Here is a 53,361-nt window from a genome sequence, read left to right as displayed (position 1 = left end):
CTGCCCGTGCGGCTCGCACCGTCATTTGTTCGTTATTTGTTTATCTGCCTGTGCGGCTCGCACCTGTCCGTGTGGCTCACACCTGCTTGTGTGGCTCACACCGTTTTCACTAAAAAAAGTGTCTGAGAAATTATAGCTAACTCTCAGACACTTTATTTAATCTAACTTACTTATTTTATTATAGGTTAAATGTAAAACTTCTCATATTAATTCGCTACTTCACTAATAAATTTCAATCGGTAGATTCTTAGTTCATCATCTTCGTAATCACCGGCAAACTCTTTAGAGGCTAACGATATTTTATCACTTTCAGCTTCCATAAAGTATTCGTGAAGCTCTTCTTGTTGCTCTTCATCAAAGATTTCATTCACCCAATAATCGATATTCAGCTTGGTACCACTGTATACTATTTGTTCCATTTCTTTGAGGAACTCATCCATTTCCAATCCTTTGGCTTGTGCGATGTCAGGCAAAGGCAATTTGCGGTCTATATTCTGAATGATAAACAATTTCAAAGCTGAGTTAGACCCGGTAGTTTTTACTATTAAATCCTCAGCGCGCACAATGTCATTCTCTTCTACGTAACGCTCAATGAGCTTTACAAACTCACTACCATATTTCTTAGCCTTGCCTTCCCCTATACCGTGTACATTAGTAAGTTCCTGAATAGTAATAGGGTATTTGAGAGCCATATCTTCTAGCGAAGGGTCTTGGAATACCACAAACGGAGGTACCCCTTTTTGTTTGGCTACTTTCTTACGCAAATCTTTGAGCATTTCAAGAAGTACAGGGTCGGCTGCTACGGCATTAGCACTGTTGATATCTTCTGGTTCTTCTTCATAACTATGATCTTCAGTCATCATAAATGAAGGTACATCTTTTAAAAACTCTTTTCCTTTATCGGTGATAAACATCACTCCGTAAGTTTCTATATCTTTACGTATGAGTCCGTTTACCATTACCTGACGGAGGAGTGCCATCCAGTAAGCATCGTCTTTTTCCTTCCCAATACCAAAGAACTCTTGTTCGTCAATACGGTGTGCTTTGATAATAGCACTTACTTTTCCAATAAGCGTATTTACAATCTCTTTAGCTTTAAATTTCTGTTTGGTAGCAATAATTACGTTTAGCAATTTCACCACATCGTCTTTGGCTTCTTTCTTTTCTTTAGGGAAACGTACATTATCGTCCATATTAGCACCTTCACCATTTACCTCGTCAAACTCTTCGCCAAAGTAATGTAAGATAAATTTACGGCGTGAACTAGAGGTTTCAGCGTAAGCTACAATGTCCTGCAAGAGCGCTTGTCCTATTTCTTGCTCGGCTATAGGTTTGCCTATCATAAATTTTTCGAGCTTCTCTACATCTTTATAGGAATAGAAAGCCAAGCAATGCCCTTCACCACCATCACGACCGGCACGTCCGGTTTCTTGATAGTAACTCTCTATACTTTTAGGAATATCGTGGTGAATTACAAAGCGCACATCGGGTTTGTCAATACCCATACCAAAAGCAATAGTTGCAACTACCACATCTACTTCTTCCATCAAGAACATATCTTGGTGTTTGGCGCGTGTTTTGGCATCTAATCCTGCGTGATAAGGCACTGCCGAAATGCCGTTTACTTGTAAGGTTTGTGCGAGGTCTTCCACCTTTTTACGGCTGAGACAGTATATAATCCCAGATTTTTTACTGTTCTGTTTCACAAAACGAATGATATCGGCATCTACATTTTTAGTTTTAGGGCGTACCTCGTAATACAAGTTTGGACGGTTGAACGACGACTTAAACACGTTAGCCTCCTGCATTCCTAAGTTCTTCAAAATATCTTCTTGTACCTTAGGAGTAGCCGTAGCAGTAAGCGCTACAATAGGTATATTACTGCCCAAACGCTCGATAATGGTTCTAATATTGCGGTACTCAGGACGGAAATCGTGTCCCCATTCCGAGATACAGTGCGCCTCATCTACCGCTACAAAGGAAATAGGTACTGTTTTGAGAAAGTTAGCATATTCCTCTTTGATAAGCGACTCGGGGGCAACGTATAGCAATTTAGTCTTGCCTGCACTGATGTCTTCCATTACCTCTCGAATTTCATTTTTAGTAAGCGAAGAGTTGAGCACGTGGGCAATACTATCGGTTGACGAAATACCACGCATAGCATCTACTTGGTTTTTCATCAAAGCGATAAGCGGAGAGATAACAATAGCAGTTCCCTCCAAGACTAAGGCAGGTAATTGGTAACACAATGATTTACCACCGCCTGTAGGCATAATAACAAAGGTGTTCTCTTTGTTAATCACGCTGGTAATAATTTCTTCTTGATGCCCTTTAAACGCTTCAAACCCAAAGTAGTGTTTCAGGGCATTGTGTAAATCATCTTTTGTCATTTCCATATTAAAAATTCTTCTGTTTTAGTGTTGAGTTTTTCTGTTATTACATTCAGTTTACAAATATACGACATTTTTATAAACCACAAAATTTTTTGATAAAAAAATATTGTCACACTTATAAATGTTCTTTTATAAAGCTACTAATGGGAAGCCTATATGCTCCCAAAATGCGAGCTTTGTCAGAGCTTGACTTTTCTTGTAAATATGAAATTTTTTCATTCGATAAACTTAATTCTACGTGTTTAAAACGGCATTTAGAGGGTTAGGGGAGAAGGCAAAAAGAAAAAATACATCACTTATATTTTTTACTTTTACAATATTATAAAGGGAGTAAAGAGGATAAAATTTGCATTACATTTTCTACAATAAGAAACCAATACTCTTGAAAATATGATAATTGTTACTAACTTTTATTACCCCTATAGTGGTAATATCATATTATTTTCGTAATTTTGCACGCTGAAAAATCACTAAGAATAAAGGTAAGTAATCATAACTCTTTACCTCTTATCTCTTAACTCTTACCTCTTAACTATAAAAATGTACGCACTATTCAAAAAAGAAATCCGTTATTTCTTCACTTCGCCCATTGGTTTTACTATCATTGGGCTCTTTATCGTACTCAACGGCTTGTTCCTATGGGTCTTTAAAACAGATTACAACATTTTCAATGCTGGTTTTGCCGATATGTTGCCTTTTTTTAGGCTTTCGTCTTGGGTTTTCGTCTTTTTAGTACCCGCCCTTACGATGAGAAGCATCTCAGAAGAGAAAAAAAGCGGTATGTTAGCCCTTTTGTTCACCAAACCGGTCAGCACCCTGCAAATGGTGCTCGGCAAGTACTTGGGTATTCTCTTCTTACTCTTTGTAATCCTTTTGCCGTCAGCCCTGTACGTCTATATGGTATGGGTGTTGGGCAACCCCGTAGGCAACTTAGATATAGCAGGCACTGTGGGGTCTTACATAGCCTTGTTTTTGCTGGTAGCCGCTTTTGCCTCAGTAGGCTTATGGGCGTCGTCTATAAGTAGTAACCAAATCATTTCCTTTGTGTTAGCTGCCTTTCTATGCTTCTTTTTCTTCTTTGGTATCGACCAACTTATTGCCTTTGTAGCCCCCGAAGATTTTGGCGGGGTAGGCTTCCAAACGCATTTCGATGCTATCAGTAGGGGAGTGCTCGACACCCGAAATATCGTGTATTTCCTCTCTGTTATCTCATTTTTCATATATCTCACTACCTTATCACTCAAAGCCTACAAACGATGAAAAAACTCTTTCAAAACTCTATTAGCAAGGTAGTTATAGCCTTAGTATGCCTCCTTGCAGTCAATTATATCGCCAAACAATGGCACACGCGGATAGACCTCACACAAGACAAACGTTATACGCTCTCTGAGGTGAGCAAGAAAACACTTGCTAAAATACAGAATCCTATCGTGATTGATGTATTGCTCAAAGGCAATATCCCTACCGAATTTAAGAAATTACAGACTGAAACAATTCAGTTATTAGACGAGTATGCTGCTGCCAATAACAACATTATCGTCAATTTTGTAAATCCATTAGAAGGGGAGGAGCACCCCGAAAGTGTGATTCAAGAACTGATAAATAATGGCTATCAGCCCCTGCAAATCACCCAAAATGAAGCGGGAAAATCTTCTATTGAGTATATTTTCCCTTGGGCAGTGATTAGCGATGGCAAGAAGAGTGAGCGCGTTCGTCTCTTCGTGAACAAACTCGGCTCTACCGACCAAGAGCAGGTACAGAACTCAGTACAGAAATTGGAATACAATTTTACTGATGCGCTCTATAAGTTTACGTTGGACAAGAAGAAGAAAATCGCAGTACTCAGAAATAACGGTGCGCTGAAAGATATCTATATGGCCGACTTCCTCAAAACAGCGCACGAATACTACTTTATAGCACCTTTTACCCTCGATTCAGTGGCTACCAACCCCGAGAAGACTCTACACGACCTCGAAAAATTCGATTTACTGCTCGTGCCTAAGCCTACTGAGCCTTTCACCGATGCCCAAAAGCAGGTGGTAGACCAATATATAATGAATGGCGGTCGTGCTCTATGGCTGATAGACAATGTAGCGGTTTTCTTAGAAGATATGTACAAAACAGGCGGAATGACAATGGCAATGCCCGTCAATCTAAACCTTACCGATATGTTTTTCCAATATGGTTTCCGTATCAATTACACTTTGGTAAACGATTTGTACTTCTCCGAAATTATAGTAGCTACTGGTGACGGCTCTCAAACCCGTTATATGCCTATCCCTTGGGTGTATAATCCGCTGGTGCTTTCAGGTAATAATCACCTTATCAACAACCATTTAGACGCAGTAAGGCTTCAGTTTGCCAATAGCATCGACACGCTGAAAAACGGTGTGAAGAAAACAGTTCTTCTCGCTAGTTCACCTTTTTCAAAAGCGGATGGTACTCCACGTGAAATTAACTTGCGCATTGACCCCAATAACCAGAATAAAGAAGCCTACAAACACGGAAATATTCCATTAGCAGTGCTTTTGGAAGGTGAGTTTAACTCAGTTTATAAAGACCGTATTCGTCCCATAGACCTTAAAGAAAAAGCTGATAGAAGCAAACCTACTAAAATGCTTGTAGTGGCTGATGGCGATATTATCAAAAACGATATAGATAGCAAAAATAATATCCCCTTAGAACTCGGTTTTGATAAATGGACAAACAAATATTATGATAATAAAGCCTTTTTGCAGAATGCTTTAAATTACCTCTTAGACGATACTGAGTTTTTGAGTTTGCGCAATAAGAAAGTACAATTGGCTTTCTTAGACAAGGAAAAAGTAGCCGAAAGTGCCAGCAGTTGGCAAGTAAAAGTATTTGTGTATCCATTATTGCTTTTGATATTGGTAATGCTTTTGGTATTATATTTTTACAAAAAGAAGAACCTAAAGAAAGGATAAAATGAAAAGAGTAGTAGTAGGACTTAGCGGAGGGGTAGACAGTAGTGTAGCAGCCTATTTGTTAAAAGAACAAGGTTATGATGTGATAGGCCTTTTTATGAAGAATTGGCACGATGATTCGGTTACTATTTCAGATGAATGTCCTTGGTTAGAAGATAGTAACGATGCGCTTTTAGTAGCCGAAAAGCTTGGTATTCCATTTCAAACGGTGGATATGAGTGAGCCCTACAAAGCCCGTATTGTCGATTATATGTTCAATGAATACGAACACGGCAGAACGCCCAATCCCGATGTGTTGTGTAATCGAGAAATCAAGTTTGATGTCTTTATGAAGCTCACCCTTAGTTTAGGTGCTGATTACGTAGCAACGGGACACTATTGTCGCAAAGAAGAAATAGAGATAAATGGTAAAAAAATCTATCGGTTACTATCGGGGAAAGATGAAAATAAAGACCAATCGTATTTCCTATGTCAGCTTTCACAAGACCAACTTAGTAAAGCACTTTTCCCTATTGGAGAATTGCAGAAATCGGAAGTGAGAGCCATTGCCAAAGCTCAAGATTTGATAACTGCTGATAAAAAAGATTCTCAGGGACTTTGCTTTGTAGGAAAAGTGCGTTTGCCCGAGTTCCTACAACAAAAATTACAACCCAAACAAGGCGATATTATTGAAATCTCCAATGATTGGAAAGGATATACTGACTTTGATATGCCACGCACTTTTGAAACTTATGAAGACGAATTGGAGTATTTGTCACAACGTTTTGTTTATCAACCTAAAGACGGTAAAAAAGTAGGTACTCATCAAGGAGCTCATTATTTCACCAAAGGGCAACGCAAAGGCTTAAATGTGGGAGGAACCAAAGAACCTTTGTTCATTATAGAAACTGATATCGAGAAGAATATCATCTATACAGGACAAGGACACACTCATCGCGGATTGTTCCGCAGTGCTTTGTTTATCGCAGCCCCTGATGAACATTGGATTCGCGAAGATTTGGCATTAAAAATATATGAATCGAAAGAGTTTATGGTACGTATACGCTATCGTCAGCCATTACAGAAAGCGGTTTTATATAAAGTCGAAAACGGTTTGTATATTCATTTTTCAGAACCTCAAAGTGCTGTTACTGAGGGACAATTTGCTGCCTGGTACAACGGAGATGAATTAGTGGGTAGCGGTGTTATTTCATAGAAAAAAAACACCTATTTGTAAAATGGTTATAATGTATATTATGTCAAATAACAGATAGGGAAAAAGATATGAAAAAGGTACTTATCATCACTTATTATTGGGCGCCTGCTGGCGGACCTGGTGTACAACGTTGGTTAAAATTTGTAAAATATTTACGAGATTTTAATATAGAACCTATTGTATATATTCCTGAAAACCCAACTTATCCTATCATCGATAATGAAATAGGAAACGATTTGCCTACCGATATACAAATTATCAAACATCCTATATGGGAACCTTATGCTTGGGCTTCGTTATTCTCTAAAAAGAAAACCCAAAAAATTAGTTCGGGTATCATTCCGCGTAAAAAAGTTTCTATTTTAGATAAAGTATTACTTTGGATACGTGGTAATTTCTTTATTCCCGATGCTCGCAAATTCTGGGTAAAACCTTCTATAAAGTATCTGAATAAGTTTATAAAAGAAAACCAGATAGAAACTATCATCACCACTTCGCCTCCCCACAGCATACACCTTATAGGTTATGAGTTAAAGAAACAAATTCCTCACCTCAAATGGATTAGCGATTTCCGCGACCCGTGGACAACTATTGGTTATTACAAAGATTTACGCCTTACTAAATGGGCAGATAAACGTCAGCATTATTGGGAAAAAGAAGTGTTACAACAATCAGACTTGGTGATTACAACCAGTTTCAAGACGCAAAAAGACTTTCAGCAGCTTACCAATACTCCTATTGAGGTGATTACCAATGGTTACGACGAGGAAAAAACAATCACTCCTCCCCTATCCAATAAATTCCTTATTTCGCACATAGGTTCCTTATTATCAGATAGAAACCCCAAAATACTGTGGAAAATATTAGCCGAATTAGTACGCGAAGAACCTCATTTTGCCGAAGATTTCACACTTTGTTTTGCAGGCAAAGTAAGTGAAGAAATCGAAGAAGATATTCGCCATAACGGACTTACACCTTATTATATTAATAAAGGTTATATTAGCCATCAAGAAGCTATTGGTTTGCAAAAGCAATCGCAAGTATTGTTGCTCATCGAAATAGATTCCGAAGAAACACAAGGTATTATTCCGGGTAAACTGTTTGAATATATGATTTCGGGGCGACCTATTCTCGCCATAGGACCTCATAACTGGGATGTTACACCTATTCTCACTGAAACACAAACAGGTACTTTTGTAGGATATACCGATGCCTCTCAGATGAAAGCCAAAATAGTAGAGTTCTATCATCAATTCCAACATAAAACACTTAAAACCAACCCTAAAGAAGTAGAACAATACAGCCGTAAAGCCCTTACTCAGCGGTTGGCTCAACTGATATGAAAAGTTTTCTTATTTATCACATTTTTTTCTATTAATGAAAGATTTTCTACAATAAATAATCTTTTTCTTTTGTTTATTCAAAAATAATACATACCTTTGCAGATAAATCTCAAAAAATACTTTTTCTGCTTCTTATATAAAAGAAGGGAAAAGTATCTGGGGAAAACAATTTTCTATATAGAGAATTAAAAAAACTATCTCGGAAAAATGATTTCCTATGTTGGGAACTGAAAAAACTATCTCAGTAAAACGATTTCCTATATAGGAAACAAATAAAACAAGTAATTATTTCATAAAATTTAATTGACAATCTTATGGCAAAGAAAACTTATTCAACCAATTTAGTCGAATCACAAGTGATGATTGACGGGTTAAAAGGTCGTAATGACAAATTGCCTTTGGGTGTGAAGGCCGAAGACATTACTAAGCTCGAAGAACTCCGCAAGAAGATGGAAACGCTCAACAGTGAACAAGAAAAGCTCAAAGCTGACCTCAAAACTAAGACTCAAGAGCTTAGTAAGACTATTACCGAAATAGAAAGTAAAGTATCTTTCATTAAAAAACTCATAAAAATTGATATTCCTCAAACACAATGGAAAGAATTTGGTATTGAGGACAAACGGTAAAAAGAAATACCTTGTTAGGCAGTGCGTCCCAACAAGGTATTTTTTGTAATGATAAATAGTTAAGAACGAATTACTTTGTATGTATAATAATTCAGGAACTATATATAATATCAAACTTATTGAATAGAACAAAATGATGAAAAAGTTATTTTTTTTACTTTGTTTACTGCCTTTTTCAGTAGTAGCACAAAAACTGTGGACATTAAGCGACTGTATTCAGTATGCCAAAGAAAATAACCTATCTATTAAGCAATCGGAAATAGATTTAAAAGCCACAGATATTGATAAAATGCAAGCCAAAGCAGGTTTCTTGCCCTCAGTGAATGGCAATGCATCTTATAACTTAAATGAGGGAAAAAATATCAATCCTGTAACCAATCAGTTTGAAAATGCTTTCTTTCAATCGGCATCAGGAGGAGTAAGCGTAGACCTTACTCTTTTTGCAGGACTACAAAATTGGCGCAAGTTACATCAGGCGGAACTTAATCGTATAGCTTCTCAATATCAGTTAGATAAAATGAAAGACGATATAATACTGATGATTATCAATGCCTATGCTGAAGTGTTGAGCAATAAAGAACAAATCAAGAATTTGAAAGCACAGTTAGAAATTTCAAAGGAAAGTTTAACGCGCACCCGTGAACTTATTGGTGCAGGATCTTTACCCAAAGGAGATATTTATGAAGCCGAAGCACAACTGCTCACACAAGAACAGCAAATAATAGCAACCGAAAACGCTCTCTTTATTGCCAAAATGGGTTTGGCACAATTACTTTTGTTAAAAAACTATCGAGATTTTGATATTGCAGATAGTGCTTTCGAGCAACCTTCTGCTGATATTCTTAATAAAACTCCTGAAGAGATTTATGAGCGTGCCAAAGAGGTAATGAGCGATGTAAAATTAGCCGAAGCAAATATGCAAGTAGCTCAAAATAGTTTGCGCTTATCACAATCGGCTTATTCACCACGTCTTTCTGCTCAATGGGGTTATAGTTCACGATGGAGTAAGAATCAATCGCAAGATTTTTGGCAACAGCTTGATGCAAATAAAGGTATGTATGCAGGGTTATCGCTTAATATTCCTATTTTTAACGGATTTTCAACTTTAGGAACTGTAAAACGCCAGCGATTAAATTTTTTAAAAAGTCAATTTGCTAAAGAACAAGCAGAACTTACTTCTGAGAAGAACATTTATCAAGCCTATAACGATGCTTCGAATGCTAAAAAGCTATATGAAGCAAGTGAAAAGACGGTACAAGCAAAACAACAGGCGTTTAGTTATGCGCAAGAGCGTCATAATGTAGGTTTAATGAATACTTTTGATTTTAGTCAAGCTAAATATCAGTATGAGAATGCTCAAAACGATTTTGTTAAAGCTAAATATCAATATATTTTTAAGCTAAAAGTATTAGAATATTATTTTAGTCATTAATACAAAGTCGATAGTTTTTTGCCCAACTTTTATACTTTCGAACAAGCCTTATTAAAGATTATCTCAGATAAAGTAGAACCTTTAGCTTTGTTGTCTATCCAAATACCTGACAATTGGAAAGATGTAATCAAAGATGTTCGCAACGCTAAGTACAAAAGTCATAAAAAGTAAAATTACTAATTTATTTATATATGAAAAAATACATACTATTCAGTGCTATAACCTTATTTGTTGTAGGGCTACAAGCACAAAACAAATTCAAAGTAACGCCTGATGAGGCACGTAATGGTTCGTATACTATTAGCCCTACTTTGCCTAAAGACGGAATGGTAAAAGCAGGCACGATTCTTACACTCAAAGCAACTCCTGCCACTGGCTATATTTTTGATAGTGGCTATTACTCTTTACCAGAACAGTGGGGAGCTATGTTTTATGAACAATCTACACCTGAGTTCAAAGTGAAAGTAGACAAAGATATGAATGTAGGAGCTTGTTTTATACCTAAAAAAGCGGAAGCTAATCTGAAAGTAGTGCAAGATATTGTTTATGCTAAACCGGGAGTAAAACCGCTGAAATACGATGTATATAGTCCTAAAGGTAAGCAAAATCTACCTTGTATCGTAATTATTCACGGAGGTGGCTGGAGCTCCAATACTGAATCGGTGATGAGAGGTTTGGCACGCGAACTAGCAAACAGTGGCAGATATGTGGTTTTCAACATTGATTATCGCTGGATAGACAAACTTGACGGAGATAGTACTCCTACTCAATTGCACCAAATTATAGAAGATGTGTATGGGGCTTTGTTACACATTGCTGAAAACGCTGCTAAATACGGAGGCGATAGCAGTAAGTTACTTCTTACGGGCGATAGTGCGGGAGGACATTTATCGGCTTCAGCAGCAAATTTTGTAGAACGCATAGGCGATAGAGGTTTTGGTAAAACGCAAGGTGTTTACGAATTTATGCCTACCTATATGCCTAAAGGGAAAACTGTGGCACAAGTGCGCAATGAGTTGGCTAAAGCTATCAAAGCTGCTGCACCCAGCTATGGAGTATTTCGTTCTGAAATGCTTTACCCATCGCTTTAAAGACTATCCTTATTTAAACGAAATTGCACCTATCAACAGTATTCCAGAGGCTTCTAAAAGAGCAGTACCCCAATTGTTGTTTAGAGGTTCAGAAGATGGACTTATAAAAGATGAAGAGGTCAAAGCTTACGAACGTACCCTTTCCAAAGCCGGTCAGAGGGTGGAGTATATACAAGTAGGAGGTGCCAATCACGCTTTCTTCGATTGGAAACCCGATACTAAAACACAAGCAACTTTCAACAAATACGGCAAATACTACGCTCACGAAATGTTGTTGTTCTTTGATTCAGTGTTAGAAGATCTTAACAAAACAGAAAATTGAAATTAGAAACAATAGCAAAATGCCCGAGAAGTTATTGAGTTAACTTCTCGGACATTTTATTATCAAAATATTAAGAAAACTTATTCTGTGTCTATAAAAACAATAAATGTAAAGGTTTGTAAGGCAATCCGAACCACTCGGAGATGTTGTGATGAGTAAGGATCCCGTGATAAGAATAGAGTCCGTTTCTAAAACCTTTGTCTATTTGTAAAAGGTTTTCTACACCTCCCTCATCTCCTATTTTCAGTAAGTAAGGTAATAGGGTATTGCTGAGCAAAGTTGAAGCTGTATGAGCATAGCGGGAAGGTAAATTCGGCACTCCACAATGTACTACTTCGTATTTTGTAAAGGTAAGTTGTTCTAAAGTGGTAAGCTTACTGGTTTCTATACAGCCTCCTATGCCAATACTAGCATCTACTATCACAGCACCACGCTTCATCTGTTGTACCATCTCTTCTGTCACTACTATGGGCGAGCGACATTCTCCACTCATAGCCCCTATAAGCACGTGGCAATGTGTTAAGGCTTCTCGGAGCAACTGAGGTTGCAAAGTAGCGGTATATACTGAAGGAGGGCAAATGTGTACGCAGTTTTCTCAAATCGGTGAGAGAAGGAGCAAATATCTTTACATTGGCACCCAATCCTAAGGCAGTTTTAGCAGCAGCTTCGGTGAGTTCGTTTGCTCCCAAAAGTACTACCTCAGTAGGCGGTATTCCAGTGATATTGCCGAGCAAGAGTCGGTTTTCTTCTGCAAGCAGTTCAGAGGCAGTGAGCACAGCTGCAGTTCCTGTGAGCTCATCAACCGACTGTTGTATAGGATGATTTTCAGCTTCGTCCTTTATATATTCAAAAGCTAAGGCAGTGATTTGCTTTTGTGCAAGCGTCTCGAAGTAAGGTTTATCTTGCGTGTTAAGTTGTAAAGCCGACAACAATACAGTTTGAGCATTAAAGTAAGCAAGTTCATCAGTAGTGGGTGGTTGAACTTTTAGCACAATAGGACACGCGAATACTTCTTGGGTATCATATACTATTTCGGCACCTGCCTCACTATAGTCGGTATCGGAAAAATGAGCCTCCTCTCCTGCCCCAGCCTCTATTAGTATTTGATGTCCGTTAGCAACTAATACCGCTACTTCATCGGGAGTTAAGCAAATGCGATGCTCCTGAAAGGTGTGCTCTTTGGGAAGCCCTATTTTCAAAGATTTTTGTTCATTGCTTACCGCTAATCGTTCTTCTTGTGGTAATAGTTGAGATAAGGATTCCATCAGTCAGAGAATTTAGTTTCCAAATCACTTACATATTTCTTGAATGCACGGTCGGTTTCTATTAGGTTTTCCACCGTTTTACAAGCGTGTAACACCGTAGCGTGGTCGCGTTGTCCTATTTGGCTTCCAATAGTAGAAAGCGAATTTTTGGTGTATTTCTTCGAGAAAAACATCGCCAACTGTCGTGCTTGAACCACATTGCGCTTTCTAGTTTTTGAATGCAAGGATTCTATGTCTAAGCCAAAGTAATCGGCGATGATTTGCTGAATATGGTCAATCGTCAAATCGTTTCGATTATTCTTCACCGATTTATCAATAATGCTTTGTGCAAGTTCTATAGAATACTCTTTGCGGTTGAAAGCTGCTTGTGCAATCAGTGAATTACTCACCCCTTCGAGTTCACGTACATTGGTACGAATATTTTCAGCTAAATAAGCGATGATATCCTCACCTATTTCAGCGCCATCATTATAGAATTTATTTTCTAATATCTTATAGCGCGTTTCATAATCGGGCGTTTGGAGTTCGGCTGAAAGCCCCCATTTAAAGCGAGAGAGCAAGCGCTGTTCGATATCGAACAAATCAACTGGTGCTTTATCGGAAGTGAGAATTACCTGTTTTCCATTTTGGTGCAGGTGATTGAAGATGTGAAAGAAAGCATCTTGGGTTTTTACCTTCCCTGATAGGAACTGAATATCATCGACTATCAGCACATCGATGAGCTGATAAAAGTGAATAAAGTCGTTAAGTGTATTCTTATCTTTATCTTTGGCTGTGGAAGCACTGATAAACTGTTGGGTGAACTTTTCGGCAGAGACGTATAGTACCTTCTTTTTAGGGTATTTTTCTTTGATATCTACCCCAATTGCGTGTGCCAAGTGGGTCTTACCTAAGCCTACTCCTCCGAAGATAAACAGCGGATTGAAAGCCGTACCCCCAGGTTTGTTGGCAACTGCCATACCTGCAGAGCGTGCTAAACGATTGGAAGCTCCCTCCACAAAGTTGTCGAAGTTCTGATGTAAGTTCAGCTGAGGATCAACAGTTATTTCGCGAATACCCGGTATTACGAAAGGATTTTTAAGTCCAGGGTCTTTGGTTTCAGTAGCTAAAGTCAAAGTCTGTTTTGCTAATTCCGGCCGATTAGTACTAGGAAGTTGTTCTTTAGTAAGAGGAGTATCGACAATATATACGAGGCGAGAGTTTACACCTAAGGTAAAAGTCATAGCTGATTTGAGAAGAGAAATATAATTTTCTTCTAACCACTCGCAAAAGAATTTACTGGGCACTTTGATTTTTAGGGTATTGCCCTCTAATTCCACAGGTACGATAGGAGCGAACCAAGTGTTAAATGGTTGCTCAGTAATGTTGTCTTTTATAAATTCAAGACACCTACTCCAGACTTTTTCAGCTGCTTCTTTCATCTTTTTTAGTGCTACTTTTTAGCTAAAAATTTGATTATTAGATTTTTTTACTAATTTTGCCGGTGATAAAACTGTTGTTTTTTCAGTGAGCAAAGTTGTGAATAATTTTTGAATAAAAAAAATATTTAACATTTGTTTTTGTACTTTTATTTTATATGGGAGCACTGTTAATGTTTTGTTAATATTTATATCTATCTAAATATGAAAGAATTATATTTTGATTATGTATTGCGTACACGCTATGCAGAAACTGACCAAATGGGGGTAGTGTACTACGGAAATTATCCTCAGTATCTTGAATTGGGAAGAGTGGAGTGGCTAAGGTCTATTGGCTTTACCTATAAGGCGATGGAAGAAGAAGGAATAATGATGCCTGTGGTATCTCTGCAAATTCAGTATAAAAAGCCTGCTTTGTATGACGAGCTCATTACTATTCGTATCAAGTTAAAAGAATTACCCTCTACAAAAATAGAGTTTGACTATGAAATTCTCAATGAAAAAGGAGAATTACTCTCTACGGCTAATACTGTATTGGTGTTTGTAGATGCGAAGACTTTCAGACCGGTGCGTTGCCCTGAGAAGGTGCTAAAGCTTATAAAAGCAAAAAGTGAAGAGTAAGGAGTGAAAAGTGAATAATTTGGTAATTTAACTTTGCCAAAGGTTGTAGCACAACAAGCTATTGAAACTTTGGCAAAGTTTATACTACAACTAAAAGCTATTGATAATTTTTAATCAAATTCTTCACCAATAATATCACGTTTGGCATTGCGATATTAGCAGCGTTGAGTACTTCTTCGTGTGATACATCGGGGGAGATGTCGGGACCTCCTAAGTCGGTGATGACTGAAAGAGCACACACTTCCATATTCTGATGACGTGCTACAATTACTTCGGGTACGGTGCTCATACCTACGGCATCACCTCCTAAAATGCGCACCATACCATATTCGGCTGGGGTTTCAAAAGAAGGACCTTGCAAACCTACATACACTCCTTTTTGAAGCTTGATTTTATGTTTCTTAGCTATCTTTTCGAGCTCGGTTATCATAGCTTGGTTATAAGGTTTGCTCATATCGGGGAAGCGCGCACCAAATAGGTCTAAGTTCTTACCGCGTAGAGGGTGCTCAGGAAATAAATTGATATGGTCGCGAATAACCATTACATCACCTATTGAAAAGTTAGGGTTCACCCCTCCTGAAGCGTTAGAAACAATCAGACGTTTAATACCTAATTGCGCAAAAACGCGTATTGGGAAGGTTACTTCTTGCATTGTATATCCTTCGTAATAATGCACACGCCCTGCCATCATTAGCACATAGCGGTTTTCTATTTTGCCGTAAATCAGTTTACCTTTGTGTCCTTCTACAGTAGATTTAGGGAAGTTAGGGATATTGTTGTATTTAATCTCAGAAATTACTTCTACTTCATCTTCTAACTTATTGAGTCCAGAACCTAAAATAATAGCAAATTCAGGAGTGTGCTCTGTGATGTACGACTGTATGATGCGAGCCGTTTCATTAATTTTATCGTAAACTTGTTGCATATCTTTATAATGTTTTATTTGTTACCTATATTGGTGTGAATAATACTAAAATGTTGACAACCTCCCCCTATACTCCTTCAAAAGAGGAATTGTAGCGATGCTTATCATATCTTTTAGCTATTGAAAATGGGTGACTCCAAACTTAGCAGCTTCAGCACGTGCTTTGGGTACTAAGGCAGTGAGGTTTTTGATACGAGAGGCATCAGAAGGGTGGGTGCTTAAAATAGTAGGTGTAGATTTACCATTATTCTTGGCACTCATACGCTTCCATAGCTCAGGAGCCTCAGCGGGGTCATAACCAGCAATTGCCATAATCTGGATACCTATGGCATCGGCTTCTGTTTCGTTGGAACGACTAAAGGGCAACATTACCCCTAAGTTAGACCCTAAGCCGTAAGCGAGCATAAACTGGTCGGTATAAGCAGCGTATTTGCTGGTTTGCAAGGCTACTGAACCTGCAATAGCACCTATTTGTTGTAAGGTGGCAGCACTCATACGTTGTGCCCCGTGGTCGGCTAAAGCGTGAGCCACCTCGTGCCCCATTACTACTGCCAAACCTGTTTCGGATTGTGTAATAGGTAAAATTCCCGTATAAACCACAATCTTCCCCCCTGGCATACACCAAGCATTTACCTCGGGACTATCTACCAAGTTATATTCCCAACGATAATCATCTAAATAGCCTTTATAACCATTGGCATCGAGCCATAGTTTGGCAGCTTTGGCTATGCGTTCGCCTACGCGTTTCACCATAGCGGCATCATTTGTGTTTTTCACTACCTTATTAGATTTTAAAAAGGTGGAATACTCACTAAAAGCCATCGGAAATACCTGACTATTAGGCATAAAGTTAAGGGTACTCTTTCCTGTAAAAGGGTTTGTCTTACAAGAAAAGACAATTAAAAGGAATGCGATTAAAGTTAATTTCTTCATAAGATTTTATTTGAGGGCAAAGATACAAATAATAATCGGAAATACAATAGTAATACTTTATAAATTTTATTGTTAATGAAAAACAATAATATAAATAGGTGAAAAGTATTCTTTTTACAGTGAGACTACGTGCCAGAAATTAAACAAATTGCTTTCAAAATTAAAAGAGAATTAAGGATATGCCTTGTGAAATGATTATTTTAAGACTTCAACTTTGCCAAAGTTTAAACTTTGGCAAAGTGTATACCGCAAAGGAGACTAATAATCAGTATTGTAAATATATAGGACTCACATTAATATCATACGTGAAAAGTATTCTTTTTACAGTGAGACTACTTGCCAGAAATTAAACAAAATTGATTTCAAAATTAAAAGAGAATGAAGGTTGATTAATGCAAGCACTATATGACTTTGGAGAAGCTGAGAAAAAAATGCTAAAATTTCTAAAATAGAGCATATTTTTTTTAAAAATAAGACAATAAAATTCTTTTTCATCTTTTAGTGAATTAAAAATAATAATTGTTTATATATCAGTTAGATATAAAATATACCTATCTTACCTTTTAGATGTATCTTAACCGAAGGAAGAGCGAAGGTAAGACGAAGGAAAGACGAAGGAAGGAGGTTACTAAGTTGAATCTCAATTAATAGAAAGAGGTATTTACGTTATTGAGAAAAAAATCATAAAAACGTGATTTTGGCGAAAAAAATGCAATTTTTAGTGTGAGTAACTTTTGAGGAACGTTTATGAGAATTGAAAATAGAGAGATATAACTTTCGAGGAACTTCAACGAACTAATTGTCAGAAGAATGCGGTTGGCACAAGTTTTGTTGCTAAATAAAAAGTTGATAATATTTGGTGCTTTAAAAATAAAGTGCTACATTTGCGACTTCAAATTAGTACATAAAACAAAAAACTGCGTTAAAATTGCAAAACAATATGAGAAAACCATTATTAATGGCTGCTGCCTTACTGATTTCGGCAGTGGCGTTCGGACAAAAAAAAGAACTCAAAGAGATTGAAAAACAAATCCGTAAAGGAGATTTAACAACTGCCAAAAGCGGATTAAATTCCATTAAAGGTTCTATTGAGGGTACTGAATTTGCACCTCAGTTCTATTTCTTGGAAGCACAAGTGAATGTGGAGGCTGCCAAGAAAAATGAAAATGTATTGGCTTCGTTGCAAGCGGCTTCTTCAGCTTTTGCCAAAGTAAGACAATTAGAAGGAGGTAAAGGCAAATACTCAAACCAGTTGCAAACTTTGGCTGATGAGGCTATTAATATTGCAGCTAAGCAAGCACAAGACAATTACGAGCGTAAAAACTACAAGAATGCTTCGGTTGCTTTTGAACAAGTATACCGCCTCAGTCCGCGTGATACTGTATTTTTGTACAATGCGGCAGTAGTATCGGTTGAAAATAAAGATTATGACAACGCTGTGAAACTTTATAAAGAGTTGAAAGACTTAGGTTATGACGGTGCTGAAACACTTTATTTGGCTACTAATAAGCAAACTAAAAAAGAGGAAACTTTCCCTGATAAAAATCAGCGTGATTTGATGGTAAAAGCAGGTACTCACGAAAAAGCTAGAAATGAAAAAACGCCTTCAAAACGTGCTGATATCGTGAAAAATATTGCCTTTATTTACGTAGAACAAAACAAGACTGATGAGGCGCTAAAAGCTTTTGCTGAAGCAAGAAAAGCTTATCCTAAAGATGCTAACATCATTCTCGCTGAAGCAAATGTTTACTTGCAATTAGACAATAAAGAAAAATTTAAACAACTAATGCAAGAAGCTGCACAGCTTGATCCTAATAATGCTGACCTTCACTACAATATCGGGGTTATCAATATGCAACAAGGTAACAATATAGAGGCTCGTAAAGCTTTTGAACAAGCCCTTAAAATTAAACCTAAATATGCTGATGCTACTTTGAACCTTTCGACTACTTACATTAATGAAGGTAATGCTTTGGTTGAGCAAATGAATTCATTAGGCAATTCGGCTGCTGATACTAAGAAATTCAATGAACTTAGAGACCAAAAAGAAGCTTTGTTTAAAAAAGCTGCTGAAGTATTAGAAAGCTACGTGAAAGCTAATGGCAACGATAAAAATATCTTGGAACAACTAAAGAGCATTTATGGAGCTTTGAGCGACAGTGCTAACTTCCAACGTGTTAAAAAACTATTGGGTGAATAATAATTTAGTATAAGATGTTCGTTAAAAGGTAACAGAGTTATGCTCTGTTACCTTTTACTTTTTATAAAGATAAAAATGCGTTATTTTATAGAACTTTCTTTCTTTGGTAAAAACTATTACGGTTGGCAATCCCAGCCCAAAGCTATTTCAGTGCAAGAAGTTTTACAGAAGGCTCTTTCTACTCTTTTGCGAACGCCTATAGAAGTTGTGGGTGCAGGTCGCACTGATAGTGGTGTGCACGCTTTGCAGATGTATGCTCACTTTGATGTGACAGAAGCGTTGCCCGCTAATCTGGTTCACAAGTTAAATGCTTTTCTTCCAAAAGATATAGCTGTTCATCATATATATGAAGTACAGCCTAATGCCCACGCCCGTTTTGACGCTTTGAAACGCACTTATCAGTACCATATTAGCACTCAAAAAGATGCTTTTGCTTACGATTATGCGATGGCATTTACTCTTCCGTTAAATGTAGCGCTTATGAATGAAGCGGCTCAAATATTTTTTGATTATACTGATTTTCAGTGCTTCTCTAAAACACATACCGATGTAAAGACATATAATTGCAAAATATACGAAGCGCATTGGGATAAGGTGGAGAACCAACTCATTTTTACTATTACTGCCGACCGTTTCTTGCGCAATATGGTACGGGCGATTGTAGGAACACTTATAGATGTAGGCTTACAAAAACTTTCGCTTACAGATTTTGAAGATATTATCCTCAGTAAGAAACGCAGTAAAGCAGGAGCATCGGTTCCCGCTTGTGGGTTATATCTCACTCATATAGAATACCCCGAAAGTCTCTTTGTTGAAAAAAAGGATTAAATATTAGCATTATTCAAGAAGAATTACTACCTTTGCAAACTTTTAAAACAAAAACAGAAATGAAATATTTACAGAACAAATATTTAAAGATAGTTATAGCCGTGCTTATCATAGCGTGGGCGGTATATCAGTTCACACAGGGGAATATAGGAAATGGTATAGCGCTTATTTTGCTTTCTCTTATTCCTATTTTACTCTATTTTCGGAACGAATTTATACTTCTCACATTCTTACGTTTGCGCAAGCAAGACTTTGCAGGAATGGAAAAATGGCTCGGCAAAATAGCAGACCCTCAGACAGCTTTACTCCGCAAACAACAAGGCTATTACAACTATATGTACGGTATTATCTACTCGCAAAAGAACCTTACTCAAGCAGAAAAATACTTTCGTAAAGCTCTACAATTGGGACTTACGATGAGTTATGACGTAGCGATGGCAAAATTGAGTTTGGCAGGTATTATGATGCAAAAGCGGAAAAAACGCGAAGCACAGGAGCTCCTCACTGAGGCTAAAAAGCTAGATAAGCAAAACTTGATGAGCGACCAAATAAAGATGATGCAACAACAACTTAAGAAAATTTAAATCATAAAAAAGGCTGTCGTTTTAGACAGCCTTTTCTATGATTTGGTTCTAATATTTTATCCCTTTAAATACACTATTTTCTTAGTCTCAAAGAAAGGTTCATCGTAATAACTACTGATATCAGTCAGTTCTGCCTTAGGGAAAGGTGCTAACTCCTCAGTAAGGTCACCGCCTTTTAAGTAAAGAATACCATTAGGGAGGTCGTTTTTAGAAGTCTTCTTGAACTTTCCTTTTACCCAAGGCACAAAGTCCTTCATTTGAGTAACGGCACGACTTACCACAAAGTCGTAAGTATCTTTTAGTTCTTCGGCTCTTATCTGCATAGCCGTTACATTGGTGAGCCTTAAAGCTTTTACTACTTCTTGTACTACTTTTATTTTCTTTCCGATAGAATCGACCAATGTAAACTGACAGTTAGGAAACATTATAGCCAAAGGTATGCCAGGAAAGCCTCCACCAGTACCGACATCTAATAGTACTGTGCCATCGACGAACTGAATGCGCTTAGCAATAGCCAAACTATGCAACACGTGCCGCTCGTAGAAATCGTCTATATCTTTGCGTGAGATGACGTTTATTTGAGCATTCCACTTTTCGTACAGCGGTTTGAGCTCTGCAAATTGTTGTTGTTGCAACTCACTAAGTGAGGAAAAGTATTTGAGTATGATTTTCATAGTTGCTAAAAATGTATTACTTTTGCACCCGTTTTTATATATTATAATGAATTTACGAGCCTTATTATTGATTTTTTTGTGGGGAGGTTGCCTTTCGTTCTTTGCACAAGAGCGGGATACTACCTACATTCAACCTTATCCGCAAGAAATATGGCTCAGAGCATATACTCCTACCAAAATGCTCATACTTACGCAAGGGAAAGAGGCTTATTCACCCAACTACCCATTTAGTTTAGGAGTTGGAATAGGTTTGCGCAAGATATTAGGGCTTAACGTACTTTATGCACAGAACTTATTCCGACTAAAAAATGAAACAAATCTAAAAACTCGCAGTATTGATATACAAGCACATAAATATGGTAAACGCATACTTATAGATGCTTATTATCAAGACTATACAGGATTTTATATCGATAGAGGTAAAGGGAATTACACCCTCTTCCCTACCCTTTCTACCCAGCAAATAGGTGTAGAAAGCACTTACGTATGGCGTGCAGACAAGTTCTCGGCGCGAGCTGCCTTTGAGCAAAGCGAACGCCAAGTGAAATCGGCGGGGAGTTTGCTTTTTGGCAGTGGTTTCTATTGGCATCGCATAGAGCCTGATGCTAAAACAGAGAATGTGAGTAGCGAGGCTTTTGAGAATTTCCAAATAGGTTTTCACGTGGGCTATGGCTATTCGTGGGTAGCTGGCAAACACTGGTTACTTACAGGGGCGTTTATCGGTGGGCTGAATTTTGGTAACCAAATGGACATACTGCAACAGCTGAACATTAAGGTTTATCCTACTTCTGTGACGCGCTTTTCGTTTGTATATCTGAAAGATGATTGGACTGTAGCCTTATCGGGAATTTTTAATAACAAGTCAGTTTATCCTACGGATAGCAAACCAATTCGCTTGATTACTCCTAGTATACAACTATCGTTTACTAAGCATTTTTACCTCAAAAGAAAAAACTTTCTCACTCGATTACCTTCCCTAAAAGTACGACCAACCCCTCAACGGAACGGGTAAAGATAAGATATTCATTACCACCTTCCACGATATGGTATTTCTTTTTAATTTCTGCTACCGATAACGGATAGTTTTTAGAGAGAATACAATATTTACTACCTTTTTTTAACTCTTTAAGATTAATAGGAGTTACCTGCAAAACACGTCCGGCAAAGGGCTTTTTTAGCTCTTCGGAAGTGTATAGATGGGTATTTACGTCCAACTTCTCTACCTCAAAATACTGCGCTATATAGTTAAAAGCGCCTGATTTCAACAAAGCATTATTAGGAATATACAAGTATTGTTTAGGCGCACTATACACTACTTGAGAACTATGCAACGCTTCTTCTGTAAATTGCAAAGTAGGCTCTTCAGTCTCCAAATTCACACAATATATTTGTACTTGCGTTTCTTTTTTAGGTTCTTGTACTACCAATACCTCCTTTACTTCATTGCGCAAGGCTACCAAATGAATATGTGTTATCTTGGGTAGCGTATGCAACAGATAACTAACGTCTATCATAGGTGATAGTTTGGTAAGTACTTTATCTGCTTTTTGCAATAGTATAGACTGTAACTCTAAGATATTAGGTGAGAGGTCTTCTAAGAGAAACTTCTTTTGTTTGAGTATGTCTCTACGGGCAGGATCGAGATAAATAAGGTTGTAATGTGCTGTTGTGGCTTTCAAAAAAGCTTCTGTGCTTCCATTTATAAATGTGGCCTTGCGTCCTAGAACCTGCCAATTATGTTCTACTTTACTGAGAAGTTCCTTATTTTGTTCTACCAACGTAACTTCTTTAAACTTTTCTGAAAGAAAAAATGCATCAATAGCGAACCCACAAGTAAGATCTAAAAAACGTTCTCCGTGCAAGCCTTGTGCCTTGTACTGAGCGGTTGCCTCGGAGGAGGTTTGCTCTAAATTAAGTGTTGGAGGGAACAATATACCTTCCGTAGTAAGCAAAAAAGGAAGTTTTTTAGCTGCTGTACGCCTGCCTTCAATCTGTTGTGCTAATTCTTTGTTAGAAATGCCATTGAATACAAGTTTCTTGAGGAGCAATGTTGTAGTTGTCCCCTCGTATTCCCTGATAAAGCGTTGTACATTCTCGTCTAACAAATTCATAGCGCGCAAAGATAGTGCATTTTTACAAAAATCAAAGCCATTTTTTGCGTTTGAAGTAGAAAATCATTGTTACTGAAATACCTATCATCACCAACCATACTAACGGATATGCCCACCATACTTCTAATTCAGGCATATACTTGAAATTCATACCGTATACCCCCACAATAAAAGTGAGCGGAATAAATATAGTAGAAATAAGGGTGAGCAAGCGCATAATGTTGTTCATCTTGTTACTCATTGCCCCCATATAAGTATCCGTAAGCCCCCAAAGGATATCGCGGTAGGTACTGAGTGTTTCGACAATTTGCACTGTGTGGTCGTGAAGGTCACGGAAATAATGCTTAGTATCGATGTCGATAAGATGATGAGGGGTTTTCTCAATCTTGTTTACTACCTCACGCGAGGGCGTAATTGATTTTTGCAAAAAGATAGCACTCTTTCTCAGCAGCTGGATTTCGGAAATCATATCTTCACGAGGGTGAATAATAATATCATCTTCAATGGTCTCAATCTTATCGCTTACTTTATCCAAAATCACAAAATAGTTGTCTACAATAGCATCTAAGAGTCCGAATAGCAAATAGTCAGCGGGGCGTTTGCGCAGACTGCTATCGGCGTTTTGCAAACGTTTGCGTACGGGGTCAAACACGTCTTCGTCTTCACTTTCTTGAAAAGTGATGAGGTAATTTTTGCCCAATAATAATGCTAAGTGCTCTGAAATGAGTTGCTTATCTTTGCCGTAGTACAGCATTTTAATGATCACAAGAATATGTTCATCGAGGATTTCTACTTTAGGTCGGTGTTCGGTATCGAGTACGTCTTCCAAAAATAGGTTATCTAAATGAGTATAAGCACCTAACTTTTTTACTTCCTCGATATTGTTTAAGCCGTTTACATTCACCCACGTGATACGGCTATCGATTATAAATTTAAGGGCTTCCTCAGCCGAAGAGACTTTCTTTACCTCACAAGAATGCTCGTTATAGGCAAAGACTTCTATATTGAGAGGCTTCTCTTTATTACCGAAATACACCAGACTACCGGCAGGCAAACCTACCTTTTTGGAGCGATTTGCCTTGCGTTTCCTCTTGGTAGTAGAGACTATATTTTTACTCATATATAATTATTATATTAAAATATTGGTTATTAATATTTTATTAAAACATTTTAAAGCTAAAGTATAAGTATCACAACGAAAACGAAAGCATTAGTAAGCGTAATAAATGCTTGTTACTTTTGTTTAAATTGGTAGTTAATATACTGATTATTAGATTATTTTCATATTTATATACATACTAAACAGATACTTTATAGAATATATGTTAAATAAAAAGTTTATATTTTTATTATAAGTTACTTATATTCAGTTGTTATTAACTTGTAAAACACCCAACCTTGCATTCTTTCTTCTTGTATTAAGGATAGTCCTACTGAGTTTAAAAATTGACTAAAATCTTCTGTCCTTTTTAGCTTAGGAAGGTAATAACTAATCTTTGCATATTCACAAGCAATGAGAAAAATACCTTTGTCTGAGAGTATGCGTTTGACTTCCAAAAAAGCCTCTTTGAGGTCTTGCCAATGGAAGTGTGTTTGAAAAGCAGTTATCAAATCAAAAGTTTTATCACCAAATGAGTTATGCTGAATGTCCTCTAACTGAAAGATAGCCCTTGTATGAAGCTTCTTTGCTTCCTTAATAGCGATTTCGGATATTTCAATTCCCCAAACTTCACTATGAGGAAAATATTCAGTGAGTAGGACAGTTGATTTGCCATTTCCTACCCCTATATCTAATATTTTTCGTGGAGCTTCTGACGGTTTATAAAATCCTAATGCCCATTGTACCATTGGTATATAAACACGATTAAAAAGTTTCATCATTATTACACCTACAAAACCCGAAGGCTTTTTAGACTGCTGAATTAGGTAATAAAGCAGGAGTATTAAGATTGAGAAAGTAAGGGCTGTTAGAAAAATAATTTTCACTTGTTAATTGTGGTTTTAAGAGAGTACCTTACCGAACTCCTCAGAGAATTTGGTAGGAGTAAACTCAATGACCTGGTAGGTTGCTATTTGGTGCTGATAAAAAGGGTCTTGAGCAATGATATCCTCTACCTCTCCCCTACTACCTGCTTTGCACAAAATTATACCACCTACACGGGGTACTTGTGCTCCTGAAGCAACAAAATGTCCTGAAGCATAATGCATATCTAAATAAGCGCGATGTGCTTCTAAATGTTTTTCAACCTCTGAAAGGTCTTTTTGATACGTTAAAATAATGATGTACATATTTTAGTTTATTAGTCGTTAGTTTTTAATTGTTTTATGGAGTTGTATTGGCTACTTGTACTACTTTTCCATTGAATACCTTACTACCATTAACGGCAAAATCGGCAATGTAGCGTGCCATTTGCTGTGGGGTAATATTAGCTTTATAATCAGGGAAGGCTTCAGTGAGCATCTCGGTCTGTACCGCACCTAAAGCTAAAGTGTTGAAGATGATACCGCGCTCTTTGTATTCTTCGGCTAAGAGCTCCGATAAGGTAATAAGAGCACTTTTAGATGAACTATAAGCTGCCAAACCGCTAAACTTCAAACTCCCTTGTACCCCTCCCATACTGCTGATACTTACCACGTGCGAGCCATTCCTCATAAAAGGCAATACTTTTTGTGTGAGTTGCGCCACTCCGAATACATTTACCTTGTACACTTCTAAAAAGTCAGTTTTAGTAAGTTGTTCAAAGGGTTTGTTGATGAGTTTTCCTGCGTTATGAATGAGTATATCCACGCACTGCCATTGTTGCAAATAAGTGACTACGGTTTGTAGGTCTTCTGTTTTTGTAATATCAAAAGGGAAACAATGCACATTAGGCAATTGCAGTGCCTCTATAGAAGCAGTATGCCGCGAAAGGGCTAAAATATTATGCCCTTCCGCAGCCAACTGTTGTACCAGCGCAAAGCCTATGCCTCTGCTGGTACCTGTTATGATAATGTTCTTCATATTAGCCTAAGAGATGTGTTTCTCCTACAATAAATAAAACAAGGTACCCTATCACCATACTGATAAGCCCTACGATAAGCCCCACTTTCAGCATATCGTTTTGTTTAACTAAGCCTGTAGAGTACGCAATGGCATTTGGAGGGGTAGAAATAGGCAAGCACATCGCTGATGATGCTGCCAAAGCTATCCCAATAATCACCGTAGAAGTACCGCCTATCGCGCTTAGGTTTTCTCCCATTCCTTGACAAATAGTTACCAAAATAGGAATTAACAAGGCTGCCGCAGCGGTATTGGAAATAAAGTTACTGAGAATATAACAAATAAGTCCTGAGGCAATCAATACTATTATAGGCGACCACGACCCAAAGGGTATGGTATCAATAGCAAGTTCGGCTAAGCCCGATTCATTGATACCTAAACCTAAAGCAAATCCTCCCGCTACCATCCAGATAACGCTCCAATTGATGGACTGTAGGTCTTTGGCAGTAATCACACCTGTTGCTGCAAAAATACCCATTGGTACTAAGGCAACGGTATTGGCATCAATACCCGTTAATTCACTGGGGAGTAGCCATAAAAGAATGGTAATGATAAAAGTGCCACTAACTACCCACATACGCCAACCTTGGTGTACTTTTCCTAGAATATGTAAGTTAATTGTTTTTTGAGTAAAAGGGAAGAATTTTAATATAAGTCGCCACGAGATGAAGAGTAACAAAAGTACCAATGGGAACATAAACGACATCCATTCGCCAAAATCAACGCCCATATTCAGTCCTTTTGGGTCATTAAGAGCTTGTAGAGCAATAGCGTTAGGGGGTGTACCAATAGGGGTAGCCATACCGCCCAAGTTAGCAGCAATCGGGATACTCATCGTGAGTGCGGTACGTCCTTTGCCACTTGCAGGCAATGCTGCAAAAACAGGTGTAAGGAAAGTGAGCATCATAGCTGCCGTAGCAGTATTGCTCACAAACATTGAGAAAATACCCGTAATGAGCAGGAAACCCAATAACACATTCTCGCTTCTATTCCCAAACGGACGTATCAAATTCTTGGCAAGCAAGACGTCTAACCCCGATTTGGTGGCGGCAATAGCCAAGAAAAAACCACCTAAAAAGAGTATAATTACAGGGTTGGCAAAGGTAGCCATAATCTCTTTACTGCTGAGTAGTTTTCCGAAAATCTCGTTCTCTTCTCCTTTAAAGAAGAACAGACTGTGGTTAGAAACCGTTAAACACATTAGGGTGATGATACCCAGCGAAGTAGCCCACGAAGGGATAGCCTCACTAATCCACATAAGAGTGGCAAACACAAAAATAGCGATAATTCGCTGATGTACCACCGTTAGTCCGCTAATATGAAACACCTCAGTAGGTAAATTCCACACTACAGCGGTTACAATCACTATACATATCAAAGCGATAAGGTGTTTTTTTTCAAAGTGATTGGTCATTACATTTTCTAATTCTTTAGACATAATATTTTGGTAAGTTTAAAAAGTTATTTGCTATTTAACAAACGAATGACAAAGGTATAAAAAAAGAATAATCCACCAAAGAAAAACGATAGTTTTTTATTGATGGATTTATTTATATTTTACTTTCTTTGTTTTAATTGAAATATATCCTATAACTCAATGTATTTAAAGAGAAGTAATAAAAGTTAAAAATCCTAAAACCACTCCTACAAAATTGGGAATAATGAGAATATAATCTGGCTTAGGTTCTTTTGTCCAGCCATACACCACCCAGATAAGACAAGACCCTGCTGCAAACAATGGTTGCCAAGGTTGCGCTTTATGCCCCTCTAAGTTTGCTATAATTTGAGGAATATAGGCTATAAATACCATTACTCCTATAAAGGCTCCAATAGAACCTATGAATAAGTTAATTTTTTGCTTAATATTTCTTTTTTTGTTCATAATAATATGGTTTTCTGCAAAGATATAGATAATTTATGCATTTTACAAAAAACATCAAAAATAATTAGAAAAATTTTCGTTTTACACTCCCCATAATGCTTGTTGTAATCGCTGAATTTGAGTATCTTCTATGTTATCCAAAATAGCTAAAGTATCTCTTGGAATAAAAATACATTTTTCCAAAAGGCTTTTCAGTAAGTTTTCCAATGCCAAAGTATATTCTTGATAAGTAATAAGCTCTTTTATCTGTTCAATAAATGATAAAACTAGTGAATCGGTTAAGAAATCATTGGTAAGTTGCTTTATAAACAAGTTAGTTGTGTAAGAAAGTATACTGATAGGTTCGCAAATACTAATTCCTAATTTCTCTTGAATGAGAGCTTCTACTTCTTCTTTGGTTTTTTCCCATTCTTCTCCTTCTCCCATAAGCCGTAACTCATTGATAACCTCCCACAGCTCATTTGTGGTATTATAGTCTCTGAAGTCTTTGCATATAAAATTGGAAGTATAATCTCCTACTTTTTTAGCATTATAGCCTTCTTTCCAAAGGGCTTGTAAGCCTTGAATGTAATAGACAATTGCTTTTATCTCTTCTAAAGTCATTTTATTACACTTAGTTTTTCAGGTTTATTAATAGGAATTCTTAGTCGTAAGCCAAGTTCAGAACGAGCGATTATATGGTTTGTATCCTCAAAATAGGCTTCCTTAAAATACTCGCTATTATCCAAAAACAAAAACCATAAAAGTTTCCCTTTTTCTTTATTGATAATGTAAATAAAACCATCTCCTTCCCAACTACATTCACCTCCATAAATTTTATATTGGGCATTCTCTACCATAATTTTCGGATAGAGATTAGAGACATAATCCTCTTCGTTATAAGAAAAATAACTATCTAAGGACGATTTACACAAAATTCTTAGGTGATACTTCTCTTTAATCCATTGTCCCTCCAAAACAAGCATATCACCATTAGGGTAAGTAATAGATTTGATAATAGGATAAGTGTAATTTTCAAGAATGTTTTTGATACGTGGATGCATATTACATTTATTTTTTTAGTACATTTTAGGGTTACTAAAATCCAACGACAAAGATACAGAAAAAAGTATCATATACAAAGATATTTTGGGATATCTTTTATGATGAACAAATTCATAACAATTATACAAACATACTTAGCATAGAGTTTCACCGAACAATAAATGAAAGAAGAACGAACCTACAGTGGCTCTACAGTGGCTCTACAGTGGCTCTACAGTGGGTCTACTCTATACGAAAAGCGAATACAAGGACTAATTTACTAATTACTAAATCGGCGAATAAGCTTTATTAACTCCTCCGAAATTCCCAATTTAAGAAGAAAAAATACACTGACTCCCCCCACGAGTAATGATTTTAAGCTGATATTTACAAGAGGGTGAAACGGAAAATCCCAAAAGAAGAAACCTCCTATGGCTATAATACCAAAGAGGGTGGTCTGTAACGTTTCTTTATAAAAAGGCTGTAAGTTGTATTTGCGATACACAAAAACCGACTTGAGTAGGTTATATGAACTAAAAGCGATTAGGGTTGCTAATCCTGCACCATTGATGCCGTAAAGCGGTATGAGCCACATATTCATTAAAACAGTGCCTATGACCAAAAAAACACCCAAAAACAGTACGGTACGATAGTAAGGTGAATTGAGCAATACCGCATTGTTGAAGCCCACTAAGGCGTCCGATAGCTTTACTACTGATATTATGACAAGCACCGTGAGACCTGTGCTGTAATCCTTATCGGGCAATAGGGCATAACACTGCTGGGCGTTCACGATGATAAGCACACAAATTACCATACTCACAAAATAAGTATTCACGGTGCTGCGTTTATATAGGTCGGATAGCTCTTTTGGCTTGCTTTGATTCATAAATTGTGCCGTCAGCGGACTCACAATCTGGTACATACTCCTATACGGAATGGCAATCACCGTAGCTGTAAAAATGGCTACATTGTAAACGGCAATCTCACCAATAGGCAAGTATTGGTTCAGCATAAACTTATCAATATCCATCAATACAGAAGCTACCGACCCCGATAAAATCACAAAAAGACTGTACAAAAAGACTTCTTTCTTGTTTTTAGGTAACCCCCAAGCAAATTGCGGTCGGCGGACATAGAAAGCGAAAACGAACATCAAGAGCATACGCAAGGCATATACCCAAAATACGCCCCATATCAATTGGTGAAAGTCGATGAGCTGGAAATAAATGGCTAATAGCAGGAGCATCACCCCTACCCTATGGAATACCTCTTTAAGGAAATTGCCAAAGACGGTTTTTAGTTGTACGCGCGTCCACGCATAAGCAATTTCAAAGTAAGCCATCGCTACGGAAGTGAGGAAGATGAGAAAAACGTAATCGCGCACTTCTTCGTTTTTAGCCGAAAGCCATTGTGCAATCTGTTCGTACCCAATTACCCCGACAAAGGTGGCAGGCACAATGATGAGCAAAGGCAAAAAGCAAAGCATCAGGTTGAATTGCGCTTGCTCTTTCTTATCTCGATAAGCGGTATAATAACGCACCAAGGTATTGTTCACTCCAAAGGCGATAAGAGGGGACAGAATGGTGGCAGTGGAAGTAACATAACTCACTAATCCGTACTGAGCTTTGGAGAGGAAGTAAGTAAACAAGAAAAGGGTGTTCAGTGCCCCTATGGCAAACCCTAAATAGGTAGCCACCACATTCTTAAACGATTGACGGAGCACTATCCCCATAAACTATTGTATTTTAAAGTTGAATTTGTGTTCAAAAAACGACTGCCATTCGGGTGCGTGTTGTAAGCCTAAGTGGTAATAATGAGTAGCCTCCTCTAAATCGTCTAATCCGTAATAAGCCAAAGCAATACGATAGTAATTCTCCAGCTCGTGCGGGTAGATTTGCACTATATCGGCAATGATAGATAAGGCTTCTCGGTATTTTTGAGAGAGCAACAGTAGGTCAATCCATTCGATGAGGGTAGTATAGGAATAATCGCCGTTTTGTACCGCTTTCCGATAGCCATATTCTGCTTCTTTTAGGTTCTGAAAGTGATAATAATTCAGCTCGGCATAACGGCGCCAATAATAAGGCTCATTAGATTCAAAAGTAAGTACCTTTTTAATGTATTTTAGAGCCTTAGCGTGATTATGACGCAAGTAATGAAAGTCGGCTAAGGTAATCCAAGCCTTATCGAGCTGAGGGTCTTCGTGTGTAGCCCTGAAATAATACTCTTCTGCCTTGGCATCGTTACGCATTTTCTCATAACAACGCCCAATGTGCAGATAAGCCAAAGCCGAAGGATCGTCTAAGGTAAGAGTAATCTTATAGTTTTCGATAGCTTTTTCATAATCTTCCATCATTTCGAGCACACGAGCTTTCTCGAAATAAGCCCCCGTGAAAGTATCGTCGCTGATGATAGCAAAATCAAAACAACGCAAGGCATTTTTATGGTCGGTAATGGATAAATACAGCTTACCGAGGTAATACCAAGCAACTTCACAATAAGGATTTTGGTCTAAGTAAGTGTTTAGAAAGTCGGTTGCCTCTTGCACTTCTCCCAACACCTCATAGCAGAACACCAACTGTTGGAGCGCGGTATAATCCTGAGGGTCTTCTTTCAAACATTTGGTAAAATACTTTTTGGCATTGGTATAATCCTCCGTATAGAGGTATTCCATTGCCATTAAGGCATAGATATTCGAAACGTCATCGGTAAGTGTGATGGCGTATTGTAACAACTCAATAGCGCGATGATGTTTGTTCATTTTAGAGTACAGATTAGCCTGTTGCACGTGCACTTCAGCATTCATAGGCTCTATGAGCAACAGTTCATTGAGGAGTTCTGAAGCCTCTTCTAAGCGGTCTTCAAACACCAATTGTTCTGCATTTAGCAATTTAAGTGATGAAGCATTGGGGTGTTGTGACAAACCGATTTCCAAGGCACGTTTCGCTTTGCTAATGCGTCCGTATTCTAAGTAATATTCTACGATTTCTTCAAATTCATCAACGTCGAAAAAGAGAATGTTATTCTCTTTGAGCATCAATTCGAATTTGGTAACCGCGTAGTTTTCTTCTTCTGGTAACATCATTTTAGTTAAGAGGTTTGTTGGCAATCCTCTATTTTTAAGTTCGCTATTTGTTCTCTTTTACGCCTATAAAAATATCTACTTCGGAGTTATCACCTTGCTGAGACTTCTCGGTGTAGCGCTCATAGTCATATATATAAGTGCGATTGAGCGTGGCGTCGTTGTCCCAGATATGTTGCCACATCGCCCCTACTGCCTGAGGCATTGCGCCTTTGGCTACAAACTTTTGAAAGATTTGCTCAGGAAATTCCCTACCTTCTAAACCGTCGGGAATCGTGCTGAGCGAGGTTACTTCCACTCCTATTATACAAGTGTAAGGCTCGGTATAGTCCTTTTGGTAATCGGTGTAGATGCTATAAATAGCATCGCTTACCTTATTAGGTATTTTTTCCAAAATTTGCTCGCTAAAAAAGCGTTGCCAAAGGTTCCCGATGTCTTGCATCGCTTGTCCGTTCTGATTGGTAGTGCGTACACTAATTCCTATGATTTTCATTTTCTTTGTATTTAATTTGTTTTTAATAAATTCTCTTTAACTTCTTACAAACTTGCCGATACTCTCTAAAAGTTGGGGTTTGTCTTCCAAAGTGTGATCCCAAGTGTAAATTTGTATTACTTAATGATATGTTTCCTCTTTAGCAACAAAAGGTATAAGTAGTATAAAAGATAGAGCCCTAAGATTACTATATCAAATATAGAGGTTTGTTCTCCTAATAATTGCCAACGATTGCGAAAGCAAAAGGTATAAACGTATAAAAATACCATTGCTATAAGCACATACATCATCATAGAAGTAGCTACCTTCTTGCGAAAAAATAGCACCGTAACAACACTTATAGGAGGTAAGAATACCGTAATACCAAATAGAACAGCTAATAATAAAGGATAATCTTTGAAATAAATCAGACCTCCTGCCCCAAAATGACTACCAATATAAACTTCATCGTAGGTCATTGTTTGATAAAAATCTTTGATACCCGCGCAAGTAATCAGTAAAAACAATACGCTAAAGACCCAAATAGTAATATTCTTTGTCATTTTTTTTGTATTTAAATAGTTCTTAATGAATTCTCTTCTAACTCCTTACAAACTTGCCGATACTCTCTAAAAGTTGGGGTTTGTCTTCCAAAGCGATTTTAGCGATGGCGTAAAACTCGCGTACCCACTTCTCGAAGGTGGCAAAAGCGGCGTCTTTGTCCTTAGTAGCCTGCTGACTTTCGCCTTTTTCGAGGATGTAAGCGGCTTCGGCTTGCTTCACATCGGCGAGGGTGGTGAGCTGGGTTTCGATATGCTCAGCAGTAATTTTAAGTTTGTTGAGTGGGGTGAGCAAATCGGGTTTGGCTTTGAGCTCTTTGTAGAACGCCTCGATGTCTTCAAGGAGCTTATTGGTACGCAAAGGCGTCATACCCTTGATGTGGAGGGCGGTAAGGATTTTAGGCTCCTCTTTGTAGATAATTTTAGCCTTTTTGCGGTCGGTAGCGTAAATGTTTTTAAAGGCTTCGAGCTTTTTGGAGAACTCGTTATAGGCGAGAGCTTCCTCGGAGGTCTCACGCTTATTGGTTTCGTACATCTTGGCGGCGGTATCGTATAGGGCTTTGCCTTGTGCGATTTCTTTTTCGCCATAGCCGTACTCAGCTAATTCCTTTTTTAGGACATCATTCTTGGAAATATTCTCAAAAATGAAGGAATAATTCTTGAATTTTTCGAATGAAATAAATCTTGTTGCCATTTTCTAAACTTTTTTAATGGTTAAACAAATAATTTTAGTAAATTTCTAGTTTATATTGCGCCCTACGGACTTTATATTGTGTCCTACAGACTTGATTTTGGTTTCTACCGAGTTAATATTGCGTTCTACGGGGTTGATTTTGGATTCTACCAAGTTAAATTTGTATTCTACGGACTTTATTTTTTGTTCTACGGGGTTAAAATTACATTCTTCCTACTTTTAAAATAAACATTAAAAGCCAAAAAAGCTTGGATTAGTCAATATATTAGCTAATATATTAGAAGCTACATCACTGCCAAACTTCTTTAAAGTCTCAATTATTTTAGATTTCTTTTTCTCTGGTTCAAGTTCCTTATCATCTATAATAGATTGTATTTCATTTTGTTGCTTACCATTCAACTCATCTTGGAATGCTTTAATTATTAGATTAATATTTATATTTGTTTCTTGATTTTGATTTGTGATATTAATGTGAATACCTTTTTCTTGCTTTATAACTTCCTTTTTAGGTTCATTAGGAATTTCTTTAATAGCCCTTAGTGTAGCAAGTATTTCTGTGTGATTTTCTGGGTGTATTTTTTTAAAAGTATTTTTTATTTCATTAAACTCATTTTCATCTTTATTTCTAATAAATCTTTTAACTGATGAAATCCAATTTTGATATTCAACATTATTTCGGCTCTTGTATTCAGAAAAAAGTCTTATTGTTCCTTCAGGAGAAGGAACGTAATATATACTTTCTTTTAAATTCTCTCCTTTTAAAATTAGTTCTTCTACATTCATAATATACTAGTTTCTAATCATTTTTAAAACCAACAAATAATTATTGAAAATCCTTTTCTTGTATTCAATTTCTAATTGTGTTTCTCTATTGAAAAGGATTTCATATTCATCTCTTCTTTTTCCTTTTTCTAAAGCATTTTGTATATACACTCCATTTGTACCTTTAGGAACTTTTATAATACAAAGTGCTTCATTATTGAATTTTTCTTCTTCACTTTGATAATTCAGTCTATAGTTTATATTTAAAGAAGTACTTAGAAAAGCTTTATCTACTAATACATCTCCTACTTTTTTATCTTTTACTTTTAATGCTTGATAAATTCTTCTAACAACAATTATATCATCTTTAATTATAGAACTATTAATTATATTATCTAGGCTATCTTTTATACTTTTATCAAAACAAAAGGCACTATTATCGCTAAGCCAATTATTGATAACAGTATCACTATATCCACAATATAAATTTATGTGCTCTATTTCCTTTTTTCTTCTTTTCTCTTCTTCACTTTCATTATATATATATCCCTTAGAGACAATATCCCTACTTTTTTCAAAGTAATTAGAGTCTGCTTCTCCCCACTTATTCATAAGTGTAGGATTGTTAAACATTTTAAATCTTCCCTCTTTTTCTATCTGAGAAATTTTTTCTTTAAAATAATATTCAAGAAAATAATTAGACATATTTTGTCTACATTCTTGATATTTTTTTTGTAAATCAGATTGTTTAATGATTGTTTATTCTTTTTTAGTTAATTTGTAAAGTAAAAATTTGTATTAAATTATAATTTCCTATCAAAAACACTCTGGCAAAGTTCATTTTTATCACCTTTTTATGCAAATACCTTTGCCAAAGTGTTGTGATTAACCATTAATCATTAACCGTTAATCATTGTTTATACATTTTCTCCCTTAATTCTTGAATATTTTTGTCGTCCATATATTCATCAAAGGTCATATAGCGGTCGATAATGCCACTAGGGGTGAGCTCGATGATACGATTGGCGACAGTTTGTGAAAATTCGTGGTCGTGGGTGGTGAAAAGCACGGTGCCTTTGAAGTTTTTCAGCGAGTTGTTGAAGGCGGTGATGCTCTCCAAATCCAAATGGTTGGTAGGTTCGTTGAGCATAAGCACATTGGCGCGCAACATCATCATACGGCTGAGCATACAGCGCACTTTCTCGCCTCCTGAGAGCACTTTGCAGTTTTTGAGGGCTTCCTCACCACTGAAAAGCATCTTGCCCAAGAACCCGCGCACGTATACTTCCTCGCGCTCTTCCTCTGTTTTTGCCCATTGGCGCAACCAATCCACCAAGGAAAGGTCTTGAGTGAAGAAATCGGAGTTATCCACGGGCAGGTAAGACTGCGAGGTGGTGATACCCCACGCAAAAGTACCCGCATCGGGCTTGAGATTGCCGTTGAGAATCTCATAAAAGGCAGTGGTGGCGCGCGAATCCTTAGAAATCACCGCTACTTTGTCGTCTTTGGCTAGATTGATGTCTACATTCTTAAACAATACCTGTCCGTCGATAGACGCGGCGAGGTTTTCCACGTGTAGGATTTGGTCGCCAGCCTCGCGGTCACGTTCGAAAATGATGGCAGGGTAACGACGAGAGGACGGTTTGATTTCCTCGATATTGAGTTTTTCCAACATCTTCTTACGAGAGGTTGCCTGCTTTGATTTTGCCACGTTGGCACTAAAGCGCGCAATAAATTCCTGCAATTCTTTGGCTTTCTCTTCCGCTTTTTTGTTCTGTTGCGCACGCTGACGGGCTGCCAACTGACTACTTTCGTACCAGAAAGTATAGTTACCAGAATAATGATTGATTTTTCCGAAGTCTATATCGGAGATATGGGTACAAACAGCATCGAGGAAGTGTCGGTCGTGAGAGACTACAATCACCGTATTGTCATAGTTTGCCAAAAAGTTCTCCAACCAGCTGATAGTCTCGAAGTCGAGGTCGTTCGTAGGCTCGTCCATTATGAGTACATCGGGGTTGCCAAAGAGGGCTTGTGCCAAAAGTACCCGCACCTTGAGCTTGCCGTCCATTTCGGACATCATAGTGTAGTGCATATCTTCGGTAATGCCTAAATTGGAAAGCAGTGCAGCGGCATCACTCTCGGCATTCCATCCGTTCATTTCATCAAACTGTATTTGTAGCTCACCAATGCGTTCGGCGTGCTCATCGGAATAGTCGGCATAGAGGTCGTCCATCTCTTTTTTGACTTTGGAGAGGACTTTGTTGCCCATAATCACCGTGTCGAGCACAGTGTAATCGTCATAAGCGTAGTGGTCTTGTTCGAGCACCGACATACGCTTGCCCGGTTCGAGGATAACTCGCCCCGAAGTAGGTTCTTGCTTACCAGAAAGGATTTTGAGGAAGGTAGATTTGCCTGCTCCATTGGCACCGATGATGCCGTAGCAGTTGCCTTGTGTAAAGGTTACGTTTACCTCATCGAAGAGGACGCGCTTGCCGAATTGTACGGATAAATTGGATACTGATAACATTGTTAATGATTAATGTTTAATGATAAATGACTATTTGTTTTTGTAATGACCATAAGCAGTCGCTAAGACCACTAACTTTTTTTCTTCAAAGATTTCATAAACAAGCCTATGCTTGTCATTGATACGCCGAGAATATATAAGGCGTTCTCCCTTTCCTGTTGTCGGGTGTTGCTTTATTTCTTCGATAAGGTTAAGTATTCTCTCAACAATTTTTTTCTGTCCTGAACTTATATGCTTTGCCATATCTTCAGAAAAAACCTCTGTTTCTTCCAAAGAATACGTTTCTAATTCTTCCATTATTACAAATATTTAGCTCTAAGTTCTTCTATAGTAACTTTAGTTCTTTTGCTTTTCATAGAGCGGTCTATTTTTGCAAAGAACTCTTTCTCCGCCATTTCTGTATCATCTTTTTTTTCTTCTTTGATGATTCTAATGTCTGTGGCTTTAAACTTTTTCAATATTTCCTCTATAATAGGAAAATCTATTGCTTTTACATTTGTTTGAAAAGTTATTGTTTCCATAAAATAATGTTTTAACGTTTTATTAAATATCTACGGTAAAGATAACATTGAGCTCTTTGTCTAAAGCGTTTTTATAGAACTCTAAAAGTCCTTCGCTCCAGTCTAAAAGAAATGTAAGATTATCCTCATCTTTTGGGAGAGTATATTCCTCTTTGGGGATTTTATCAAAATTGTTCTTAATGGTCTCTTGTAGGTTATTGGTTTCCAGATAAGCCACAATATCTTTGATAACTTCGGGCTTTTTGAGCGAAATAACATAGTCATTGTGGTCTAAAATCAGTTCCCCACCGAAAACAACATTGTAAGGTACTTTGTTTTCTTCATTCCACGTGCCTTTCCCAAGACAAAACTGGACTCCTTCCCACGCTTTGTTAATCTCAAAGCCTTCAGGAGTATTAAACAGTTCTTCTTCTATTTCTTCAAGCATATAATCGTACATCTTGTCTATATTTTGCGCTTTTAATTGTTCTAACGCTTCATCAGTAATGGCGTAAAGCATTCCTAATCGTGCCATAATGTATTGTTTTAAAGTGCAAAAGTACGGAATATTTGTGAGATATGAAAATAATAGCAATTGTATAGAGAAGTTACTTCTGAGCTATTACAATAAGCGCCATTGAAGTTTCAGGATTAAAAGGTTCTTTTTTGAAGTTACCGTATAGTTTAAGGTCTTTAAAACCTATTTGAGAGAGCCATTGGGTGAGTTCTTGGGAAAAAATAGGCTGTAAAAGCTCTTCATTAGCGATAGTTTCGTCCAAAACTGTCTCAAAAACTATCTTCCCTTCGTGGTTTAAGTGATAAGAACGCTCAAACTTTACTTTTTCGTTCTCTATTAGAGGCAGGTTACCGAGAAAATTACCTTCTTTCTGGGCAAAATACTTCTCAAAGTTTACCATTTGCAAGATAAGTTTGCCTCCTTGCGTGAGTTGGTTATAAGCTTTTTTAAGAAAAGTTTGCACTTCGTCTTTATTATTCAAATGTGGAAGTGTGTTCCCAATGTTGATAATGGTATCGAACATAGGTAAAGTATCGATAGCAAGCATATTAAGCTCTTGCACTTCAATACCCTTGGCAGTAGCCTGAACAATAAGTGCCTTACTGAGGTCGATAGCCGTAACATCATAGCCCTGTGCGCGCAGATAGGCGGTAAGGTTGCCCGTACCCGCTCCTACATCAAGAACTGTCTTTCCGTGCACTTCGGCAGCGAAAAAGACTTTATGTACAGGCGATAGCGGAAAGATAGCATCGTATTTCTCAGCGATACTATTGTAGAATTGTGACATATTTTTTTAATGATAAATGATTAATTGTTAATGATTAATGGAACAGAAACACTTAATTTATAGATATTTCTGTACTGATATATCTCCTTTTTATTTGCGATGTTTAAATTGGTATTTTGTTCGAATGAGGGATAGACGATAAGACAATCTATCAATTTATTTTCTTCTATTTTAAACTCATTGTAGACTGCTTCTAAACGCGCATAGCCACTCACCTGACGAATGTCGTCTATCACTCTACTATCTTCATAAACAGTTTTGTATTTGGCATCAATCACCATTTTGTATTCTGGAGTGTTGAGCAAGAAATCTAACTCAGTGTAATCACCCGTAAAATGATAGTGTACCTCTCCCCTACTGCCGAACTGTTCTTGTAGTTTTTTGTATACATATAACTCAAAAAGTTTGGGCATATCTATCCAAAAAGGCGGAATAGCCACTTTTTGTTGGGTTGTTTCAGTGATATTATACGAAAAACGCTTCAAAATCTGCTTTCCGATGCGAATAGCTTCCTCATATTCTTTAAAAAAAGGATTGGTAGTGAGTTTTTTAAGGTTTTCTACGTCAAGTTCTTCTGAAATCAACTCAAAATGCGGACTACAATACGTAATAAGTTCTCGAATAGACTCGTCATTGCCTGCAAAGTAATTAGAGTGTGTATTCTTAAAGCTGATGATAAACTGCAAAACTTTCTTCAAAAAGCGATTTTCGAGGCTATCCATTCCAAACTCTTGATACCTACATACGTGAGCTGTGAGTTTGTTCTTAAAAACATTTTGTTTGAGGTGTTTACCTAACTGTATCTTGCCTTTGATGCGGTTATTAAGATTCTCCTCCACCGTGTAGTACGATTTTTTAAGTCCTTTGCGCACAATACGCTTCAGTAGCAATAGGAATTGTACCATTAGGAAAGGCGTGAGCGTGTCTTTTTGCTGTTCGATGGCAATTAGCGGTTCGTCCCAATAGATTTTGATAAGATTTTGTGTATGTTTGGGGTCGAGCGCTGTAATGCTGAGAAGCATTTTTAGGTAGTCGATTTCTGCCCATTCTTCCTCTTGGGTAGGTAAGCCTTCAACAATCTGTTTTTTATTCATTTTAGGCTCTATATATACGAATTTGTGATGTTTTACCAACCACAAAGCTCCCACGTAATAGCCTGCCTGCAAACACACTTCTTCCTCATTTGTTCGACTAATTTCAAAAGGATATATAGGATTTCCCCATTTATCTTTCTTCAATACATACGGACAAATCTTAGGTATTGCTTCAAAGTAAATGCTTCCCTCTTCTTTTTTGATGTTATAGGGTTGATGTTCAAGAAGGGTTATTTTCATAGACCAATGTTTTAATTTCTTGCATTTGTTCTTCAATCTTTATATTATCTATGAGTATCCCATCTTTTATGTATTCCAATAGAATGGGCTTGATTTCGTATTCCCAACGAATAGACATAGGCACATCTTTTCCATCGCTATATTTTTTCTGAATAAAATACGACTGTCCAAGCCACACATCTTCTGGTTTAAATTCAGGTGATAAGGTTTTGGCACGTTTTAATTCAGTATCTGTATTGTTAATATATTCATCATAGTTCTCAATAAAGAGCTTACTTACTGCTTTAAACAAGTTTTTATCAAAATTCCCTTCTAACTCCTTAGGCAACACATTCACAAAAGCAAAGCGCCGACGAATGGCATAATCTATATGCCCTACCGAGCGGTCAGCCGTATTCATTGTACCGATGATGTAGAGATTAGGCGGTAGTGTGAAACTATTGTCATCATCGATAGCATACATACTCTCCACGGATTCCCCGCGATATTCCAAGGCATAGATGAGTTCCCCCAATACTGTTGAAAGGTTCGCACGGTTGATTTCATCAATTACAAGAAAATAAGATTTCTTCCTTTTGAAATCATTAGCCCATTTTATGAAATAGTCAGTTATAAACTTCCAGCCCCATTTGTGATAGTTTTTATAAAAACTATCGAATTTATCATTTAAATTTCTTTGACAAAATTCTTCAATAGGAATACCTGCTAAATTATGATTACCTCGACTTAAATATCGCAATTCGTTATTTTGTATAAAATTATATTTAAGTTCTTTCCCTTCATCAAAATAAACTTCTCGCCCTTCTTTCTTTTCTTTTTCAAGAAAATCTCTAAAATTTTCCCATTTAATAGGTTCTTGGAATGCTTTTAAAGCTTCCTCTGCAAACTTGGCTAACACTTTATTTTCAGCTGTATAGACAATCCCGTCTCCCTCTTCATTAGGCTTGGCAACAATACCCCTTACAAAATCTTCGTAAGAGTAACTGGGGTGAAACTGAATCAGTTTAAACTGCTCATTACCCTCTAAGCTATCATTGTCATTCAAACCTAATAGCTGTTTGGCAATACGCTTAGCTTCACGGGTTTTACCTGTACCTGGAGGACCTTGTAAGATGATTTGGTGTTTGTAATGTAGTAGGTCAATAATCGTAGGCTTAATCGCTTGATTTGTCATATTACTTTCTATGGTTTCAAATTCTACTTTGTATTTCTTTTCAAAAACATATTCCCTGAAATAGCTATTATCATAACTTTTAGGATAAGTTTCCTTATCAAGTGCTATCTCTTCTTTGACAGCATTTTTGATATCAGAGTAATATGTTTCAATATGTTGTGGGGTTCCCTGATAATAAAGAAAAGCATTGTTAGGTCTTTCAAACTCTTCCCTTCTCAGTTTTGGGATATCTACTTCCCTTCCTGTAATAAAAAGAAATTCTTTGGGACTTACACTTAAACAAATCCTCTTCCCTATGTGATAACGAAGTGATTTTTCATCTAATCTAACACTGAACACTTGATTTTCGGTATCTTCTAATGCTAAATCCTCTATAATATTTCCTAATTTGTAAAAGAAAACAGAAGCCCAATGCTTAGGAATCTTATCCAATACGTTTCTAAATGCTTTTTCTGAAGAAATTGTCATATTCTGGTACACAATATCCTGAGCCAATAGCAAAGGTTCATCAAAACCTTGTGGAATAAAGTTGCTCGTGAGTTGTTTTAACTCAGGATTGTTAAAATAAGTCGTGATTTCGGTAAGCAACTCAATAAAATGCTCGTATTTGCGCTCTTTTCGAGAAACTTCTCCTAAATACTCACATAACTTAGTATAAATATCCCTTTTATAAAAAGTATACTCATTAGGGAATTTCAGCGTTAGTAAAAAAGAAAGAGTGCGCTCATCAATTTTTGTACTAAAATTTGTATTGCTTTTCTCTTTTAAGTCATCAATAACATTTTCAGTGAAAGTCCTGCATTTTCCCAATTTGGTATAGAAATCATCAGCCCCATAAACAATACCCAACAATTCCTTTAATTTCGTTGGATAGTTTTCTCCTAACGCTTCCAATATACCAAAAGGACGGTAATCTACTAAATTATCCTTTTTCCGAAAAGCCTCTTTAAACATTTCGTAAAAATCAGGGGCATTAATATCCCAATGCTGCTCAAAATGTTCTATTGCCTGCCATTTGTACACTTCATCAGGATTAGAAGGCTTTTCTTGTAAGAAACGAATGTAATTGCTTATGAGTGCTTGTATTTTCTCATTCATAGTATTTCAGTTTTTGCGCAACAAAATTACTCAATTTTCTGTATAAACAAAAAGAGCTACCCGATTTTTCATTCAGATAGCCCTTTTAAAAAGTTCTTATTTAGTAGTTAAAAAATCATATAAATCCAATTCTCGGAAAGCTTTATGAAGCAAACGACTCTTATCGTTAAAAGCCTCTTCCATCGATATCATTGTCTCTGAGCGCGACACACCTTGAATGTCGTCTATCATATAAATAACTTCCTTAGCGTGTTTCACCCCCTTTGTCCTAATTTTACAAAACAGATTGTATTTCCCTGAAGTAATGTGTGCCTCTGTTACAAACGGGATAGCCTCTAATTGTTCCAAAACATACTCAGCTTGATGATTGCGCTCCAAAAAGATACCCACATAAGCAATAAAAGTATATCCCATTCTCTCGTAATCTAATGAAATGGCAGAACTTTTTATAATCCCCAATTCTTCCATTTTTCTTATCCGTACATTCACTGTCCCCGACGATATATCAAGTGCCTTAGCAACATCTATATAGGGTTTTCGTGCATCTTCTATAAGAATATCCAATATCTTAAGATCCATTTCATCTAATCTATATTTTGCCATCTACATTAAGTTTATGAGTTCTTTTTTTTAAAAGCGCAAAGTAACAATGTTTTTTTGTATATTCCAAATTGCAACGTACTTTTTAAGTTGAAGTCTACCTATAACCTTTTTTTTATCTCTGCCTTAGCTTCAACTTTCCTTCTACTTAGGTTCGTTGTTCCTTCGTTCATCGTTCGTCTTTTGTTCGTTGTAGACCCACTGTAGAGCCACTGTAGAGCCACTGTAGACCCACTGTAGACCCACTGTAGAGCCACTGTAGAGCCACTGTAGACCCACTGTAGACCCACTGTAGACCCACTCATTGTTCATCTATCCTATAAGTTTCTTATAAGCCCCATCTAATTAACCTTTAATCATTAACCATTCACCATTAATCTATTTTCAATGTCGATAAATCTAAGTGATTTTTAATATAATCTTTATCAATGGCTGAACTTATAAACTTCGATAAAACATCTTCTTTATGTCCGTATTTTTTAGATAAATCACCTATCTCAGCAATATAAGGCACAAACGAGATTTGTTCATTCTCCAAAACTTCCTTATAAAGAACTCCTACATCATTACCACAGTGAGTGTCGTCTCTTAAAATAATATCGTAAAAACATTTATCGTTTTCAGGTATACTGAAGTAATCTTTACAGTTCACATTTGTAACGTTACTAGTGGCTATATATTGTAGAGCTCTAAATATAGCCATAGCAATATATACTCTCGTTTGTTCACGATTGTAATCATCAGAAAAGTGCCCTGCTTCAAAAAGAATAGTGGGCGTACCTAATTGTGTATACTTATCTCCCGTACAATTGATATTAAAACTATCGTCAAAACGCGCTACCTGATTAGGTATATGGTGCTGTAAAGTGTTATTCATTACTACAATCACTTCCATTGCCTTCTGCCGTACTTCATTAATACTGCGCTCTTCGTTATAAGCAGGTGCTAAGAAAGAAACTGTAGCTGGCAAAGGTGTCTGTCCTACACTGAAAATAGTGCGCTGGTCGTGCAGATTAAAGCAATAATCGGGCTGTACAAGTTCATAAGCTTTCCGTAAACACTTACTCTCAGGTTGTGTAAGTTCATCGGCATCACGGTTAAGGTCTACGCCGTTATGATTTACACGTGTAAACACTTCAGCACCGTCGGGATTAAGCATAGGAATGCAATAAACACTTAATTTCGATAAGAAATCAGCTGTTTTAAGCTCGTTTAAAACATCAAAAAGCGCTTTGGTAGTAGTTGATTCATTACCGTGCATTTGCGACCACATAAGTATCTTTTTATGACCTTTCCCTACTCTGTACAAGTTAATAAGTGTCCCTTTAACTGAAGTACCTAAGGATATTACCTCCTCAAAAGGGTATTTATCTAAAAGTGGGGCTATCATCGGATAAGTGATATAACGTCCAGAAAGCTGTTTTTTCATCTGTATATTAATATTTAAAAGCAAAAGTAATAAATATTCATTAAAGTACAACCTGTAATAAAGTAAAAGTTTCCTTATATTTAAGCGTTACATTTGTATCACTTAGTATTTACAATTGTAAAACTATCAACTATACTAAATATACTAATCAACGATTATTATGCTCTATAAAAAGGCTTTCCCTCCTATTCTGAAATACCATTTTCATAATGATTATACCTATAGATTATTCTTATAGTGGTTTTGTATAATACTATAAACGAATAATTTACATTGTAAACATAAATAAATACTTTAATGTGATAAAAAATATCCTTGTTTATACTTGTATATCTCAAAATATTGATTTACATTTGTGCATTCTTAGAAAAATAAATAAACGTTACAATGTTAAACACATCAGACTTTGCCATTCGCTTACAACAAGTGATGGATTATTACGGTTTAAATGCTGCAGCCTTTGCTGATAGCTTAGAGATTCAGCGTTCAGGGATTTCTCATCTCTTATCAGAACGCAACAAACCGAGCTTGGATTTTATCCTAAAGCTCATCGAAAAATTTCCTGAAGTAGATATGTATTGGATTACACAAGGAAAAGGAAGTTTCCCTCGTAAGGAAGATAAAGAACTTGCCAGTGTTAAAAAAACGCAACAACCTGACCTTTTCAGTGATATTCCCGAAATAGAAATGCAAGCCCCTACTCCTGCTCCACCTTCTGTTGCAATAAAAGAAAAGCAAATAGAGACAAAAGCTTTACCATTACCCACTAATAAGCATATTAAACGAATTATTTTCTTTTATGAAGATAATCGCTTTGAGGTTTTTGAAAATTAGTAGATTGATAGTAATGAAAAAATCACTACATTTGCACCAATTTTCAATAACATAGAATGAAGAGAGATAATTCGTTATATATAAATGATACGATTGTAGCTTTGGCAACTGCTTCAGGGGTCGGTGCTATTGCTGTAATTCGCCTATCGGGAAAAGAAGCTATTGCCATTGCCGACTCGATGTTCAAACCTTATAGCCGAAAATCTTTACTTGAAGCTCCGTCACATACAGTTCATTTAGGAACTCTCGAAAGTAAAGACCAAGTAATCGACGAGTGTTTGGCTACTATTTTCAAAGGAACTAAATCTTATACAGGTGAGCCCGTAGTTGAGTTTTCGTGTCACGGAAGTAATTATATCGTAGAAGAAGTTATCAAGTTGTGTTTGGCAAAAGGAGCTCGTTTAGCCGATGCTGGGGAGTTTACCAAACGTGCTTTTCTCAATGGTAAATTAGCGCTCAATCAAGCGGAAGCCGTTGCCGATTTGATTGCCTCCGATAGTAAGGCTTCTCATCAGGTAGCATTACAACAAATGCGAGGTGGTTTTACTTCTGAGATAGAAGGATTACGACAAGAATTATTAAACTTTACCTCATTAATAGAACTTGAATTAGACTTTTCGGAAGAAGATGTAGAGTTCGCCGATAGAACTCAGTTTAAAGCGCTTTTGAGCACTATTAAAACCACTGTTTTATCTCTCTTACAATCATTTTCAGTAGGTAATGTACTAAAAAATGGTATTCCTGTGGCTATTGTAGGCAAGCCTAATGCGGGCAAATCTACTTTATTAAATGCCCTTCTGAACGAAGAACGCGCTATTGTATCGGATATTGCAGGTACTACCCGCGATACTATTGAAGAAACACTTCATATAGGAGGCATTGCTTTTCGTTTTATTGATACCGCAGGAATTCGTGATACTCAAGACCAAATCGAGGCTATAGGTGTACAAAAAGCTAAAGAAAAGATAGAAAAAGCCTCTATTGTGCTCTACTTATTCGATGTAAAAGATAGTTCTGCCCAAGAGATTATCTCTTTTGTAAAAGAAAATTACCGCGAAGGAACTAAATTTGTACTATTACACAACAAAACTGACTTATCAACAGAAAGTAATATAACTTCTTTTGATAATGAGATTTTACAATCCTTGAAAGGCTATACCGATACACTACTGAGAATATCAGCTAAAGAAGGAAACAATATTTTAGCCCTTAAAGATTTTCTCTCTCACTATGCTCAAAGTCTTAATAATACAGGTAAAGCAACTATTATTACTAATATCCGCCACTACGAAGCTCTACACAATACCTTACAAAGTATTGAAAGAATAGAGCAAGGATTACAATTACAACTTTCAGGTGACCTATTAGCTATCGATATCCGCGAAGCTCTCTATCATTTAGGTACTATTACAGGAGCTGTAAGCAATGATGAGGTCTTAGGGAACATCTTTTCCCGCTTCTGTATCGGCAAATAAGATATCTTGCTGAATATTATCCTCTTTTTTCTTCTTCTTGAACAACAAATAATAAAAGCAAGTGATAAACCACCCTACCCAAAACAGATAAAACCCTAAATGAAAGCTCAACTTCATCATTTTATGTGAAGTAGTTGTGAAGTCAATATAAGTAAAGTAAGCTCCTATTCCCCCTAAAACAATAAGTAAAAAGGCTAATAATCTACTAAACAATACGCTTACTTTTGTTCTAAACAGTTGTAATACAGCAATAAGTACTAACTGTATTACCAATAATAAAAGAGCCGTTTTCCACCAAGTTTTGAAAATGGTATACTCACGGTACATTGTACTTATACCTATTTTCCCTATAAACGACATTTTGGATATTAAAACCCCAGATATAAGGCTTAATAATGCTTGTGCCAAACCAAGTATAGTTACGTTCTTCATAAGTTTATTTCTTTATAATCTTCCAGCCATTTTTCTCATTGTATTTCAATTTAAACTTCTGAGTAATAAAGGTTGTATTAGGATACGGGTCTTTACCAAAATTATAAAAAGGTGTTTTCTCTTTATCTAATACTACATTACAAATAACCACCTTTTCTGAGTTCTTCTCAATAGTAATTCCTTTATCATTTAATTTATAAATGATTGTTTTAACATTAGCACTGTTCTTGTTCTGTTTCACAAGGTAAGGGAGTGCTTCTTTAGTAAGAGTAGGAGAGATTATATATACGCTATCCTTTGAAAACCATCTCTTCCTACTTTTCTCATTATTAATATCAATAAGCCCTTCATCTGCTAATTCCTGTATAGTAATTAGCAAATCTTTGTCTTTAGTACTGTCTAACTTCTGCTTATTGGTATTAAATTTCCCTGTCTCAAATAAAGGGTTCTCTTCTAAATAATCAGCAATAAGGTTAGATACCTCATCTTTACTTATTTGATTGCTCGAATTACAAGCTGTAAAAAAGCTTAAAGCTAAAACTATGAGTGAAAAATAAAACTTCATATATCTAAATTTTTAATTATTATCTTATTAAATACTTGCCATTGCCTCATAAAAGTCGGCTTCGTCTATGCCCATATTCTGGCATACCCATTTGGCTGCTTCTATATAGCCCAATTGTTCAGCACTTGTTTCACCCAAGGGCAATTCGCCCTCGGGGGTAATGAGGTAAGTCTCACCATTATGAGTTTCAAACGCAGGGGTACCATACTCCATCTTGCGAATAGGACTCTCATTATTCCCTACTAACTCATTTAATAACAGGTCTTCTTCATTGTAAATGAGTATTCCTCCTTTGGTTATTCCTTCTATAAATTGTTTATAAATATCTTTATTTTCTTCTATCATATCGCTGATAAGAGCGACTGTGGGATGCAACATAGCTCCCTCTTCATTGCCTTCTATAAGCACAAATTCAGTATCAGCAAAATGCACTTGCTTCCCTTCGATAGGACTTTCAAAGTAGTAGCTCACTGGTTGATTACAAAAATCCATAGTGTGAAGCACCTTTGCCAATACTTCTTTTCTTCCCTTGTTACCTGTAATCACTACACGAGTTTTGTGTTTAAAGTATTTGTATAGAAAAGAGGTAGGCGATAGAATATTAAGTCCTAAGTGTTGCGCTTGTAATAAGTCTGGGTGTGTATGAGAAAGATGCGGGTCTACCACCACGTAATCAATTGTAGCCGTCATCTCTTCGGGGAGTGTAGTGATATGATGTCTTTTGTGTAGCTCAGCCATTAACGGACGCAAATGCGTACTGGGAGCTACTATAAAATGAATGTTCATAATTTACGAATCTACTAATTTGCTAATTTTGAATATCAAAGACTCCAAAGGCGCTATATCTACTCGCAATCTTCCTTTGCCGTTTACAATCTGTAAGGTAGTGTGTTTTTCATTGTAAAGAGCATCGGTAAGCGTATAAGTACCATCGTTTAAAAACCAACTACCCAACAAGTAAGCTGGCAACTGCAAGTCAAAACCAAAGTAGTCGTGCTCACTAAAGTTGCTCACAATCACCCACTGTTCGTCCTCATTGCCTCTTGCAAAACTGTACACCCTATCATTGTAATACTCAGTATGCTGCCGATTGTATTGATGCAAATCAATATAAGCCCCATTCACTTTTAAGTTGAGCAATCGCTGGTAGAAATTGCGTAAAGAACGTTCTGCCTCTGATAACTGACCGCCGTCAAAGTGCTTATTATTCAACCAGCGTTGGTGTGCAGGAACGCCTATATAATCAAATATAGACGTGCGCGACGGACTACCAAATCCTGCTACTTCCGCTGCTTTCTCCCCTACTTCTTGACCAAAATACAGCATCACTGGCGACTCGCTAATAAACGTAGAGACTGTCATCGCTGGTTTAGCTTTTTCAGCATATCCCGCAAACTCAGGCGAGGCTATGCGCTGTTCGTCGTGGTTCTCCAAGAAGTGTAACATACGATGTGCAATATCAGCAAGACTGCTTTGTATAGCCACAATGGCATCAGTGCTGTGTCCGTGAGTCACAATATTGCGCAAAGTGTCGTAAAGTTGCACTTTGTCGTATAGATAGTCCATCTTGCCTAAATGCAGATAAGGACGATATTCATTAGGATTGTACACTTCAGCCAATAAAAATGCCTTTGGATTTTGGTGCTTAATAGCCGAATTGAGATAACTCCAGAACTCCACTGGCACCATTTCAGCCATATCATAACGGAAGCCGTCTACTCCTTTCCCGAGCCAATACAAGGCTATATCTTTAAATTTTCTCCAAGTGTCGGGTACTGTTTTATCAGCCCAAAAGTGGTAATGTGCTTCAGTATCTTCATTTTCAAAGCTTGCAGGTAGTTCAGCAAAATCCTTAGTGCCGTCAGGACGTACCCCGTAGTTGAGTTTTACCGTTTCATACCAGTCATTGCGGTCGGGTTTAGAAGTGCGTGCCCCATTGCCAGTCCATTTAGCAGGAAACTCGTGATACTCACCATAAATACCCTCAGGCAACTGAAAAGCTTCATTAGGATTGTAATAGAAATTGTTATTTACTGCATATTGTACGGTGGTATCATCGTCTTCACCAAAACCGTGTGTGCCTTCAGGCTTGGCTATACTCTCATACCGACGCGCCACGTGGTTAGGCACTATGTCCATTATTACTTTCAGTCCGCATTGGTGGGTACGGGCAATGAGAGCTTCCCATTCCTCCAAGCGTTGTGTAGGGTCATCGGCAAGGTCGGGGTTTACAGTGTAGTAATCCTTAATGGCATAAGGCGAACCCGCACGACCTTTTACCACTGCGGGAAAGTCGTTGCTGATGCCATAAGCCGTATAGTCGGTAGTAAGGGCGTGGTGTAGCACCCCCGTAAACCAAATATGTGTTACACCTAATGTTTTGAGTTCTTCAAGAGCTTTTGTAGTAAAGTCAGCAAACTTACCTACACCGTTCTCTTCTATCGTCCCCCAAGGTTTATTAGTGGTATTAGTATTGCCAAAAAGCCTTGTAAGCACCTGATAAACTACTATTTTATTATCATTCATTACCCCCATATTCCAAAAGTATTAACCACTAACCATTAATCATTAACTATTACAAATCGCCCGTACGACTCGTACCCATAAGCATTAGGTAGGCTTTGAGAAACTCATCTAATTCACCGTTCATTACGCTATCTACATCAGTAGATTCGTAATTGGTGCGCACGTCTTTCACAAGTTTGTAGGGGTGCATTACATAGTTGCGTATTTGTGAGCCCCATTCTATCTTCATCTTTCCAGCCTCTATCTCATCGCGCTTGGCTTGACGCTTTTTGAGCTCTATCTCATACAACTGCGATTTGAGTAGTTGCAACGCCTTGTTCTTATTATCCAGCTGACTGCGGGTCTCGGAATTCTCAATAATGATACCCGTAGGGTGGTGACGCAAACGTACAGCTGTCTCTACCTTGTTTACATTCTGCCCGCCAGCACCACTGGAGCGCATCGTCTCAAAGGTAATATCAGCGGGATTAATGTCTATTTCAATAGTATCATCTACCAAAGGATACACGTATACCGAGGCAAAAGAAGTATGGCGTTTAGCATTACTATCAAAAGGTGAGATACGTACCAATCGGTGTACGCCATTTTCACCTTTTAGGTAGCCAAAAGCGTATTCGCCTTCAATCTCTATGGTAACAGTTTTTACTCCTGCCACATCACCTTCTTGGAAGTTAAGTGTTTTTACCTTATATTTTTGGTTATTGCACCACATTGTGTACATACGCAGTAGCATCGATGCCCAGTCACAGCTTTCAGTACCACCTGCCCCTGCCGTAATTTGCAATACGGCACTCATCGTATCGCCCTCGTCCGAAAGCATATTGCGAAACTCCAATGCTTCAATAGCGTGTAAGGCTTGGGTGTATTGGTGGTCTACATCTTCCGCGGTAGCTTCGCCTTCTTTAAAAAAGTCAAGTAGTACTTCTATATCCGAGGTAAGATTTTCGGCTTCCTCATAGTCTTCCACCCATTTCTTTTTAGTGCGAAGCTCGCGCATCACTTTCTCAGCTTCTTTCGCATTATCCCAAAAATCAGGCGCAAAAGTCTTTTCTTCTTCGTTGCTTATTTCAATGCGTTTAGCATCTACGTCAAAGATACCTCCTTAACGCACCCAGGCGATTCACTAAATCCTTTACTTGTTCGTTGTTTGTCATTTCTTATTACTTATTGTATTACTATACCCTATACCCTCTTACCTCTTATCTCTTACCTAAACTAAACTTTTAGGATCTCAGCTTCTTTTACAGCTAATACTTCTTCTACTTTCTTGATGTATTTGTCGGTGAGCTTTTGCACACGTTCTTCAGCTTCTTTCTTCACATCGTCCGAAGCTTCTACCTTTTTAATCTCTTTATTAGCGTCTTGGCGGGCGTTACGCACACTTATTTTAGCGTCTTCACCTTCACCTTTGGCTTGTTTTACCAGCTCTCTACGGCGTTCTTCGGTAAGTGGTGGTACGGTAATAATCACCATTTCGCCATTGTTCATTGGGTTAAAGCCTAAATTAGCTATTTGGATAGCTTTCTCAATAGGCTGAATCATTTTCTTTTCCCAAGGTTGAATAGAGATAGTACGTGAGTCGGGAGCTGATACATTGGCTACCTGACTAAGGGGAGTTTGTGCACCGTAGTAGTCCACCATTACACTACTTACCATTTGCGGACTCGCCTTGCCAGCGCGGATATTGGCTAAAGCCTTATCTAAGTGTTGCAATGCCTCTTGCATCGCTTCGCTTGTAGTTTCTAAGATAATATTAATTTCTTCGTTCATTGTATATTGTTTTTAATTATTTGTTAGTTGTTAGTCTTCAATTGTTAAAGAAGCATCGCAATATAACCATTAATCATTGACTGTCGTTCCTACGTTTTCGCCTGCTACTACTTTAGCGAGGTTGCCTTTTTTGTTCATATCGAATACGATGATAGGCAAATGGTTTTCTTGGCTAAGGGTAAAAGCCGTCATATCCATCACTTTAAGGTTTTTATCAATACACTCATTAAAAGAGATATGGTCGAACTTCACCGCATTAGGGTCTTTTTCAGGGTCGGCATTGTAGATACCATCTACACGAGTACCTTTAAGGATTACATCGGCATTGATTTCGATAGCGCGAAGTACCGCTGCCGAATCGGTCGTAAAGTAAGGATTACCCGTTCCCGCTCCAAAAATCACTACGCGTCCTTTTTCTAAGTGGCGTACTGCACGGCGTTTGATAAAAGGCTCGGCTATAGCTTCCATCTTGATAGCTGTTTGCAAACGGCTAAAAAGTCCTTCGTCTTCTAAGGCACTTTGTAGGGCAAGCGAGTTGATAACGGTAGCCAGCATACCCATATAGTCGCCTTGCACTCTATCCATACCATTGCTAGCACCAGCTACCCCGCGGAAGATATTCCCCCCGCCAATTACTATAGCCACTTGCACGCCTTGGTTCACTACCTCCTTAATTTCGGCAGCGTATTCTTTTAAACGTGCGGGGTCAATGCCGTACTGGCGACTTCCCATAAGGGCTTCCCCGCTGAGTTTTAGTAAAATTCGTTTGTATTTCATATATGAAAAATGTATTTTATCTAAAGAGTCTGTTTTATAACAAATCGTATATACGTACTTATTTTGGGGGCAAAGATAATGATTAATTAACAATTAACAACATACCATTGAGAATTAAATTCGCAAAATGCGTTCTTTTTTTCTTTCATTTCCACTTTATTCTCCTCTTATTCTTAATTTTTCTTCGTCTTTTCCCTATCTACCCGTGCGGCTTGCACCGTCATTTGTATAAACTTTGCCAAAGTTTTAAATCTTTGAAAAAGTTGAAATCCACTAATAACCTTCTTTTTATCTCTCTCTTAGATTTGCCTTATCTTTGATTTAGTATTGCTCTTTCTTCGTTCATTCTTCATCTGTTCGTGCGACTCATACCGTCTTTTGTTTTTCTTAAGCTTACTTTAACTTCCCTCTATCTTCGAATAAGTCTTGTTTTTCAGACTGATAGCCTTTACCTATTTCTCTTTAAGGCTTGTCCCCCTTCGGGGGTTCGGGGGCTTTTCACTTTTCTTTCCCCTATCTACCCGTGTGGCTTGTACTGTCTTTTATTCCCTTTTCAGTCATTGTAGAGCCACTGTAGAGCCACTGTAGA

At 37.4% G+C, this 53,361-nt stretch carries 51 protein-coding genes and 2 pseudogenes; 15 read left to right on the top strand and 38 right to left on the bottom strand.

All coding sequences use genetic code 11. The annotated features are described in order from the left end of the window. Positions 1 to 206 precede the first annotated feature (206 nt). On the bottom strand, positions 207 to 2,396 hold the full coding sequence (recQ, locus tag HMPREF9072_RS06025; RefSeq protein WP_009419726.1) for a DNA helicase RecQ: 2,190 nt from the start codon (positions 2,394 to 2,396) through the stop codon (positions 207 to 209). Between the two features lie 537 nt (positions 2,397 to 2,933). Between recQ and gldF the strand changes: the two genes are divergently transcribed. The 8 genes and pseudogenes from gldF (at position 2,934) to HMPREF9072_RS05990 (ending at position 11,347) form a co-directional block, all read left to right on the top strand. After that, positions 2,934 to 3,653 carry a gliding motility-associated ABC transporter permease subunit GldF gene (gene gldF / locus HMPREF9072_RS06020; protein WP_009750516.1) on the top strand — a complete coding sequence of 240 codons (720 nt, stop codon included), beginning with the start codon at positions 2,934 to 2,936 and terminating at the stop codon, positions 3,651 to 3,653. Beyond that, positions 3,650 to 5,338, top strand: coding sequence for a gliding motility-associated ABC transporter substrate-binding protein GldG (gene gldG, locus HMPREF9072_RS06015; RefSeq protein ID WP_009750515.1), 1,689 nt, complete (start codon positions 3,650 to 3,652; stop codon positions 5,336 to 5,338). The genes gldF and gldG overlap by 4 nt, the downstream gene beginning before the upstream one ends. Before the next feature lies 1 nt (position 5,339). After that, a complete protein-coding gene (gene mnmA, locus HMPREF9072_RS06010; RefSeq protein ID WP_009750514.1) occupies positions 5,340 to 6,533 on the top strand; it encodes a tRNA 2-thiouridine(34) synthase MnmA in 1,194 nt (397 codons plus the stop codon). Between the two features lie 68 nt (positions 6,534 to 6,601). After that, entirely contained in the window at positions 6,602 to 7,876 is a 1,275-nt protein-coding gene (locus HMPREF9072_RS06005) for a glycosyltransferase family 4 protein (protein ID WP_009750513.1), read from the top strand. A 314-nt stretch (positions 7,877 to 8,190) separates the two neighbouring features. Next, complete coding sequence (locus tag HMPREF9072_RS06000; RefSeq protein WP_002672015.1) at positions 8,191 to 8,502, top strand: hypothetical protein; 312 nt, start codon at positions 8,191 to 8,193, stop codon at positions 8,500 to 8,502. Positions 8,503 to 8,635: 133 nt separating this feature from the next. Beyond that, positions 8,636 to 9,934, top strand: coding sequence for a TolC family protein (locus HMPREF9072_RS05995; protein ID WP_009750512.1), 1,299 nt, complete (start codon positions 8,636 to 8,638; stop codon positions 9,932 to 9,934). An 18-nt stretch (positions 9,935 to 9,952) separates the two neighbouring features. Next, complete coding sequence (locus HMPREF9072_RS12355; RefSeq protein ID WP_009750511.1) at positions 9,953 to 10,105, top strand: hypothetical protein; 153 nt, start codon at positions 9,953 to 9,955, stop codon at positions 10,103 to 10,105. Between the two features lie 20 nt (positions 10,106 to 10,125). Next, positions 10,126 to 11,347 (top strand): annotated as a pseudogene (locus HMPREF9072_RS05990) (alpha/beta hydrolase). Positions 11,348 to 11,438: 91 nt separating this feature from the next. Here HMPREF9072_RS05990 and HMPREF9072_RS05985 read toward each other — a convergent pair. Both HMPREF9072_RS05985 and dnaA read right to left on the bottom strand, forming a co-directional pair. Then, positions 11,439 to 12,612 (bottom strand): annotated as a pseudogene (locus tag HMPREF9072_RS05985) (alanine dehydrogenase). Beyond that, positions 12,612 to 14,033, bottom strand: coding sequence for a chromosomal replication initiator protein DnaA (dnaA, locus tag HMPREF9072_RS05980; protein WP_009417739.1), 1,422 nt, complete (start codon positions 14,031 to 14,033; stop codon positions 12,612 to 12,614). Before dnaA ends, HMPREF9072_RS05985 begins: the two are co-directional and overlap by 1 nt. Before the next feature lie 201 nt (positions 14,034 to 14,234). Between dnaA and HMPREF9072_RS05975 the strand changes: the two genes are divergently transcribed. Next, a complete protein-coding gene (locus tag HMPREF9072_RS05975) occupies positions 14,235 to 14,651 on the top strand; it encodes a thioesterase family protein (RefSeq protein WP_009750506.1) in 417 nt (138 codons plus the stop codon). A gap of 97 nt (positions 14,652 to 14,748) precedes the next feature. Here HMPREF9072_RS05975 and HMPREF9072_RS05970 read toward each other — a convergent pair whose 3' ends face one another. Both HMPREF9072_RS05970 and HMPREF9072_RS05965 read right to left on the bottom strand, forming a co-directional pair. Then, entirely contained in the window at positions 14,749 to 15,576 is an 828-nt protein-coding gene (locus HMPREF9072_RS05970) for a purine-nucleoside phosphorylase (RefSeq protein ID WP_009750505.1), read from the bottom strand. A 117-nt stretch (positions 15,577 to 15,693) separates the two neighbouring features. Further along, positions 15,694 to 16,509, bottom strand: coding sequence for a M48 family metallopeptidase (locus HMPREF9072_RS05965; protein ID WP_009750504.1), 816 nt, complete (start codon positions 16,507 to 16,509; stop codon positions 15,694 to 15,696). Between the two features lie 940 nt (positions 16,510 to 17,449). Here HMPREF9072_RS05965 and HMPREF9072_RS05960 point away from each other — a divergent pair. Genes HMPREF9072_RS05960 through HMPREF9072_RS05950 form a run of 3 tightly spaced genes read left to right on the top strand, consistent with a single transcriptional unit; the run spans position 17,450 to position 20,121 of the window. Beyond that, positions 17,450 to 18,709 (top strand): tetratricopeptide repeat protein, encoded by a 1,260-nt coding sequence (locus tag HMPREF9072_RS05960; protein ID WP_009750503.1) that lies wholly within the window; start codon positions 17,450 to 17,452, stop codon positions 18,707 to 18,709. Between the two features lie 39 nt (positions 18,710 to 18,748). Continuing rightward, positions 18,749 to 19,537, top strand: a complete 789-nt coding sequence (gene truA, locus HMPREF9072_RS05955; RefSeq protein WP_009750502.1) for a tRNA pseudouridine(38-40) synthase TruA — start codon at positions 18,749 to 18,751, stop codon at positions 19,535 to 19,537. A 59-nt stretch (positions 19,538 to 19,596) separates the two neighbouring features. Next, positions 19,597 to 20,121 (top strand): membrane protein, encoded by a 525-nt coding sequence (locus HMPREF9072_RS05950; RefSeq protein WP_009421613.1) that lies wholly within the window; start codon positions 19,597 to 19,599, stop codon positions 20,119 to 20,121. A 56-nt stretch (positions 20,122 to 20,177) separates the two neighbouring features. On the opposite strand, the gene rsmG is transcribed toward HMPREF9072_RS05950, so the two are convergent. Further along, a complete protein-coding gene (gene rsmG / locus HMPREF9072_RS05945) occupies positions 20,178 to 20,795 on the bottom strand; it encodes a 16S rRNA (guanine(527)-N(7))-methyltransferase RsmG (RefSeq protein WP_009750501.1) in 618 nt (205 codons plus the stop codon). Between rsmG and HMPREF9072_RS05940 the strand changes: the two genes are divergently transcribed. Next, positions 20,785 to 21,807 (top strand): DUF4421 family protein, encoded by a 1,023-nt coding sequence (locus tag HMPREF9072_RS05940; protein ID WP_009750500.1) that lies wholly within the window; start codon positions 20,785 to 20,787, stop codon positions 21,805 to 21,807. The two genes, rsmG and HMPREF9072_RS05940, sit on opposite strands and share 11 nt — an antisense overlap. Here the strand turns inward: HMPREF9072_RS05940 and HMPREF9072_RS05935 are convergent. From HMPREF9072_RS05935 to HMPREF9072_RS05810, 25 genes are all read right to left on the bottom strand, one after another. Beyond that, positions 21,755 to 22,906, bottom strand: coding sequence for a class I SAM-dependent methyltransferase (locus HMPREF9072_RS05935; RefSeq protein ID WP_009750499.1), 1,152 nt, complete (start codon positions 22,904 to 22,906; stop codon positions 21,755 to 21,757). The genes HMPREF9072_RS05940 and HMPREF9072_RS05935 overlap by 53 nt on opposite strands. A gap of 31 nt (positions 22,907 to 22,937) precedes the next feature. Beyond that, complete coding sequence (gene corA / locus HMPREF9072_RS05930) at positions 22,938 to 24,026, bottom strand: magnesium/cobalt transporter CorA (protein ID WP_009417725.1); 1,089 nt, start codon at positions 24,024 to 24,026, stop codon at positions 22,938 to 22,940. A 236-nt stretch (positions 24,027 to 24,262) separates the two neighbouring features. Continuing rightward, complete coding sequence (locus HMPREF9072_RS05925) at positions 24,263 to 24,892, bottom strand: class I SAM-dependent methyltransferase (protein WP_009750498.1); 630 nt, start codon at positions 24,890 to 24,892, stop codon at positions 24,263 to 24,265. A 15-nt stretch (positions 24,893 to 24,907) separates the two neighbouring features. Continuing rightward, the gene (locus tag HMPREF9072_RS05920; RefSeq protein ID WP_009750497.1) at positions 24,908 to 25,195 is read right to left on the bottom strand and encodes a YciI family protein; all 288 of its coding nucleotides are present in this window, start codon (positions 25,193 to 25,195) and stop codon (positions 24,908 to 24,910) included. A gap of 34 nt (positions 25,196 to 25,229) precedes the next feature. Beyond that, positions 25,230 to 25,907: an SDR family oxidoreductase gene (locus HMPREF9072_RS05915; RefSeq protein ID WP_009750496.1), complete on the bottom strand. Its 678-nt coding sequence runs from the start codon at positions 25,905 to 25,907 to the stop codon at positions 25,230 to 25,232. Position 25,908: 1 nt separating this feature from the next. After that, positions 25,909 to 27,384: a DASS family sodium-coupled anion symporter gene (locus tag HMPREF9072_RS05910; RefSeq protein WP_009750495.1), complete on the bottom strand. Its 1,476-nt coding sequence runs from the start codon at positions 27,382 to 27,384 to the stop codon at positions 25,909 to 25,911. Between the two features lie 165 nt (positions 27,385 to 27,549). Further along, a complete protein-coding gene (locus HMPREF9072_RS05905) occupies positions 27,550 to 27,828 on the bottom strand; it encodes a SemiSWEET family transporter (RefSeq protein ID WP_009750494.1) in 279 nt (92 codons plus the stop codon). Between the two features lie 81 nt (positions 27,829 to 27,909). Continuing rightward, a complete protein-coding gene (locus HMPREF9072_RS05900) occupies positions 27,910 to 28,431 on the bottom strand; it encodes a hypothetical protein (protein ID WP_009750493.1) in 522 nt (173 codons plus the stop codon). Continuing rightward, complete coding sequence (locus HMPREF9072_RS05895) at positions 28,428 to 28,871, bottom strand: hypothetical protein (RefSeq protein ID WP_009750492.1); 444 nt, start codon at positions 28,869 to 28,871, stop codon at positions 28,428 to 28,430. The genes HMPREF9072_RS05900 and HMPREF9072_RS05895 overlap by 4 nt, the downstream gene beginning before the upstream one ends. A 260-nt stretch (positions 28,872 to 29,131) precedes the next feature. After that, the gene (locus tag HMPREF9072_RS05890; RefSeq protein WP_009750491.1) at positions 29,132 to 30,586 is read right to left on the bottom strand and encodes a lipopolysaccharide biosynthesis protein; all 1,455 of its coding nucleotides are present in this window, start codon (positions 30,584 to 30,586) and stop codon (positions 29,132 to 29,134) included. Between the two features lie 3 nt (positions 30,587 to 30,589). Beyond that, the gene (locus tag HMPREF9072_RS05885; RefSeq protein ID WP_009750490.1) at positions 30,590 to 31,939 is read right to left on the bottom strand and encodes a lipopolysaccharide assembly protein LapB; all 1,350 of its coding nucleotides are present in this window, start codon (positions 31,937 to 31,939) and stop codon (positions 30,590 to 30,592) included. Positions 31,940 to 31,982: 43 nt separating this feature from the next. Then, a complete protein-coding gene (locus HMPREF9072_RS05880; RefSeq protein ID WP_009750489.1) occupies positions 31,983 to 32,429 on the bottom strand; it encodes a GyrI-like domain-containing protein in 447 nt (148 codons plus the stop codon). Positions 32,430 to 32,545: 116 nt separating this feature from the next. After that, positions 32,546 to 32,971, bottom strand: a complete 426-nt coding sequence (locus HMPREF9072_RS05875) for a hypothetical protein (RefSeq protein ID WP_009750488.1) — start codon at positions 32,969 to 32,971, stop codon at positions 32,546 to 32,548. Between the two features lie 37 nt (positions 32,972 to 33,008). Continuing rightward, on the bottom strand, positions 33,009 to 33,662 hold the full coding sequence (locus HMPREF9072_RS05870) for a hypothetical protein (protein ID WP_009750487.1): 654 nt from the start codon (positions 33,660 to 33,662) through the stop codon (positions 33,009 to 33,011). Positions 33,663 to 33,893: 231 nt separating this feature from the next. After that, on the bottom strand, positions 33,894 to 34,445 hold the full coding sequence (locus HMPREF9072_RS05865; RefSeq protein ID WP_009750486.1) for a hypothetical protein: 552 nt from the start codon (positions 34,443 to 34,445) through the stop codon (positions 33,894 to 33,896). A gap of 6 nt (positions 34,446 to 34,451) precedes the next feature. After that, the gene (locus tag HMPREF9072_RS05860; protein ID WP_009750485.1) at positions 34,452 to 35,129 is read right to left on the bottom strand and encodes an ADP-ribosyltransferase; all 678 of its coding nucleotides are present in this window, start codon (positions 35,127 to 35,129) and stop codon (positions 34,452 to 34,454) included. Positions 35,130 to 35,334: 205 nt separating this feature from the next. After that, entirely contained in the window at positions 35,335 to 36,954 is a 1,620-nt protein-coding gene (locus HMPREF9072_RS05855) for an ABC-F family ATP-binding cassette domain-containing protein (RefSeq protein WP_009750484.1), read from the bottom strand. A gap of 30 nt (positions 36,955 to 36,984) precedes the next feature. Next, positions 36,985 to 37,251, bottom strand: a complete 267-nt coding sequence (locus HMPREF9072_RS05850) for a type II toxin-antitoxin system YoeB family toxin (RefSeq protein ID WP_009750483.1) — start codon at positions 37,249 to 37,251, stop codon at positions 36,985 to 36,987. A 2-nt stretch (positions 37,252 to 37,253) separates the two neighbouring features. Further along, complete coding sequence (locus tag HMPREF9072_RS05845) at positions 37,254 to 37,475, bottom strand: hypothetical protein (RefSeq protein WP_009750482.1); 222 nt, start codon at positions 37,473 to 37,475, stop codon at positions 37,254 to 37,256. Positions 37,476 to 37,497: 22 nt separating this feature from the next. Then, entirely contained in the window at positions 37,498 to 37,989 is a 492-nt protein-coding gene (locus HMPREF9072_RS05840) for a YfbM family protein (protein ID WP_009750481.1), read from the bottom strand. Between the two features lie 73 nt (positions 37,990 to 38,062). After that, positions 38,063 to 38,758, bottom strand: a complete 696-nt coding sequence (locus tag HMPREF9072_RS05835; protein WP_009750480.1) for a bifunctional 2-polyprenyl-6-hydroxyphenol methylase/3-demethylubiquinol 3-O-methyltransferase UbiG — start codon at positions 38,756 to 38,758, stop codon at positions 38,063 to 38,065. A gap of 20 nt (positions 38,759 to 38,778) precedes the next feature. Next, positions 38,779 to 40,092 (bottom strand): hypothetical protein, encoded by a 1,314-nt coding sequence (locus HMPREF9072_RS05830; protein WP_009750479.1) that lies wholly within the window; start codon positions 40,090 to 40,092, stop codon positions 38,779 to 38,781. Then, positions 40,073 to 42,364, bottom strand: a complete 2,292-nt coding sequence (locus tag HMPREF9072_RS05825) for an McrB family protein (protein WP_009750478.1) — start codon at positions 42,362 to 42,364, stop codon at positions 40,073 to 40,075. Before HMPREF9072_RS05825 ends, HMPREF9072_RS05830 begins: the two co-directional genes overlap by 20 nt. Before the next feature lie 96 nt (positions 42,365 to 42,460). Next, positions 42,461 to 42,967, bottom strand: a complete 507-nt coding sequence (locus tag HMPREF9072_RS05820; protein WP_009420604.1) for an Lrp/AsnC family transcriptional regulator — start codon at positions 42,965 to 42,967, stop codon at positions 42,461 to 42,463. 370 nt (positions 42,968 to 43,337) lie between these two features. Continuing rightward, a complete protein-coding gene (locus tag HMPREF9072_RS05810; protein ID WP_009750476.1) occupies positions 43,338 to 44,393 on the bottom strand; it encodes a M14 metallopeptidase family protein in 1,056 nt (351 codons plus the stop codon). A 387-nt stretch (positions 44,394 to 44,780) separates the two neighbouring features. Here HMPREF9072_RS05810 and HMPREF9072_RS05805 point away from each other — a divergent pair, with 387 nt between their 5' ends. After that, entirely contained in the window at positions 44,781 to 45,227 is a 447-nt protein-coding gene (locus HMPREF9072_RS05805) for a helix-turn-helix transcriptional regulator (protein ID WP_009750475.1), read from the top strand. A 56-nt stretch (positions 45,228 to 45,283) separates the two neighbouring features. Then, positions 45,284 to 46,702 (top strand): tRNA uridine-5-carboxymethylaminomethyl(34) synthesis GTPase MnmE, encoded by a 1,419-nt coding sequence (mnmE, locus tag HMPREF9072_RS05800; protein WP_009750474.1) that lies wholly within the window; start codon positions 45,284 to 45,286, stop codon positions 46,700 to 46,702. On the opposite strand, the gene HMPREF9072_RS05795 is transcribed toward mnmE, so the two are convergent. The 7 genes from HMPREF9072_RS05795 to pyrH all read right to left on the bottom strand — a co-directional run bounded on the left by HMPREF9072_RS05795 (position 46,664) and on the right by pyrH (position 52,772). Further along, on the bottom strand, positions 46,664 to 47,134 hold the full coding sequence (locus HMPREF9072_RS05795) for a hypothetical protein (protein ID WP_009750473.1): 471 nt from the start codon (positions 47,132 to 47,134) through the stop codon (positions 46,664 to 46,666). The two genes, mnmE and HMPREF9072_RS05795, sit on opposite strands and share 39 nt — an antisense overlap. Before the next feature lie 4 nt (positions 47,135 to 47,138). Continuing rightward, positions 47,139 to 47,699: a hypothetical protein gene (locus HMPREF9072_RS05790; protein ID WP_009750472.1), complete on the bottom strand. Its 561-nt coding sequence runs from the start codon at positions 47,697 to 47,699 to the stop codon at positions 47,139 to 47,141. 27 nt (positions 47,700 to 47,726) lie between these two features. After that, complete coding sequence (locus HMPREF9072_RS05785; protein WP_034566227.1) at positions 47,727 to 48,485, bottom strand: hypothetical protein; 759 nt, start codon at positions 48,483 to 48,485, stop codon at positions 47,727 to 47,729. Positions 48,486 to 48,488: 3 nt separating this feature from the next. Beyond that, entirely contained in the window at positions 48,489 to 50,234 is a 1,746-nt protein-coding gene (locus HMPREF9072_RS05780) for an alpha-amylase family glycosyl hydrolase (RefSeq protein ID WP_009750470.1), read from the bottom strand. Positions 50,235 to 50,274: 40 nt separating this feature from the next. After that, a protein-coding gene (gene prfB / locus HMPREF9072_RS05775; protein ID WP_015782918.1) for a peptide chain release factor 2 occupies positions 50,275 to 51,379 on the bottom strand; the annotation gives its coding sequence in 2 pieces (ribosomal slippage) (positions 50,275 to 51,318 and positions 51,320 to 51,379; 1,104 coding nt in all). 61 nt (positions 51,380 to 51,440) lie between these two features. Continuing rightward, positions 51,441 to 51,995, bottom strand: coding sequence for a ribosome recycling factor (frr, locus tag HMPREF9072_RS05770; RefSeq protein WP_009750469.1), 555 nt, complete (start codon positions 51,993 to 51,995; stop codon positions 51,441 to 51,443). A gap of 69 nt (positions 51,996 to 52,064) precedes the next feature. Then, positions 52,065 to 52,772: a UMP kinase gene (gene pyrH / locus HMPREF9072_RS05765; protein WP_002671891.1), complete on the bottom strand. Its 708-nt coding sequence runs from the start codon at positions 52,770 to 52,772 to the stop codon at positions 52,065 to 52,067. Between the last annotated feature and the right edge of the window lie 589 nt (positions 52,773 to 53,361).

The sequence above is a fragment of the Capnocytophaga sp. oral taxon 324 str. F0483 genome (assembly GCF_000318315.2).
In the GTDB taxonomy this organism is placed as follows: Bacteria; Bacteroidota; Bacteroidia; order Flavobacteriales; family Flavobacteriaceae; genus Capnocytophaga; species Capnocytophaga ochracea.
The sequence above is the reverse complement of the archived record's forward strand: the minus strand, read 5'-3'. Positions and strand labels throughout refer to the sequence as shown.

Excerpts from the sequence above, each read along its gene's own strand:
- HMPREF9072_RS05835 (WP_009750480.1), bottom strand. The coding sequence starts at position 38,758 with ATGTCACAATTCTACAATAGTATCGCTGAGAAATACGATGCTATCTTT.
- corA (WP_009417725.1), bottom strand. The coding sequence starts at position 24,026 with ATGAGTAAAAATATAGTCTCTACTACCAAGAGGAAACGCAAGGCAAAT.
- gldF (WP_009750516.1), top strand. The coding sequence starts at position 2,934 with ATGTACGCACTATTCAAAAAAGAAATCCGTTATTTCTTCACTTCGCCC.
- mnmE (WP_009750474.1), top strand. The coding sequence starts at position 45,284 with ATGAAGAGAGATAATTCGTTATATATAAATGATACGATTGTAGCTTTG.
- HMPREF9072_RS05910 (WP_009750495.1), bottom strand. The coding sequence starts at position 27,384 with ATGTCTAAAGAATTAGAAAATGTAATGACCAATCACTTTGAAAAAAAA.
- recQ (WP_009419726.1), bottom strand. The coding sequence starts at position 2,396 with ATGGAAATGACAAAAGATGATTTACACAATGCCCTGAAACACTACTTT.
- HMPREF9072_RS05960 (WP_009750503.1), top strand. The coding sequence starts at position 17,450 with ATGAGAAAACCATTATTAATGGCTGCTGCCTTACTGATTTCGGCAGTG.
- mnmA (WP_009750514.1), top strand. The coding sequence starts at position 5,340 with ATGAAAAGAGTAGTAGTAGGACTTAGCGGAGGGGTAGACAGTAGTGTA.
- HMPREF9072_RS05875 (WP_009750488.1), bottom strand. The coding sequence starts at position 32,971 with ATGACAAAGAATATTACTATTTGGGTCTTTAGCGTATTGTTTTTACTG.
- HMPREF9072_RS05830 (WP_009750479.1), bottom strand. The coding sequence starts at position 40,092 with ATGAAAATAACCCTTCTTGAACATCAACCCTATAACATCAAAAAAGAA.
- HMPREF9072_RS05850 (WP_009750483.1), bottom strand. The coding sequence starts at position 37,251 with ATGGAAGAATTAGAAACGTATTCTTTGGAAGAAACAGAGGTTTTTTCT.
- dnaA (WP_009417739.1), bottom strand. The coding sequence starts at position 14,033 with ATGAAAGAAGCAGCTGAAAAAGTCTGGAGTAGGTGTCTTGAATTTATA.
- HMPREF9072_RS05965 (WP_009750504.1), bottom strand. The coding sequence starts at position 16,509 with ATGAAGAAATTAACTTTAATCGCATTCCTTTTAATTGTCTTTTCTTGT.
- HMPREF9072_RS05975 (WP_009750506.1), top strand. The coding sequence starts at position 14,235 with ATGAAAGAATTATATTTTGATTATGTATTGCGTACACGCTATGCAGAA.
- HMPREF9072_RS05890 (WP_009750491.1), bottom strand. The coding sequence starts at position 30,586 with ATGGGGATAGTGCTCCGTCAATCGTTTAAGAATGTGGTGGCTACCTAT.
- HMPREF9072_RS05935 (WP_009750499.1), bottom strand. The coding sequence starts at position 22,906 with ATGAATTTGTTAGACGAGAATGTACAACGCTTTATCAGGGAATACGAG.
- HMPREF9072_RS05870 (WP_009750487.1), bottom strand. The coding sequence starts at position 33,662 with ATGGCAACAAGATTTATTTCATTCGAAAAATTCAAGAATTATTCCTTC.
- HMPREF9072_RS05905 (WP_009750494.1), bottom strand. The coding sequence starts at position 27,828 with ATGAACAAAAAAAGAAATATTAAGCAAAAAATTAACTTATTCATAGGT.
- HMPREF9072_RS05865 (WP_009750486.1), bottom strand. The coding sequence starts at position 34,445 with ATGAATGTAGAAGAACTAATTTTAAAAGGAGAGAATTTAAAAGAAAGT.
- gldG (WP_009750515.1), top strand. The coding sequence starts at position 3,650 with ATGAAAAAACTCTTTCAAAACTCTATTAGCAAGGTAGTTATAGCCTTA.
- pyrH (WP_002671891.1), bottom strand. The coding sequence starts at position 52,772 with ATGAAATACAAACGAATTTTACTAAAACTCAGCGGGGAAGCCCTTATG.
- HMPREF9072_RS05785 (WP_034566227.1), bottom strand. The coding sequence starts at position 48,485 with ATGAACATTCATTTTATAGTAGCTCCCAGTACGCATTTGCGTCCGTTA.
- HMPREF9072_RS05885 (WP_009750490.1), bottom strand. The coding sequence starts at position 31,939 with ATGATGTTACCAGAAGAAGAAAACTACGCGGTTACCAAATTCGAATTG.
- HMPREF9072_RS05780 (WP_009750470.1), bottom strand. The coding sequence starts at position 50,234 with ATGGGGGTAATGAATGATAATAAAATAGTAGTTTATCAGGTGCTTACA.
- HMPREF9072_RS05820 (WP_009420604.1), bottom strand. The coding sequence starts at position 42,967 with ATGGCAAAATATAGATTAGATGAAATGGATCTTAAGATATTGGATATT.
- HMPREF9072_RS05860 (WP_009750485.1), bottom strand. The coding sequence starts at position 35,129 with ATGTCTAATTATTTTCTTGAATATTATTTTAAAGAAAAAATTTCTCAG.
- HMPREF9072_RS05920 (WP_009750497.1), bottom strand. The coding sequence starts at position 25,195 with ATGTACATCATTATTTTAACGTATCAAAAAGACCTTTCAGAGGTTGAA.
- HMPREF9072_RS05840 (WP_009750481.1), bottom strand. The coding sequence starts at position 37,989 with ATGGCACGATTAGGAATGCTTTACGCCATTACTGATGAAGCGTTAGAA.
- HMPREF9072_RS05810 (WP_009750476.1), bottom strand. The coding sequence starts at position 44,393 with ATGAAAAAACAGCTTTCTGGACGTTATATCACTTATCCGATGATAGCC.
- HMPREF9072_RS05825 (WP_009750478.1), bottom strand. The coding sequence starts at position 42,364 with ATGAATGAGAAAATACAAGCACTCATAAGCAATTACATTCGTTTCTTA.
- HMPREF9072_RS05970 (WP_009750505.1), bottom strand. The coding sequence starts at position 15,576 with ATGCAACAAGTTTACGATAAAATTAATGAAACGGCTCGCATCATACAG.
- HMPREF9072_RS05790 (WP_009750472.1), bottom strand. The coding sequence starts at position 47,699 with ATGAAGTTTTATTTTTCACTCATAGTTTTAGCTTTAAGCTTTTTTACA.
- HMPREF9072_RS05845 (WP_009750482.1), bottom strand. The coding sequence starts at position 37,475 with ATGGAAACAATAACTTTTCAAACAAATGTAAAAGCAATAGATTTTCCT.
- HMPREF9072_RS05795 (WP_009750473.1), bottom strand. The coding sequence starts at position 47,134 with ATGAAGAACGTAACTATACTTGGTTTGGCACAAGCATTATTAAGCCTT.
- HMPREF9072_RS05895 (WP_009750492.1), bottom strand. The coding sequence starts at position 28,871 with ATGCATCCACGTATCAAAAACATTCTTGAAAATTACACTTATCCTATT.
- frr (WP_009750469.1), bottom strand. The coding sequence starts at position 51,995 with ATGAACGAAGAAATTAATATTATCTTAGAAACTACAAGCGAAGCGATG.
- HMPREF9072_RS05940 (WP_009750500.1), top strand. The coding sequence starts at position 20,785 with ATGATTTTCATAGTTGCTAAAAATGTATTACTTTTGCACCCGTTTTTA.
- rsmG (WP_009750501.1), bottom strand. The coding sequence starts at position 20,795 with ATGAAAATCATACTCAAATACTTTTCCTCACTTAGTGAGTTGCAACAA.
- HMPREF9072_RS05915 (WP_009750496.1), bottom strand. The coding sequence starts at position 25,907 with ATGAAGAACATTATCATAACAGGTACCAGCAGAGGCATAGGCTTTGCG.
- HMPREF9072_RS06000 (WP_002672015.1), top strand. The coding sequence starts at position 8,191 with ATGGCAAAGAAAACTTATTCAACCAATTTAGTCGAATCACAAGTGATG.
- HMPREF9072_RS05995 (WP_009750512.1), top strand. The coding sequence starts at position 8,636 with ATGATGAAAAAGTTATTTTTTTTACTTTGTTTACTGCCTTTTTCAGTA.
- HMPREF9072_RS05880 (WP_009750489.1), bottom strand. The coding sequence starts at position 32,429 with ATGAAAATCATAGGAATTAGTGTACGCACTACCAATCAGAACGGACAA.
- HMPREF9072_RS06005 (WP_009750513.1), top strand. The coding sequence starts at position 6,602 with ATGAAAAAGGTACTTATCATCACTTATTATTGGGCGCCTGCTGGCGGA.
- truA (WP_009750502.1), top strand. The coding sequence starts at position 18,749 with ATGCTCTGTTACCTTTTACTTTTTATAAAGATAAAAATGCGTTATTTT.
- HMPREF9072_RS05855 (WP_009750484.1), bottom strand. The coding sequence starts at position 36,954 with ATGTTATCAGTATCCAATTTATCCGTACAATTCGGCAAGCGCGTCCTC.
- HMPREF9072_RS05950 (WP_009421613.1), top strand. The coding sequence starts at position 19,597 with ATGAAATATTTACAGAACAAATATTTAAAGATAGTTATAGCCGTGCTT.
- HMPREF9072_RS05805 (WP_009750475.1), top strand. The coding sequence starts at position 44,781 with ATGTTAAACACATCAGACTTTGCCATTCGCTTACAACAAGTGATGGAT.
- HMPREF9072_RS05900 (WP_009750493.1), bottom strand. The coding sequence starts at position 28,431 with ATGACTTTAGAAGAGATAAAAGCAATTGTCTATTACATTCAAGGCTTA.